The sequence below is a fragment of the Leifsonia sp. PS1209 genome (genome assembly GCF_012317045.1).
GTDB lineage: Bacteria > Actinomycetota > Actinomycetes > Actinomycetales > Microbacteriaceae > Leifsonia.
The window spans coordinates 2,274,765-2,331,143 of record NZ_CP051154.1 but is presented as its reverse complement, the minus strand read 5'-3'; the positions used below and the strand labels follow the sequence as shown (position 1 = coordinate 2,331,143).

Annotated in this window: 56 protein-coding genes and 4 tRNA genes (2 of these 60 running past the window's edge); 38 read left to right on the top strand and 22 right to left on the bottom strand. The window is 68.3% G+C overall.

Features of this window, described 5'->3' with window-relative positions; all coding sequences use genetic code 11:
- On the top strand, positions 1-1,804 hold the 3' portion of the coding sequence (acnA, locus tag HF024_RS11145; RefSeq protein ID WP_168689594.1) for an aconitate hydratase AcnA. Its footprint begins 1,010 nt before the window's first position; only the last 1,804 of its 2,814 coding nucleotides appear in the window; its start codon lies off the left edge, out of view; the stop codon is at positions 1,802-1,804.
- Between the two features lie 67 nt (positions 1,805-1,871).
- Here the strand turns inward: acnA and HF024_RS11140 are convergent, their stop codons facing one another.
- Positions 1,872-2,552, bottom strand: coding sequence for an SDR family NAD(P)-dependent oxidoreductase (locus HF024_RS11140; RefSeq protein WP_168689593.1), 681 nt, complete (start codon positions 2,550-2,552; stop codon positions 1,872-1,874).
- A gap of 85 nt (positions 2,553-2,637) precedes the next feature.
- Here HF024_RS11140 and HF024_RS11135 point away from each other — a divergent pair, with 85 nt between their 5' ends.
- A complete protein-coding gene (locus tag HF024_RS11135; RefSeq protein ID WP_085367807.1) occupies positions 2,638-3,081 on the top strand; it encodes a helix-turn-helix domain-containing protein in 444 nt (147 codons plus the stop codon).
- Here the strand turns inward: HF024_RS11135 and HF024_RS11130 are convergent.
- Positions 3,044-3,727 (bottom strand): DsbA family oxidoreductase, encoded by a 684-nt coding sequence (locus HF024_RS11130; RefSeq protein ID WP_247597081.1) that lies wholly within the window; start codon positions 3,725-3,727, stop codon positions 3,044-3,046. The genes HF024_RS11135 and HF024_RS11130 overlap by 38 nt on opposite strands.
- A 141-nt stretch (positions 3,728-3,868) precedes the next feature.
- On the opposite strand from HF024_RS11130, the gene dxs reads away from it, so the two are divergent.
- Positions 3,869-5,806, top strand: coding sequence for a 1-deoxy-D-xylulose-5-phosphate synthase (gene dxs / locus HF024_RS11125; protein ID WP_168689591.1), 1,938 nt, complete (start codon positions 3,869-3,871; stop codon positions 5,804-5,806).
- 19 nt (positions 5,807-5,825) lie between these two features.
- On the opposite strand, the gene HF024_RS11120 is transcribed toward dxs, so the two are convergent.
- Positions 5,826-6,362, bottom strand: a complete 537-nt coding sequence (locus tag HF024_RS11120; protein ID WP_085367802.1) for a dihydrofolate reductase family protein — start codon at positions 6,360-6,362, stop codon at positions 5,826-5,828.
- A gap of 72 nt (positions 6,363-6,434) precedes the next feature.
- On the opposite strand from HF024_RS11120, the gene HF024_RS11115 reads away from it, so the two are divergent.
- Together HF024_RS11115 and HF024_RS11110 are read left to right on the top strand one after the other, a co-directional pair.
- Positions 6,435-6,815 carry a MerR family transcriptional regulator gene (locus HF024_RS11115; protein WP_085367800.1) on the top strand — a complete coding sequence of 127 codons (381 nt, stop codon included), beginning with the start codon at positions 6,435-6,437 and terminating at the stop codon, positions 6,813-6,815.
- Positions 6,812-7,789 carry an aldo/keto reductase gene (locus tag HF024_RS11110; RefSeq protein ID WP_168689590.1) on the top strand — a complete coding sequence of 326 codons (978 nt, stop codon included), beginning with the start codon at positions 6,812-6,814 and terminating at the stop codon, positions 7,787-7,789. Before HF024_RS11115 ends, HF024_RS11110 begins: the two co-directional genes overlap by 4 nt.
- Before the next feature lie 72 nt (positions 7,790-7,861).
- Here HF024_RS11110 and HF024_RS11105 read toward each other — a convergent pair whose 3' ends face one another.
- From HF024_RS11105 to HF024_RS11090, 4 genes are read right to left on the bottom strand one after another with little or no spacing between them, the layout of a single operon-like run.
- On the bottom strand, positions 7,862-10,852 hold the full coding sequence (locus tag HF024_RS11105; protein WP_247597080.1) for a glycoside hydrolase family 2 TIM barrel-domain containing protein: 2,991 nt from the start codon (positions 10,850-10,852) through the stop codon (positions 7,862-7,864).
- The gene (locus HF024_RS11100) at positions 10,852-11,790 is read right to left on the bottom strand and encodes a carbohydrate ABC transporter permease (RefSeq protein WP_168689589.1); all 939 of its coding nucleotides are present in this window, start codon (positions 11,788-11,790) and stop codon (positions 10,852-10,854) included. Before HF024_RS11100 ends, HF024_RS11105 begins: the two co-directional genes overlap by 1 nt.
- Complete coding sequence (locus HF024_RS11095; protein ID WP_085367797.1) at positions 11,787-12,728, bottom strand: sugar ABC transporter permease; 942 nt, start codon at positions 12,726-12,728, stop codon at positions 11,787-11,789. Before HF024_RS11095 ends, HF024_RS11100 begins: the two co-directional genes overlap by 4 nt.
- A complete protein-coding gene (locus HF024_RS11090; RefSeq protein ID WP_168689588.1) occupies positions 12,725-14,074 on the bottom strand; it encodes an extracellular solute-binding protein in 1,350 nt (449 codons plus the stop codon). Before HF024_RS11090 ends, HF024_RS11095 begins: the two co-directional genes overlap by 4 nt.
- A gap of 77 nt (positions 14,075-14,151) precedes the next feature.
- On the opposite strand from HF024_RS11090, the gene HF024_RS11085 reads away from it, so the two are divergent.
- Positions 14,152-14,772 carry a TetR/AcrR family transcriptional regulator gene (locus HF024_RS11085; RefSeq protein ID WP_168689587.1) on the top strand — a complete coding sequence of 207 codons (621 nt, stop codon included), beginning with the start codon at positions 14,152-14,154 and terminating at the stop codon, positions 14,770-14,772.
- 57 nt (positions 14,773-14,829) lie between these two features.
- Here the strand turns inward: HF024_RS11085 and HF024_RS11080 are convergent, their stop codons facing one another.
- A complete protein-coding gene (locus HF024_RS11080) occupies positions 14,830-16,968 on the bottom strand; it encodes a 3-hydroxyacyl-CoA dehydrogenase NAD-binding domain-containing protein (RefSeq protein ID WP_168689586.1) in 2,139 nt (712 codons plus the stop codon).
- Between the two features lie 322 nt (positions 16,969-17,290).
- Between HF024_RS11080 and HF024_RS11075 the strand changes: the two genes are divergently transcribed.
- Both HF024_RS11075 and HF024_RS11070 read left to right on the top strand, forming a co-directional pair.
- Entirely contained in the window at positions 17,291-18,019 is a 729-nt protein-coding gene (locus HF024_RS11075; protein WP_168689585.1) for a hypothetical protein, read from the top strand.
- Between the two features lie 11 nt (positions 18,020-18,030).
- Positions 18,031-18,270, top strand: a complete 240-nt coding sequence (locus tag HF024_RS11070; RefSeq protein ID WP_168689584.1) for a PLDc N-terminal domain-containing protein — start codon at positions 18,031-18,033, stop codon at positions 18,268-18,270.
- 84 nt (positions 18,271-18,354) lie between these two features.
- On the opposite strand, the gene HF024_RS11065 is transcribed toward HF024_RS11070, so the two are convergent.
- The 3 genes from HF024_RS11065 to HF024_RS11055 all read right to left on the bottom strand — a co-directional run bounded on the left by HF024_RS11065 (position 18,355) and on the right by HF024_RS11055 (position 21,399).
- Positions 18,355-19,545, bottom strand: a complete 1,191-nt coding sequence (locus HF024_RS11065; protein WP_168689583.1) for a thiolase family protein — start codon at positions 19,543-19,545, stop codon at positions 18,355-18,357.
- Between the two features lie 71 nt (positions 19,546-19,616).
- Entirely contained in the window at positions 19,617-20,813 is a 1,197-nt protein-coding gene (locus HF024_RS11060) for a ribonuclease D (protein WP_085367790.1), read from the bottom strand.
- Positions 20,806-21,399: a DUF3000 domain-containing protein gene (locus HF024_RS11055; protein ID WP_085367789.1), complete on the bottom strand. Its 594-nt coding sequence runs from the start codon at positions 21,397-21,399 to the stop codon at positions 20,806-20,808. Before HF024_RS11055 ends, HF024_RS11060 begins: the two co-directional genes overlap by 8 nt.
- A 100-nt stretch (positions 21,400-21,499) precedes the next feature.
- On the opposite strand from HF024_RS11055, the gene HF024_RS11050 reads away from it, so the two are divergent.
- Positions 21,500-22,720, top strand: coding sequence for an alpha/beta fold hydrolase (locus tag HF024_RS11050; RefSeq protein WP_168689582.1), 1,221 nt, complete (start codon positions 21,500-21,502; stop codon positions 22,718-22,720).
- On the opposite strand, the gene HF024_RS11045 is transcribed toward HF024_RS11050, so the two are convergent.
- The gene (locus HF024_RS11045; protein WP_168689581.1) at positions 22,717-23,172 is read right to left on the bottom strand and encodes a SufE family protein; all 456 of its coding nucleotides are present in this window, start codon (positions 23,170-23,172) and stop codon (positions 22,717-22,719) included. The genes HF024_RS11050 and HF024_RS11045 overlap by 4 nt on opposite strands.
- A 9-nt stretch (positions 23,173-23,181) precedes the next feature.
- A complete protein-coding gene (locus HF024_RS11040; protein WP_168689580.1) occupies positions 23,182-24,081 on the bottom strand; it encodes a sulfurtransferase in 900 nt (299 codons plus the stop codon).
- A gap of 154 nt (positions 24,082-24,235) precedes the next feature.
- On the opposite strand from HF024_RS11040, the gene zapE reads away from it, so the two are divergent.
- The 3 genes from zapE to HF024_RS11025 all read left to right on the top strand — a co-directional run bounded on the left by zapE (position 24,236) and on the right by HF024_RS11025 (position 28,123).
- Entirely contained in the window at positions 24,236-25,285 is a 1,050-nt protein-coding gene (gene zapE / locus HF024_RS11035) for a cell division protein ZapE (protein WP_085367785.1), read from the top strand.
- Positions 25,286-25,484: 199 nt separating this feature from the next.
- Positions 25,485-26,759, top strand: a complete 1,275-nt coding sequence (locus HF024_RS11030; RefSeq protein WP_085367784.1) for an ammonium transporter — start codon at positions 25,485-25,487, stop codon at positions 26,757-26,759.
- A gap of 122 nt (positions 26,760-26,881) precedes the next feature.
- Positions 26,882-28,123, top strand: a complete 1,242-nt coding sequence (locus tag HF024_RS11025; RefSeq protein ID WP_168689579.1) for an ammonium transporter — start codon at positions 26,882-26,884, stop codon at positions 28,121-28,123.
- 79 nt (positions 28,124-28,202) lie between these two features.
- Here the strand turns inward: HF024_RS11025 and HF024_RS11020 are convergent, their stop codons facing one another.
- Positions 28,203-28,418: a hypothetical protein gene (locus tag HF024_RS11020; RefSeq protein ID WP_168689578.1), complete on the bottom strand. Its 216-nt coding sequence runs from the start codon at positions 28,416-28,418 to the stop codon at positions 28,203-28,205.
- A 39-nt stretch (positions 28,419-28,457) separates the two neighbouring features.
- Entirely contained in the window at positions 28,458-29,084 is a 627-nt protein-coding gene (locus HF024_RS11015) for a hypothetical protein (RefSeq protein WP_168689577.1), read from the bottom strand.
- Positions 29,085-29,186: 102 nt separating this feature from the next.
- Here HF024_RS11015 and HF024_RS11010 point away from each other — a divergent pair, with 102 nt between their 5' ends.
- Positions 29,187-29,732, top strand: a complete 546-nt coding sequence (locus tag HF024_RS11010; RefSeq protein ID WP_247597079.1) for a type II toxin-antitoxin system PemK/MazF family toxin — start codon at positions 29,187-29,189, stop codon at positions 29,730-29,732.
- A gap of 63 nt (positions 29,733-29,795) precedes the next feature.
- On the opposite strand, the gene HF024_RS11005 is transcribed toward HF024_RS11010, so the two are convergent.
- A tRNA-Val gene (locus HF024_RS11005) sits at positions 29,796-29,868 on the bottom strand.
- 164 nt (positions 29,869-30,032) lie between these two features.
- Between HF024_RS11005 and HF024_RS11000 the strand changes: the two genes are divergently transcribed.
- The 6 genes from HF024_RS11000 (at position 30,033) to HF024_RS10975 (ending at position 31,978) form a co-directional block, all read left to right on the top strand.
- Positions 30,033-30,105: transfer RNA gene (locus HF024_RS11000), tRNA-Gly, on the top strand.
- 53 nt (positions 30,106-30,158) lie between these two features.
- Positions 30,159-30,232 (top strand) — tRNA-Cys (locus HF024_RS10995).
- A 20-nt stretch (positions 30,233-30,252) separates the two neighbouring features.
- A tRNA-Val gene (locus HF024_RS10990) sits at positions 30,253-30,324 on the top strand.
- Positions 30,283-30,825 (top strand): hypothetical protein, encoded by a 543-nt coding sequence (locus HF024_RS10985; RefSeq protein ID WP_168690871.1) that lies wholly within the window; start codon positions 30,283-30,285, stop codon positions 30,823-30,825. The genes HF024_RS10990 and HF024_RS10985 overlap by 42 nt, the downstream gene beginning before the upstream one ends.
- Before the next feature lie 66 nt (positions 30,826-30,891).
- Positions 30,892-31,542: an MBL fold metallo-hydrolase gene (locus tag HF024_RS10980; protein WP_168689576.1), complete on the top strand. Its 651-nt coding sequence runs from the start codon at positions 30,892-30,894 to the stop codon at positions 31,540-31,542.
- Between the two features lie 22 nt (positions 31,543-31,564).
- Complete coding sequence (locus HF024_RS10975) at positions 31,565-31,978, top strand: MarR family transcriptional regulator (RefSeq protein ID WP_085368092.1); 414 nt, start codon at positions 31,565-31,567, stop codon at positions 31,976-31,978.
- 58 nt (positions 31,979-32,036) lie between these two features.
- Here HF024_RS10975 and HF024_RS10970 read toward each other — a convergent pair whose 3' ends face one another.
- Positions 32,037-32,423 (bottom strand): hypothetical protein, encoded by a 387-nt coding sequence (locus tag HF024_RS10970; RefSeq protein WP_168689575.1) that lies wholly within the window; start codon positions 32,421-32,423, stop codon positions 32,037-32,039.
- 105 nt (positions 32,424-32,528) lie between these two features.
- Here HF024_RS10970 and HF024_RS10965 point away from each other — a divergent pair, with 105 nt between their 5' ends.
- The 3 genes from HF024_RS10965 to HF024_RS10955 all read left to right on the top strand — a co-directional run bounded on the left by HF024_RS10965 (position 32,529) and on the right by HF024_RS10955 (position 35,498).
- Entirely contained in the window at positions 32,529-32,807 is a 279-nt protein-coding gene (locus HF024_RS10965; protein ID WP_247597078.1) for a hypothetical protein, read from the top strand.
- A 73-nt stretch (positions 32,808-32,880) separates the two neighbouring features.
- The gene (gene thrS, locus HF024_RS10960; RefSeq protein ID WP_168689574.1) at positions 32,881-34,863 is read left to right on the top strand and encodes a threonine--tRNA ligase; all 1,983 of its coding nucleotides are present in this window, start codon (positions 32,881-32,883) and stop codon (positions 34,861-34,863) included.
- On the top strand, positions 34,851-35,498 hold the full coding sequence (locus tag HF024_RS10955) for an HIT domain-containing protein (protein WP_168689573.1): 648 nt from the start codon (positions 34,851-34,853) through the stop codon (positions 35,496-35,498). The genes thrS and HF024_RS10955 overlap by 13 nt, the downstream gene beginning before the upstream one ends.
- A gap of 13 nt (positions 35,499-35,511) precedes the next feature.
- On the opposite strand, the gene pdxY is transcribed toward HF024_RS10955, so the two are convergent.
- Positions 35,512-36,363, bottom strand: a complete 852-nt coding sequence (gene pdxY, locus HF024_RS10950) for a pyridoxal kinase PdxY (RefSeq protein ID WP_168689572.1) — start codon at positions 36,361-36,363, stop codon at positions 35,512-35,514.
- Positions 36,364-36,411: 48 nt separating this feature from the next.
- The gene (locus HF024_RS10945) at positions 36,412-37,719 is read right to left on the bottom strand and encodes an aminotransferase class I/II-fold pyridoxal phosphate-dependent enzyme (protein WP_168689571.1); all 1,308 of its coding nucleotides are present in this window, start codon (positions 37,717-37,719) and stop codon (positions 36,412-36,414) included.
- A gap of 87 nt (positions 37,720-37,806) precedes the next feature.
- On the opposite strand from HF024_RS10945, the gene pdxS reads away from it, so the two are divergent.
- The 11 genes from pdxS (at position 37,807) to HF024_RS10890 (ending at position 48,469) form a co-directional block, all read left to right on the top strand.
- Entirely contained in the window at positions 37,807-38,709 is a 903-nt protein-coding gene (gene pdxS / locus HF024_RS10940) for a pyridoxal 5'-phosphate synthase lyase subunit PdxS (RefSeq protein ID WP_085367772.1), read from the top strand.
- Positions 38,710-39,324: a pyridoxal 5'-phosphate synthase glutaminase subunit PdxT gene (gene pdxT, locus HF024_RS10935; RefSeq protein WP_168689570.1), complete on the top strand. Its 615-nt coding sequence runs from the start codon at positions 38,710-38,712 to the stop codon at positions 39,322-39,324.
- Between the two features lie 109 nt (positions 39,325-39,433).
- Positions 39,434-40,195: a YebC/PmpR family DNA-binding transcriptional regulator gene (locus tag HF024_RS10930; RefSeq protein ID WP_085367770.1), complete on the top strand. Its 762-nt coding sequence runs from the start codon at positions 39,434-39,436 to the stop codon at positions 40,193-40,195.
- Positions 40,196-40,210: 15 nt separating this feature from the next.
- Entirely contained in the window at positions 40,211-40,804 is a 594-nt protein-coding gene (gene ruvC / locus HF024_RS10925; RefSeq protein ID WP_210724088.1) for a crossover junction endodeoxyribonuclease RuvC, read from the top strand.
- On the top strand, positions 40,801-41,448 hold the full coding sequence (ruvA, locus tag HF024_RS10920) for a Holliday junction branch migration protein RuvA (protein WP_168689568.1): 648 nt from the start codon (positions 40,801-40,803) through the stop codon (positions 41,446-41,448). Before ruvC ends, ruvA begins: the two co-directional genes overlap by 4 nt.
- The gene (ruvB, locus tag HF024_RS10915; RefSeq protein ID WP_168689567.1) at positions 41,445-42,485 is read left to right on the top strand and encodes a Holliday junction branch migration DNA helicase RuvB; all 1,041 of its coding nucleotides are present in this window, start codon (positions 41,445-41,447) and stop codon (positions 42,483-42,485) included. The genes ruvA and ruvB overlap by 4 nt, the downstream gene beginning before the upstream one ends.
- A gap of 84 nt (positions 42,486-42,569) precedes the next feature.
- A complete protein-coding gene (locus tag HF024_RS10910; RefSeq protein ID WP_247597077.1) occupies positions 42,570-42,950 on the top strand; it encodes a preprotein translocase subunit YajC in 381 nt (126 codons plus the stop codon).
- 69 nt (positions 42,951-43,019) lie between these two features.
- A complete protein-coding gene (gene secD / locus HF024_RS10905; RefSeq protein ID WP_085367765.1) occupies positions 43,020-44,765 on the top strand; it encodes a protein translocase subunit SecD in 1,746 nt (581 codons plus the stop codon).
- Entirely contained in the window at positions 44,765-45,784 is a 1,020-nt protein-coding gene (gene secF, locus HF024_RS10900; RefSeq protein WP_085367764.1) for a protein translocase subunit SecF, read from the top strand. The genes secD and secF overlap by 1 nt, the downstream gene beginning before the upstream one ends.
- A gap of 9 nt (positions 45,785-45,793) precedes the next feature.
- Positions 45,794-46,147: a rhodanese-like domain-containing protein gene (locus tag HF024_RS10895; protein WP_085367763.1), complete on the top strand. Its 354-nt coding sequence runs from the start codon at positions 45,794-45,796 to the stop codon at positions 46,145-46,147.
- A gap of 69 nt (positions 46,148-46,216) precedes the next feature.
- Positions 46,217-48,469, top strand: a complete 2,253-nt coding sequence (locus tag HF024_RS10890) for a bifunctional (p)ppGpp synthetase/guanosine-3',5'-bis(diphosphate) 3'-pyrophosphohydrolase (RefSeq protein WP_085367762.1) — start codon at positions 46,217-46,219, stop codon at positions 48,467-48,469.
- On the opposite strand, the gene HF024_RS10885 is transcribed toward HF024_RS10890, so the two are convergent.
- From HF024_RS10885 to HF024_RS10875, 3 genes are all read right to left on the bottom strand, one after another.
- On the bottom strand, positions 48,456-49,094 hold the full coding sequence (locus HF024_RS10885; RefSeq protein WP_168689566.1) for a type IV toxin-antitoxin system AbiEi family antitoxin: 639 nt from the start codon (positions 49,092-49,094) through the stop codon (positions 48,456-48,458). The two genes, HF024_RS10890 and HF024_RS10885, sit on opposite strands and share 14 nt — an antisense overlap.
- Positions 49,095-49,180: 86 nt before the next feature.
- The gene (locus tag HF024_RS10880; RefSeq protein ID WP_168689565.1) at positions 49,181-50,410 is read right to left on the bottom strand and encodes a DUF349 domain-containing protein; all 1,230 of its coding nucleotides are present in this window, start codon (positions 50,408-50,410) and stop codon (positions 49,181-49,183) included.
- A gap of 106 nt (positions 50,411-50,516) precedes the next feature.
- Positions 50,517-51,290 carry a peptidylprolyl isomerase gene (locus HF024_RS10875; protein ID WP_168689564.1) on the bottom strand — a complete coding sequence of 258 codons (774 nt, stop codon included), beginning with the start codon at positions 51,288-51,290 and terminating at the stop codon, positions 50,517-50,519.
- Between the two features lie 183 nt (positions 51,291-51,473).
- On the opposite strand from HF024_RS10875, the gene HF024_RS10870 reads away from it, so the two are divergent.
- The 5 genes from HF024_RS10870 to alaS all read left to right on the top strand — a co-directional run.
- Positions 51,474-52,814, top strand: coding sequence for a replication-associated recombination protein A (locus HF024_RS10870; protein ID WP_085367758.1), 1,341 nt, complete (start codon positions 51,474-51,476; stop codon positions 52,812-52,814).
- Between the two features lie 174 nt (positions 52,815-52,988).
- Positions 52,989-53,618, top strand: coding sequence for a 30S ribosomal protein S4 (gene rpsD, locus HF024_RS10865; RefSeq protein ID WP_085367757.1), 630 nt, complete (start codon positions 52,989-52,991; stop codon positions 53,616-53,618).
- A 144-nt stretch (positions 53,619-53,762) separates the two neighbouring features.
- Positions 53,763-54,140 carry a DUF948 domain-containing protein gene (locus tag HF024_RS10860; RefSeq protein WP_085367756.1) on the top strand — a complete coding sequence of 126 codons (378 nt, stop codon included), beginning with the start codon at positions 53,763-53,765 and terminating at the stop codon, positions 54,138-54,140.
- A gap of 75 nt (positions 54,141-54,215) precedes the next feature.
- Positions 54,216-54,407 (top strand): hypothetical protein, encoded by a 192-nt coding sequence (locus HF024_RS10855; RefSeq protein ID WP_055894169.1) that lies wholly within the window; start codon positions 54,216-54,218, stop codon positions 54,405-54,407.
- A 42-nt stretch (positions 54,408-54,449) separates the two neighbouring features.
- On the top strand, positions 54,450-56,379 hold the 5' portion of the coding sequence (alaS, locus tag HF024_RS10850; RefSeq protein WP_085367755.1) for an alanine--tRNA ligase. Its footprint extends 728 nt past the window's final position; the window shows 1,930 of its 2,658 coding nt (coding positions 1-1,930); it begins with the start codon at positions 54,450-54,452; the stop codon falls past the right edge of the window.

The following is a 56,379-nucleotide window of genomic DNA, read 5'->3' as shown; positions in this document are numbered from 1 at the left end:
GGAGTACTCGAAGCTGCAGACGCTGTGGCACGACGCCTCCGTCGAGCCGGTTTTCAGCGAGTACCTCGAGCTGGACCTGTCGACGGTCGTCCCGTCGATCGCCGGACCCAAGCGCCCGCAGGACCGCATCGAGCTGAGCGGCGCCAAGGCGCAGTTCGAGAAGGACCTCGTCGACTACGCCGAGATCTCGCACGACATCGTCGACCTGACCATCTCGGAGTCGTTCCCCGCCTCCGATCCCGGCGAGCTGAGCCCGGAGGACTCGCGGAGCACCCACGAGCACCACCACCACAGCCACGCTCCCAAGGCCGCGTCCAACCCGACGCCGGTCACCCTGGCCGAGAACGGCGCGGAGTTCACGATCGACCACGGAGCGGTCGCCATCGCGGCGATCACCTCGTGCACGAACACGTCGAACCCGTCCGTCATGCTCGCGGCCGGGCTGCTCGCCCGTAACGCGGCGAAGAAGGGCCTGAAGGCCAAGCCGTGGGTCAAGACCACGCTGGCTCCCGGATCCAAGGTCGTCACCGACTACTACGAGAAGGCCGGTCTCACCAGCTACCTCGAGGAGCTGGGCTTCTACACGGTCGGCTACGGCTGCACCACCTGCATCGGAAACTCCGGCCCGCTGATCGACGAGATTTCGCAGGCGGTCAACGACAACGACCTCGCCGTCACGGCGGTCCTGTCCGGCAACCGCAACTTCGAGGGCCGCATCAACCCCGACGTGAAGATGAACTACCTGGCGAGCCCGCCGCTGGTGATCGCGTACGCGCTCGCCGGTTCGATGAACTTCGACTTCGAGGTGGATGCGCTCGGCACGGACGCGGACGGCAACGACGTGTTCCTCAAGGACATCTGGCCGGACGCCGCCGAGGTGCAGGAGACCATCGACTCGTCGATCAACGAGGGCATGTTCACCCACGAGTACGCGAGCGTGTTCGAGGGCGACGAGCGCTGGAAGTCGCTGCCGACCCCGACCGGTTCGGTGTTCGAGTGGGATGAGAAGTCCACGTACGTGCGGAAGCCCCCGTACTTCGACGGCATGACGCTGGAGACCACCCCGGTCACCGACATCGCCGGCGCTCGCGTCCTGGCCAAGCTCGGCGACTCCGTCACCACCGACCACATCAGCCCGGCCGGCAACATCAAGGCGGACAGCCCCGCCGGACGCTACCTCGACGAGCACGGCATCGAGCGCAAGGACTTCAACTCCTACGGCTCGCGTCGCGGCAATCACGAGGTGATGATCCGTGGAACGTTCGCGAACATCCGCCTGAAGAACCAGCTGCTCGACGGCGTCGAGGGTGGATACACCCGCGACTTCACGCAGGAGGGCGGCCCGCAGTCGTTCATCTACGACGCGTCGCAGAACTACCAGGCGCAGGGCACCCCGCTGGTCATCTTCGGCGGCAAGGAGTACGGCTCCGGTTCGTCCCGCGACTGGGCGGCGAAGGGCACCAGCCTCCTCGGCGTCCGCGCGGTCATCACGGAGAGCTTCGAGCGCATCCACCGGTCGAACCTGATCGGGATGGGCGTTGTGCCGCTGCAGTTCCCCGCTGGAGAGAGCTGGGCGTCGCTCGGCCTCGACGGCACCGAGATCGTCTCGATCTCCGGGCTCGAGGAGCTGAACCAGGGTACGACGCCGAAGACGGTCCACGTTGTCGCGGAGCCGAGTGCAGACTCGCCCGCCGACAAGCAGACCATCGAGTTCGACGCCGTGGTGCGCATCGACACCCCGGGTGAGGCGGACTACTACCGCAACGGCGGCATCCTGCAGTACGTGCTGCGGAGCCTCGTCTAGGCGGTGCAGCAGTGAAGGGCCGGTGACCGAATGGTCACCGGCCCTTTTCGTTCGGGTGGTCGCGCGATTACGCGGCGGCGTACGGCAGCTCCGCCCCGTCGCGGGTGGTGTGGAGGTTCCAGTAGTGCTGGGCGATGGTGTCCGGCTGGGTCTCCGGGCCGCCGGCTCCGATCCAGGCGAAGATCGGCACGTGGGCGACGTAGACGCCGGTTCCGGCAGTGGCCCGGTGGAGAGTGAGTGCGTAGGTGCGCAGGGCGCCGGATCCGATGGCGGTGGCGGCGAAGTCGGCGTGTCCGGCCAGCGGGTCCATGGACGATCCTCCCGTCGTGTAGAGGATGGTCCCCGCGCCGCGCTCGATCATGCCGGGGAGAACTTGCTCTGTCGCCGCGATGCCGCCGTAGAGGTAGTAGTCGAGCTGCGGCTGGATGCTGTCGCGGTCGGCTTCGAGGGCGATCGCGTTCCGCAGCCCGGGCACGGGGTTGTGCGGGGCGGGCGAATACTCGAGCACGTCGACGGGGCCGAAGCGCTCCGTGATGCGTCCGAATGCTGCGGCGACGGAGGCGGGGTCCATGACGTCGGCGGCGAAGCCGGCCGCGTCGATACCGGCGGCGGTCAGCTGGGCGGCGAGGTCGTCGAGCTTCGCTTGCGTGCGGGAGACGAGGGCCACGGAGAAGCCCTGGCTTCCGAAGACTCTGGCGATGGACAGTCCGAGACCGGATCCGGCTCCGACGATGGCGATGGTGGGCATTTCTGGTTCCTTTCGATGGCTTACATACTTGTGGTGCGGCAGCAGACTGGATGTACTGCATGCGTTCGCGGAGGAGGACAGTGGGATGGCACGAGCCAGGACGATCAGCGGGCCCTGTCAGGCCTGGCCGGAGGAGAGCGCCTTCATCCGTGAGGTGCTCGACCGGATCGGGGAGAAGTGGACGGTCCTGATCATCAGCACGCTGGGCTCCGGTCCGCTGCGATACTCCGATCTGCAGGCGAGCATCCCGGGCATCTCGCAGCGGATGCTCACGGTGACGTTGAAGGCTCTGGAACGCGATGGGCTCCTCACCCGCACGGCATACGCCGAGGTCCCGCCGCGGGTCGAGTACGAGCTGACACCCCTGGGCCGGTCACTGCTGGAGGCCGTGATGACCCTCGCCGGCTGGGCGGCCACCCACCACGAGGACGTGGCCGCCAGCCGCCGCGCGCACGAGCTGACCGGCGTCGGCAGGGAGAAGTCCGCCAGGCCTAGCCCGATGCGGCCGGTGCCTGCGCGCTCGCGGTGAGCTGGTCGAGAGCCTGACCGTAGACGGCGACGGACTGAGCGCCCGACGCCGCGATCCGGCGGCCGAAGACCGTGAACGGCACCCCCTGGGCGCCTAGCGCGGCGCCCTCGGAGACATCGGCCACGACATCGTCGGCGAACTCGTCGCCGGCGAGGACCTCACGCACGCGGTCGCCGTCGAGGCCGAGGGAGCGCGCGACTTCGACGACAGTGTCCGCGTCGTACGGGTCGATCTCGCCGGAGAAGAACCGGTCCTGGAGCCGGGAGAAGAACTCGAACCCCCGGCCGGACTGCTCGGCGAAGTGCATCACGCGGTGCAGGTCGAACGTGTTGGCGTTCTTCCTGCCGAGGTCGAACTCCAGGCCTTCGCGGTTCGCGATGCCCTGGATGCGCCTCTCCGCCTGGAGGACGGCCGATGGGTCGCCTCCGTGCGTGCGCATGAACGCAGCGGCGATGGGCTCCGGCTCCTTCGGCGCGTCCGGGTTCAGTTCGAACGAGCGGATCTTGAGCTGGAATCGTCCCGCATCCGGCCTGGCGTCGATCGCGCGCTGGAGCCGATGCTTGCCGACGTAGCACCAGGGGCACCCGAGGTCCGCCCAGACCTCGACGACGATCTGGTCCTGTTCGGCCGTGCTGTTCTGTTCCACACTGATCACCTCACGATTGGTTCGTAACGTCATTCTGAGTGTGTTCGGCGAGGCGTACAAAAGGCACATCGACGTGCGTGCGATGGGGTGGATCTGGCGATTCCGAGCGAGCTTCGATTTGCACGCGCCTAGACTCGAAGCATGAGCATCCTCGAGACCATCCACGGTCCCCGCGATCTCGACAGGCTCTCGGAAGAGGAGCTCGTCCAGTTGGCGGTGGAGATCCGCGCGTTCCTCGTTGCGAACGTCGCGAAGACGGGCGGTCACCTCGGGCCGAACCTCGGAGTCGTCGAGTCGACCATCGCGATCCACCGGGTCTTCGACTCGCCGCGCGACGCCATCGTCTTCGACACCGGACACCAGTCGTACGTGCACAAGCTGCTCACCGGGCGGCAGGACTTCTCCCAGCTGCGCCAGCGCGGCGGGCTCGCCGGATACCCGCAGCGGTCCGAGTCCGAGCACGACATCGTCGAGAGCTCCCACGCCTCCAGCTCGCTGTCGTGGGCGGACGGCATCTCGCGCGCGTTCTCGATGACCGGCCAGGACGACAGGCACGTCATTGCGATGGTGGGCGACGGCGCCCTCACCGGCGGTATGACGTGGGAGGCGCTGAACAACATCAGTGACGACAACACGCGCCGCCTCATCATCGTCGTCAACGACAATGGCCGCTCGTACGCGCCGACCATCGGCGGCATGGCCCGCTTCCTCAACACCGTGCGCACCCGCCGCAGCTACCGCAACCTCTACCTGTCGAGCCGCAAGGCGTTCGACAAGCTGGGCGGACCCGGCCAGTCGTTCTACCGCGGCATCCGCGGGGGACTGCACGGCTTCCTCAGCAGGTTCTCGAACAACGAGGCGCTCTACTCCAACCTCGACATCAAGTACATCGGGCCGATCCACGGCCACGACATCGAGGCGATGGAGGAGGCGCTGCGCCAGGCGAAGAACTACGGCGCCCCGGTCATCGTCCACGCCATCACGCAGAAGGGCCGCGGCTACGAGCCCGCGCTCCGGGATGCGGCCGACCAGTTCCACGCGGTCGGCCAGATCGACCCGGAGACCGGCGAGCCGATCGAGAGCTCGAGCAAGCCGTCCTGGACCAGCGTGTTCTCCGACGAGATCGTGCGGCTGGCCGAGAAGGACGAGAAGATCGTCGGCATCACCGCGGCGATGCTGCGCCCGACCGGGCTGCACAAGTTCGCCGAGCGCTTCCCGGAGCGGGTGCACGACGTCGGCATCGCCGAGCAGCACGCCGCGACGAGCGCCGCCGGTCTGGCGTTCGGGGGACTGCATCCCGTCGTCGCCATCTACGCCACGTTCATCAACCGCGCCTTCGACCAGGTGCTCATGGACGTCGCCCTGCACAAGGCGGGCGTGACGTTCGTGCTCGACCGGGCGGGCGTCACGGGACCGGACGGCCCGAGCCACCACGGCATCTGGGACCTCGCGATCCTGCAGGTGGTGCCCGGCATCCGGCTCGCCGCCCCGCGCGACGGCGCCCGCTTCCGCGAGGAGCTGGCCGAGGCCGTCGCCGTGCAGGACGCTCCGACGGTCCTGCGCTTCCCGAAGGGTTCGGTCGGGGCGGACATCGACGCCGTCCGGCGCACCGACGACGGCGTGGATGTGCTGCACGAGTCCGACCGCAAGGACGTGCTGATCGTGACCGTCGGCCCAATGGCCGACCTGGGGCTCAAGGTGGCGGACGGCCTGGCCGCGCAGGGGATCGGGGCGACCGTCGTCGACCCGCGCTGGGTGGTCCCGGTGGCCACGAGCATCCTGGACCTGGCGGCGGAGCACCGCATCGTGGTGACCATCGAGGACGGGATCCGCGTGGGCGGCATCGGCACGCGCGTGCGGCAGAGCCTGCGCGAGGCGGGCATCGACACCGCGGTCGACGAGCTGGGCCTGCCGGACGAGTTCATCGACCACGCGACGCGCGAGCAGATCCTCGACGAGGCCGGGCTCACCGCGCAGAAGATCGCCCGCGACCTGGTGGCGCAGGTGCTCGGCAGCCGCATCCCGATCGCTCGCCCGCTGCCCGCGGACGAACTGAGCGAGCGGCACCTCGACGCGTAGCGGCGCCGCTTAACTACTGTCAGCCGACGCGGTACACGTGCTCCACCGCGCCGCTCGGGAACGCCGTGGTGCCGACGAGCGCCAGCGGGCTGCTCGCCTGGGTGACGGGCAGCAGCGGCTTACCAGAGCCGACGAGCACCGGCACGTAGGTGATGTGCAGTTCGTCGAGCAGGCCGGCGTCGGCGAACTGCGCGGCGATCTGCCCGCCGCCGACCACCCATACGTCGCGGTCGCCCGACGCTTCGCGCAGTTCGGCATCCAGTGCGGCGAGGTCGCCCTCGAAGAAGGTGATGTCCGCGCCGGCGATCGGCGGAAGCACGCGGTGCGTGACCACCCAGGTGGGGAGGCCGGCGTACGGCCATTCCGTGGTGTCGTCGGCAAGCAGGAACTCGTAGGTGGCCGCTCCCATCACGATGGCTCCGATGCCGGAGATGAAGCGCTGGTAGTGCTCGTCGAACTCCTCGAACCCGAACTGCAGGAGCCAGTCGATCCTGTCGTCCGTGTCTGCGATGAATCCGTCGATGGAGGACGCGACGTAGTACTTCGTGAGAGCCATGCTGTGAAGCTAGCAGGAGCATCCGACAGTGGAATTGACTTGAAGTGCACTCGAAGTCTTATCGTGGCAACCATGACCGATACAGCGACGGAACTCTCGATCTCCGAGGTAGCGGAGCGCACGGGCCTGACGACCCACACGCTCCGCTACTACGAGCGGGAGGGGCTGATGCTCGCGCCTGTCGGGCGCGCGTCGTCCACACACCGCCGGTACACCGAGGCCGACGTCAACTGGGTCGTGTTCCTCACCAAGCTGCGCCTCACCGCCATGCCGATCGCCCGGATGCGCGAGTACACCGAGCTCGCACGTCGCGGCGACGACACCACCGCCGAGCGGCTGGAACTGCTGCTCGTGCACCGGATGAACGTGTCCAGGCAGCTGGAGGAGGTCACGGCCAGTCTCGCCGCCATCGACCACAAGATCGGTCTCTATCAGGAGAAGGTAACCGCATGAAGAAGATCACACTGGGCACGGAGAAGCTCGAAGTCTCGCGTCTTGGACTCGGCTGCATGGGCATGTCCGCGTTCTACACCGGCGCAGGAGACGACGACGCCGGCTCGATCCGCACCATCCACCGCGCCATCGACCTCGGGGTGACGTTCTTCGACACCGCAGAGATCTACGGCCCGTACGCCAACGAGGAACTGCTCGCCCGGGCGTTCGCCGGCAAGCGCGACCAGGTGGTCATCGCTACGAAGTTCGGCACGATCCTGCACCGGACCAACGACGAGCGCGGTCTGGACGGGTCGCCGGAGAACGTGCGTCTCTCGGTCGAGGGGTCGCTGCGCCGCCTGCAGACCGACCACATCGACCTTTACTACCAGCACAGGATGGACCCGGACACGCCCATCGAGGACACGGTCGGGGCGCTCGCCGAGCTGATCGACGAGGGCAAGATCGGGCACTACGGCCTCTCGGAGGCCGCACCGGAGACGATCCGCCGCGCCAACGCCGTGCATCCCGTGACGGCGATCCAGACCGAGTACTCGCTCTGGTCCCGCGACCCGGAGGCCGAGATCCTGCCGACGGTCCGCGAGCTCGGCATCGGCTTCGTGCCGTATTCGCCGCTCGGCCGCGGCTTCCTCACCGGCACCATCCGCACGCTCGACGAGCTGGCGCCCGACGATTTCCGCCGCTTCAACCCGCGGTTCGAGGGCGACAACCTGGAGGCGAACATCCGGATCGTCGAGCAGGTGGATGCTGTGGCCCGCGAGGTCGGGGCGACTCCCGGCCAGGTGGCGCTCGCCTGGCTGCTGGCCCAGGGCGACGACATCGCCCCCATCCCCGGCACCCGCCGTGTGGAGAACCTGGAGCAGAACGTCGCCGCCGACCAGCTGGAGCTGTCGCCGGAGCAGCTGGAACGCCTCGCCGCCGTCGCTCCCGCTGTGGGGGACCGGTACGCGGACATGACGCCGCTCAACCGCTAGCGGGCACCCTCACGACCGGGGCCCCGGATCGCAGCGCGCGATCCGGGGCCCCGGTCGTTCTCGGCGGCCGGCTCAGCCGAACCGCAGCGTGATCGTCCTCGCCTCGGGGCGCAGCGCGTGCTCGGCGGCGACGTCCGGCCCGCAGGCCCGCGAGCCGAGCCCGTGCTGGGCGGCGTCGACGAACAGGTGGGTCGTCGCGCTGGGCGGCAGCTCGTGCGGGTGACCGGCCGCAGCCACCTGCTGCGGCGTGTGCCTGCTGAGGCTGAAGCCGGGGCGGCGGCCTGCCGTATCCGGCACCAGCGTGATGCGCAGGGCGTCCGCACCGTCCGTTCCGAGCGTGAGGGTGCGCACGTCGGCCCGGTGGCCCGTCTCCTGCGGGCGGGCGTACGCGACGTTCAGCTCGTCCACGGTCGCGCCGTATCGACCGACCTGCGCGGCCGTCATGCTGTCCGGGTACGCCTCGAGCGGGCCGCGGCCGAACCACTCGGCGCGGTCGACCGGCGCGTCTCCGTCCGGCAGGTCGAAGCGCAGGCCGATGCGCGGCCAGACGGTGTCCCAGCCGGTGGACGGCACGATCTCGGTGCGCAGAGTGAGCGTGCCGTCGGCGTCGAGCGTCCAGAGCGCATCCACCCACACGGCTGCTGGCGAGTTGGCGGCGGACACGCGCGTGCGCACCAGGAGGGCGTCTTCAGCGTGCTCGATGGAGACGATCCTGTGCGTCAGCCGGTCGAGCCCCGCCGCCCGCCAGAGCGCAGCACTCGACACCCCGGGGACGCTCGCGTCGTCCTCGCCGGGCTCCGCACGGGATGCGCCTTCGTCGTTGTCCGTCGGGGCGCGCCACAGTTCCAGGCGCGGACCGGCCACCTCGCGCCCGTTCAGGCGCACCAGGGCTCCGTCCTCGAACTCGGCCGGGCCGAGCGTCAGCCGTGCGGGAACCCCGGCGACGAGAGCCGGTGCCACGGGACGCGCGCTGACGTTCGGGATGCGAGCGCTCCTGTCCACCTGACCGCTCGCGACCACGTGCCCGGCCTCCGACCACGGCGTCGCGGCCTGCAACACGGCGTCGATGGTCAGCCAGGTCTCCGCGTCGTCGGCGACCTCCACCGCCGGCAGCGGCACCGTCACGGACTCCCCGGCCGCCAGCGCATCCACCGGCAGCTCGCCGCGCGCCACCCGGCGCCCGTCGTGCTCGACCCGCCAGCGGAACGACAGGTCGGAGGTGTCTGCCGTGTGGCGGAGGTTGGTGAGCGTCACCGTCCCGTCTCCGACGTCGAAGCGGATCGGCTGCACGACGGCCTTGTACTCGGCAAGGCCGGGCGTCGGGGTGTCGTCGCTCAGGATCATCCCGTCCATCACGAAGTTGCCGTCGTGCACCACCTCGCCGAAGTCCCCGCCGTACGCATAGAACGGGGTGCCGTCGGCCGTCTCGGTCAGGATGCCGTGGTCGCGCCACTCCCAGACGAAGCCGCCGTGCAGGCGCGGGTGCTCGTGCACCAGCCGCTCGTACGCATCCAGTGCCCCCGGGCCGTTGCCCATCGCGTGGGCGTACTCGCAGAGCAGGAACGGCTTCGTCCGCTGCCGGGCGCCCTGGCCGGGCGTTGTGCCGAGCAGGGGGTAGCGGGACCCGTCCGTGCCGATCTCCGCCGTCTCGCGCACGGAGGAGTACATGCGCGAGTACACGTCGGTGTACTCGCCGGTGTAGTCGCCCTCGTAGTGCACGGGACGCCCGGGGTCGCGGTCGTGCACCCAGGCGGCGTTGGCCGCCAGGTTCGCGCCGGTGCCCGACTCGTTGCCGAGGGACCAGATGACGATGCTCGGATGGTTCTTGTCGCGTTCGACCGTGCGCCGGATGCGGTCGAGGTATGCGTCGCGCCAGCGCGGGTCGTCGCTCGGGTTGCCGACCCAGCCGCCGTGCTCGGCGCCGGACGCCTCGAAGCCGTGGGTCTCCAGGTCGCACTCGTCGATCACCCAGAAGCCGAGCTCGTCGGCGAGGTCGAGCAGGCGGGGGTGCGGCGGGTAGTGGCTGGTGCGGATGGCGTTGACGTTGTACCGCTTCATCCTGGCCAGGTCGGCGTGGGCGTGCTCCTCGTCGAAGACCCGGCCGCGCACCGGATGCGTCTCGTGCCGGTTCATGCCGTGGAAGACCACGCGGCGGCCGTTCACGAGGAAGCGGTCGCCGACGATCTCGACCGTGCGGAAACCGGCGCGCAGCGTGATCGTCTCCGCCGCGTTCGACACGGTGACGTCGTAGAGGCGCGGCGTCTCCGCCGTCCACGGTTCGACCGCATCCAGAGTCAGCGTTGCGACCTCCGCTGCGCTCTGCCAGGTCTGCTCCACCCCCAGCTCCAGGATGCGCACGGTCACCGGGTACGCGGACGCCGCCGCGGTCAGCTCCACGTCCAGGGCGCCGGCGCCGTCGAGGAATCCGGTGCGCAGCCACACGTCGTCGATCCCGCCGGCCGGGCGCGCGAGCAGGGTGACGTCGCGGAAGATGCCGGGCAGCCACCACTGGTCCTGGTCCTCCAGATAGCTGGCGGCCGACCACTGGTGCACCCGCACCACGATCACGTTCTCTCCGGGACGCACGACGCCGGTCACGTCGAACTCCTGCGCCAGCCGCGATCCCGTGCCGATCCCGACCTCCTCGCCGTTCAGCCAGACGCGGTACAGCGACTCGACCCCGTCGAACCGCAGCAGCACCCGCTCCGCCCCGTCGAAGTCGTCGGGCAGGGTGAAGCGCCGCCGGTGGTCACCGGTCGGGTTCTCGTCGGGGACGTGCGGAGGGTCGATCGGGAACGGGTACTGCACGTTCGTGTAGATCGGCCGTCCGTACGCGCCGTCTCCGTGCAGCACCCAGTGCGAGGGGACGGGGAGCTGCGCCCATCCGGAGTCGTCGTAGTCGGTCGCCGCGACGTCGTCCTGCACGGCGGCGGTGGGGGAGAGCCGGAACGCCCAGTCGCCGTTCAGCGAGAGCGACGGCGCGTCGGTGTGCAGCCAGGACCGCGGGGCGCTTCGTGCGCCGCGTCCCGGCGCGGTGTCGGACAGGTAGGCGGGTGTCAGCACTACTTCACTGCTCCTTCGGTGAGACCGCCGCGCCAGAACCGCTGCAGCACGATCATGGCGATGGCGAGGGGAATGATCGACAGCAGCACGCCGCCGGTGGTCAGCTCGTAGAACTCGGGCAGCCGGTCGGTCTGGCTGCGCCAGTTGTTCAGGCCGAGGGTGATCGGGTAGAGCGTGTTGTCGGAGAGCATCACGAGCGGCAGGAAGTAGTTGTTCCAGATGCCGACCAGCTGGAACAGGAACACGGTCACCAGCGCGGGCACCATGATCCTGAGCCCGACCGTGTGGAAGATGCGCAGCTCTCCCGCGCCGTCGATCCTGGCCGCCTCGATGAGGGCCGTGTCGACCGTCGCGTCTGCGTAGATCCGGCAGAGGAACAGGCCGAACGGTGAGACGAGCGAGGGCAGCAGCACCGACCAGTACGTGTTCGCCATGCCGAGCTGGCTGAACAGGAGGAACAGCGGAAGCGCCGTCGCCGTGCCGGGCACGAGCACCCCGCCGAGCACCAGCCCGAAGATCAGGCCGCGCCCGCGGAAGACGTACTTCGACAGCGCGTACCCTCCCGCGGCGGCGAAGTACGTCGCGAGCACGGCGCCCACTCCGGCGTAGAGGACGGAGTTCGCGAACCAGCGCACGAAGATGCCGCCGTCGTAGCTGAGCACCTCCCCGAGGTTGTGCCAGAGCGCGAAGGTCGGCGCGAACCAGAAGCCGTTGGTGGCGAAGAGGTCCTGCGTGGTCTTCGTGGACGCGACGATCACCCAGTAGACCGGCACGAGGAAGTAGACGGCGACGACGACCAGGATGCCCGTGACCAGGATGCGCATCCCCGGCCGGCGTCCTGCGGAGCGGTCCGGTCCCGTGCCGTGCGCCTTCTGCGCGGTGATCGACGAGGTGCCCGGTGCGGCGACGCTGCCGGTCGTGGTCTCTGTGGCGGTCATTTCGCCCTCCTGGTGGTCGATGCGAGGGTGGGCTGCGATGCGCGGCCGGGCTTCGGCTCGCGGCTGCTCGTGAGGCGGAGGAACGCGAACGACAGCAGGAACGCGACCAGCGCGATGAGCACCGCCTGCGCCGCCGCGACGTTGTAGTCGTTGTACGCGAACGCCGTGGTGTACGCGCTGAGGTTGGGCGTGTACTCGCTGTCGATCGCGGGGGAGACCGTCTGCAGCACCTGCGGCTCGGCGAAGAGCTGCAGGGTGCCGATGATCGAGAACACCGTGGTCAGCATCAGCGCCGGCTTGATCAGCGGCAACTGGATGCTCGTGGCCACCCGCCACGGGCTCGCGCCGTCCACCTTCGCCGCCTCGTACACCTCGGTCGGGATCGACTTCAGCTGCGCGATGATGATCATCATGTTGTAGCCGGTGTACGTCCAGGTGACGATGTTCGCGATCGACCAGAGCACCGTGTCCGGTCCGAGGAAATCGACCTGGAGCCCGAACGCACCGGCCAGATCGACCAGCGGGCTGAGTCCAGGCACGTACAGGAACGACCACAGGATGGTCGCCACGACCCCCGGGATGCCGTACGGCAGGAAGTACACCGCCCGGAACATCCCTGGCCAGCGCGCCGACGCCGACTCCAGCAGCAGGGCGAGCACCGTGCAGAGCGCGATCATGAACGTGACCTGCACGACGCCGAACAGCAGCATCCGGCCGATGGAGGCGATGAAGTTCGGGTTCGACAGGGCCTGGGCGTAGTTGGCGAACCAGGCGAACTCGCTCGTCACGCCCTTCTCGCCGAACACGCCCTGCCTGGTCACCTTGGTGAAGCTGCTGCCGACCGCGACGACGATCGGCAGGATGAACGTGAGCAGGAACAGCGCGAGGAACGGCGCGAGCAGCACCCACGGCGCCCACGCGGTGCGGACGCCCTTCACGAGTTCACCTTCTCGATGCTGAGCCCCTTGTTGCGGAACGCGGTGATGATGTTCTTCTCGCTCTGCGCGATCGCATCCACGAGGGACAGCCCTGACGCCTTCTTCCGGAAGCCGTCGGCGAGGATGTTGAACGACTGCTGCGTGATCGGCCACCACGACCAGTCCTGGTTCTGCTGGCGGGAGGCGGGAAGGAAGACCTCCTCGTTGTAGTTCTGCCCTCCGAAGAACTTCGACGGCTTCTGCCTGCTCGCCCCGATGTAGTCGGCGGACGGCGACCAGCCGATGCCGCTGTTGGCGATCATCGCGTCGATGCCTTCGTGGCTCGTGGTCATCCACACGGCGAACTCGAGCGCCTCCTTGGGATGCTTGCTGTTCGCGAGCACAGCGGCGGTCGACCCTCCGAGGTAGCTGGACCCGTAGCCGACCGCGTCGCCGGAGCCCCAGCGGGCCATCGGCGCGACCCGCCACTTGCCCTCCCCGCCGGAGACGCCTTCGAGGAGCGCATCGCCCCAGCTCGCGCTGGTCAGCCCGGCGATGGTGTTCGAGGCGGCAGCGGCGAACCAGGGCGTCGTGTACGCGCCGTATGCGGTCTGGATGACGCCGTCGTCGATCGCCTTGTCGAAGAAGCGGGCGGCGGTGAGCGTCGCGTCGTCGGTCATGTCGATGGTCCAGCGGTCGCCGTCGACGGCGAACCAGGATGCGCCGGCCTGCCCGGCGACCGCGGCGAACCAGGACGGGTCCGCGTAGTTGAAGGTGTCGATCCAGGAGCCGGCCTTGCGGAGTTCCGCTCCGGTGCGCATCCACTCGTCCCAGGTGGCGGGGGCGGAGGCGCCGACCTTCTCGAACAGGTCTGGACGGTAGTAGAAGGCCATCGGCCCGGAGTCCTGCGGGATGGCGTAGACGCCGTCCACGTAGCTGACCTGCTTCCACAGGGTGGGGTCGTAGCGGTCGGCGTAGTCGTTCGCGCCGTACCTGGCCAGGTCGACCAGCCCGTTGACGAGCATGAACTCCGGAACGGAGCGCAGCTCCACCTGGGCGAGGTCCGGACCGCCTCCCGCGGCCAGCGCCGAGTACAGCTTCTGGTATCCGCCCGAGTTGCCTCCGGGGATCCAGACGGCCTCGACCTGCACATCCGGATGCGTGGCGTTCCACACGTCCGCGACCTTCTGCAGGTCTTTCAGCCAGGCCCAGTACGTGAGCGTGATCTTCTCGCCGGCCGCAGCGGGCTGCACGAGCGGCCTGCTGTTGACCGAGGTGGTGCCGGGGGTGCTGCACCCGGCGAGAAGGGCCGTGGCTCCCGCCGCGGCTCCGAGGGTGAGGAGACTTCGTCGTGTGAGTTGCGTCATGTCCTTCACTTCGTCGTGAGTGGAAACGTGTATGCCGACCATATACAAAACTAGCTCGGGTGACCTAATTTGGTTTCGTGGACATCCAGACCTCCCGCCCCCGACGCCGTGGGCCGTACGCGAAGAGCGCAGCGCGCCGCCGCCAGATCGTCGAAGAGGCGTACCGCGTGTTCGCCACGCGCGGCTACCACGCCAGCTCCCTGCGCGAGATCGCGACGGCGGCCGGGATCAGCCTCTCCAACCTGCAGCACTACTTCTCCGGCAAGGAGGACGTGCTGCTGGCCGTGCTCGAACTCCGCGACGAACTCGGAGCCGGGGAGGCGAGCAGGGCGCACGACGAGCCGTTCGAGACGCACATCGTCGCGCAGGCGGCGGCCAACGAACGCATCCCGGGGCTGATCGCGCTCTACAGCGTGCTCTCCGCTGAGGCGGTCACCGCCGACCACCCCGGCCGCGAGTACTTCCTTGGACGCTACGACGCGCTCCGCACGGAGTACGAGGCAGAGTTCGCCGCGCTCCGCGCCGACGGACGGCTGCGCGACGGCGTCGACCCGGCGCTCGCCGCGGCGTCCGTGATCGCGCTGTGGGAGGGCATCCAGTTGCAGTGGCTGTACACGCCGGAGCGGATCGACGCGGCGGCCGCACTGCGTGCCTACCTCGACCTGGTGATCCTGCCCGAGTCGACGAAAAGCCGGTAACTGCGCCGAAGTCGGGTGAAATCGGCACGGTTACCGGCATCTCGCTGGTCGCTGGTGCTACGCGACGCCCTTCACGGGGGGATGCTGGAACGTGTCCCCGAAGACGCGCTCGGACGCTCCGACCCTGTCGAGGTACGGCGTGATGCCGCCCATCTGGAACGGGAAGCCCGCGCCGAGGATCATGCAGAGGTCGATGTCCTCCGGGGCGGCGACGACGTGGTCGTCCACGAGCATCCGGTGGATCTCGTCGGCGAGGCCGTCTTCGAGCCCGCGCAGGATCTGGTCCTTGGTCCACGGGTTCTTGCCGCCGGAGACGATCTTCGCCGCCTGCTTGTCGATGCCCTTGGCCCTGCCCTTCGAGTCCTTCTCCAGGAGGGTGCCGTGCTCGGCCAGCCTGTGCAGGTTCTCGCTGCGGTAGAACCGGTCGGGGAACGCGGCGTGGTGCGTGTCGAGGACGTGCGCACCGACCTTGAGGCCGACCAGGTCGAGCAGTGCCGACGGGGGCATCGGGAGGCCGAGCGGCGCGAACGCCTCGTCGACCGTCTCGAACGGCGTTCCGTCGTCGACCGCGTGCATCGCCTCGCCGAGCACCTTCGCCAGCACGCGGTTGACCACGAAGCCGGGGGTGTCGGCGGTGATGACCGCGTTCTTCTTCAGGGCAGCCGCCGTGACCATCGCGGTCGACAGGGTCGCCTCGTCGGTGTTCGGTGTGTTCACGACCTCGATCAGCGGCATGACGGCCACCGGGGTGAAGAAGTGGAAGCCGACCAGCCGTTCCGGGTGCTTCAGCTTCGCGCCGATCTTCTCGACGGACAGCGAGGAGGTGTTGGTGGCGAGCACGGCGTCGTCGGAGATGTACTGCTCGATCTCCGCGAACACGTCCTGCTTGACCGACAGCTCCTCGAACACGGCCTCGATCACCCAGTCGGCGTCGGCGAACAGCGACTTGTCCGTCGTGCCGGTGACGAGCGCGCGCAGGCGGTTGCCCTCGTCCGGAGAGATGCGGCCCTTCTCCTGCAGCTTGCCGATCTCGTCGTGGATGTACGCGACGCCCTTGTCGACGTGCGCCTGGTCGAGGTCGGTGATGACCACGGGCACCCGCAGGCGACGCACGAACAGCAGCGCGAACTGGCTGGCCATGTATCCCGCGCCGATCACGCCGACCTTGGTGACCTTCTTGGCGAGCTTCTTGTCCGGAGCACCCGCCGGGCGCTTCGCCCGCTTCTGCACCAGGTTGAAGGCGTAGATGCTGGCCTGGAACTGGTCGCCGGAGATGAGTTCGGCGAGCACGTCGTCCTCGCGCTCGAAGCCCTCCTCCTTGGTGCCGGACTTGGCGGCCTTCAGCAGGTCGAGCGCGGCGTACGGCGACTTCGGCACGGTGCCGATGCGGCTCTCCAGCATCTTGCGGGCGATGCCGATGGCCGCATCCCACTTGACCATCCGCTCGACCTTGCCCGGCACGTTCGGGCGCTTCACGGTGAGTTCGCCGGTGAGCACCCTGTCCGCCCAGCGCAGCGAGTCCTCCAGGAAGTTCGCCGAGTCGAAGATCGCGTCGGCGATGCCGAGGTCGAAGACGTCCTGCGGCTTCAGCATCCTGTTCTGCTTCAGCGGGTTCTCGACGATCACCTTGAGGGCGTTCTCGATGCCGATCAGGTTCGGCAGGATGTACGCGCCGCCCCAGCCGGGGATGAGGCCAAGGAAGACCTCCGGCAGCGCGAACGCCGCCGCCGACCTGTCGATGGTGCGGTAGTCGGCGTTCAGGCCGATCTCCACACCGCCGCCGAGCGCGAGCCCGTTGGTGAAGACGAACGACGGGACGCCGAGGGTGGCCTGCTTGCCGAGCACGTAGTGACCGAGCTGGGGGAGCAGCTTCGCCACCTCGACGCTCGGGATGTCGCCCACCCGGGAGAGGTCGGCGCCCGCCGCGAGGATGAACGGCTTGCCCGTGACGGCGACCGCGTCGATCTCGCCGCGGCCCGCACGCTCCGTCAGCTCGTCGAAGGTCTTCCCCAGTTCGAGGAGGGTCGCAGGTCCCATCGTGTTCGGGCGCGTGTGGTCGCGCCCGTTGTCGAGGGTCACCAGCGCGAGCGTCTTGCCGCTCGGCAGCGGGATGTCCTTGACGAACGAGTGGGTGACGACCTCGTCGGAGGTGAGGTCGACGAGCGGGCTGAAGTCGATCTTGGAATAGTCGGTCACGTCTTTATGCCTTCCGAGCGCGCTTTGTGATGTGAGGGTCTCCGACACGCGCTGACTGACGCCGTCGTAGAGCCCTGATGTCCTCGGAGGAGGCTATCGAGCCGGGCGGCGTGCCGCACATCGCTTGCCGCTGTGCACAACGGCGCGGGCGTGGATGGTGCTTCGCATTGGCGGAACCTTACAGTCCGGCTGGGGTGACGGGCGCTGAGCGGCGTGGGGTCGGATTTGACCGTTTGTGATGCGTAAAATTGTCACATCTGGAACATTAACGTTACAGTGCGGCGTATCAGTAATGAGGCTGATGCGACACAACGAGGTGAAAATGACCACAGCAATTCGACGGCCCCTCTTTTCCATCGCGGCGGCAGCGGGGGCTCTTTGCCTCGCGCTGACGGGCGCAGCGAGCGCTACGGGAGCGCCTGCCGAAGTGACGGCGTCGCCTCTGTCAGCGGCTGAGGCGCAGGTTCTTCGCGCAACGCTCGCGAAGTTCGACGTGCCCGTCGCGACGCAAGATGAGCTCATCGCACGCGCCCGAGCAGGCCAGGTGTGGGATGCCAGCACTACGAATGCCGTCCCGGTCTCGGAAGAACGCGGTGTCGTCAAGGACGGATTCGAGTATGACGTGAAGCGGTTCGCCGACGGCTCTGTCGCATACGTCGGGCTCGAGATTCCCGCTGTGGAACAGGGCGGCGGACCCCAAGGACGGGCGATCTCGCAGTGTCGCTATCAGAGCGGGTCCGGCTACTCGAACGCGACCGGCTGCCAGATCGATGGCGCGTGGGGGACCATCTTCGTCGGCGCGATCAATGTGGGCTACACCCTGGTCCAGGGCGGGTCGGATCAGATGATCGACGGCGGCTATGGGTTCCAGCGCTGCGTCTACCCGACGTCGTGCAGTTCGCCTGTCCGCGTCTCGTGGAAGAAGTCCGAGAACAGTTCCGCTGCGTACCAGCGGTGGCAGGCTGATGTGAGCGGCGGCTATCTGGGCAGCTGGAACGTCTGGGTACAGTTGAATGTCGGCGGCGATCGCGCCTGGCAGACCAACTCCTGAAGGGATCTGCGGTGAGCAATCCTGAGATTCCCGCGGTGTTTGACGTTGCCGGGGTCGCCATCGCGCTCGTCGCGGCTGTTCTCGTGGTTGCGGCGCTCGTCAGCGTGTCGGTCTCGAGGTCGGTGACGCCCCCGCAGCGAGTCGCGTGGCTCCTCGCAGTGCTCCTTCTGCCCGCTCTCGGCGCCATCGCCTGGTTCGCGACCGTTGCGGTCGAGCGGACGCGCGGGCGGGTGACGCGGACGACCAAGTAGCGCCAGCCGAAGCCAGCCACGGAAACACGAATGCGCCCGATGTCTTCATCGGGCGCATTCGCGTTGTCGTGCAGGAGGGCACGACTAGCCGCGGTAGTGGGGGTTCTCCCAGATGACGCTTCCGCCCTGGCCGAGGCCGACGCACATCGCCGTGAGGCCGTAGCGGACCTCCGGGTGCTCCTCGAACTGGCGGGCGAGCTGGATCATCAGGCGCACGCCGCTGGCGGCGAGCGGGTGGCCGACGGCGATGGCGCCGCCCCACTGGTTGACGCGCGGGTCCTCGTCGTCGATGCCGAAGTGGTCGAGCAGCGACAGCACCTGGATGGCGAACGCCTCGTTCAGCTCGAACAGGCCGATGTCGTCGATGGTGAGACCGGCCTTGCGGAGCGCCTTCTCGGTCGACGGCACCGGGCCGATGCCCATGATCTCCGGCTCGACGCCGGCGAACGCGAAGCTCACCATGCGCATCTTCGGCTGCAGGCCGAACTCCTTCACCGCGTCGCCGGAGGCGAGCAGGCTCGCCGTCGCCCCGTCGGTCAGGGGTGACGAGTTGCCGGCCGAGACACGGCCGTGCGGGCGGAACGGGGTGCGCAAGGTCGCGAGGGACTCCATGTTGGTCTCCGGGCGCATCCCCTCGTCCTGGGTGGCGAGGCCCCAGCCGCTCTCGGAGCGGATGGCGACGGGCACCAGGTCGGGCTGCAGCTTGCCGGCCGCGTACGCTGCGGCGGTCTTCTGCTGGCTGCGCATCGCGTAGCGGTCGGAGCGCTCCTTGGTGAGCGCGGGGAACCGGTCGTGGATGCGTTCGGCGGTCATGCCCATGTTGAGGGCGTCCTCACCGACCAGGCGCTCGGAGAGGAAGCGCGGGTTCGGGTCTGCGCCGAAGCCCATCGGGTGGCGCCCCATGTGCTCGACGCCACCGGCGATGGCGAGGTCGTATGCGCCGAACGCGATGCCGGAGCCGAGGGTGGTGACGCTGGTCATGGCGCCCGCGCACATCCGGTCGATGGCGAAGCCGGGCACCGATTTCGGCAGGCCGGCGAGCAGTGCTGCCGTGCGTCCGAGGGTGAGGCCCTGGTCGCCCTGCTGCGTGGTGGCCGCGATGGCCACGTCGTCGATCCTGTCCTTGGGCACATTCGGGTTGCGCTCCAGCAGCTCGATCATGGCCTTGACCACCAGATCGTCCGCGCGCGTGTTCCAGTACTGCCCTTTTTCGCCGGCTCGCCCGAACGGAGTGCGCACTCCATCGACGAAGACGACATCAGCTCTATCGGCCACAATGCCTCCCAAATCAGGTCGGATTCGATCCTAGGGATGCGATGCGCGCCGGAAGAATCGTTTGATTCTTTCTACGAATCCGCTTCCGTGGCGTCCGGGCCGTTTTGGCTGGCTTCCACAAAGGCCTGGGCGATCGCCTGTGAGGTTGCCTCAATCTGCCAGGGCCGTGCACCCCACTGGGCGAGGGCCGCGCCGATGGATGCGCTGTCCAGCGACTCCGGCGGCGCCCACGCCACCCGGCGCAGCGTCTCCGGCGTGAGCAGGTTCTCGACAGGGATCGACAGCTCCTCGGAGAGGGAGGTGACAGCGGCGCGCGCCGCCTTCAGCCTGGCGTCCGCCTCCGGGTTCCTGTCCGCCCACGCGCGCGGGGGAGGCAGGGTGTCTCCGTTGCCGCGCATCACGGGAAGGTCGTCGGTGGTGCGGCCGGCCTCGATGGCCTCCCACCAGCGGTCCAGCTCCGTGCGGCTGGCGCGGCCGTTGAACTCGCGGAGCGACGCGAGACCGCGCTTGGTCTCGGGCATGGCCTTCGCCGCGGCGGTGAGGGACGCATCCGGCACCAGGCGGCCGGGTGCGATGTCGGTCGTGCGGGCCAGCTCGTCGCGGCTCAGCCACAGCTCCCGCGCGACGGCCAGGTTGCGGATGCCCCTGATCGAGTGGATGCCGGACAGGCGCCGCCACGGCTCGTTGCGCACCACTTTGAGGTCGCGGGCCAGCTCGTCGTCGAACTCCTGCTGCGCGATCGCGGTCTTGCCCTGTTCATCGAGGAGGGCGGCGATCGCATCCCGCAGGTCGGGGAGCAGCTCGACGTCGAGAGCGGCGTAGACGAGCCACGGCTCCGGCAGCGGCCTGGTCGACCAGTCTGCGGCGGAGTGCTCCTTGGCGAGGTGGATGCCGAGCAGCTCCTCCACCACGGTGCCGAGGCCGACCCTGGGCATCCCGAGCAGGCGGGCGGCCAGCTCGGTGTCGAAGACGTGGTGCGGGTCGAGTCCGACCTCGCGCAGGCAGGTGAGGTCTTGGGTGGCGGCGTGCAGCACCCACTCCTCGTCGGCGATGGCGGCGTTCAGCTCGTCGAAACGGCCGACGGCGGGAGGGTCGAAGAGGAAGGTGCCAGCATCACGGCGGAAGACCTGGATGAGGTACGCCCGCTGCGAGTATCGAAAGCCGCTCGCCCGCTCCGCGTCGACGGCGACGGGTCCGTTGCCCGCCGCGATGGTCTCGACCGCGTCGAGGTATTCGTCCCTGGTGTCGATGACGTGATGATCAGCCACGCGGGGTCCGTCTCGTCAGCAGGCTCACACCCTCGCCGGTCGGCGGGAGCCCGGCCAGCATGCAGAGCAGCTCGCCCCAGCCCTCGACGTGCGCGGAGATGTCGCTCTCCAGTGGGCTCCAGGATGCGCGCAGCTCGATCTGCGACCCGTCGCCCTGGGCGGCGAGCTCCCCGAAACCGGTGGAGATGATCTTGGTGGCCGTGCCGCTCGCCGCGGTGTACTTCGCCTGCCGGGCGTCCAGCGCATCCACCAGCCACGACCAGGCCACGTCGGCCAGGAACGGGTCGAGCCCGATGTCGGTCTCGAGCGGCGCCTGCGCGAAACAGACGATGCGGAACGGACCGCCCCACGCCTCCGGCTCCGCCTCGTCGTAGAGCAGGATGAACCGGCCGGTGCCGAGGTCGGAGTCGCTGCCGTGCCTGGTCGGCCGCACGTCGGCCGCGAGCGCGACGGAGTACGGCGCGAGCTGGCCGGGCGCTGGGATCTCGGTGACCACGAGCTCCGGACGGGACGTCGCGTGGCGGATCGTCTCCAACGCCGCGGCGAACTCCGGGGGAGTGCGTGGGGTCGAGGGTGTTGTCGGCACGATAGGAACACTAGGGTCCTTTGCCGGGTGGCGACGGTAAGGCACGCCGCCTGGGGAAGTCCTGAACACCCCGTCGCCGTATCGGGGTTACGCTGACGGCATGGCGCGTTCGACGTTCGCGAAATCCGTCCGCACGGCCGTCGTCGCGGCCGCCGTCCTCGGCCTCGCGGCCGGAGCGGGAGCCGTCCTCATCATGACGAGGGTGGCGCGCACCGTGGTCACGCCGGTGCGCAAGCGGCCGCAGAACCAGAGCATCCGGGCTGTCGACCTGGATGCGGGGACGGTGACGCTGCGCGAAACACCGGACTCGTCGGTGCCGGGCCGCTACGGCCTGTGGTTCGCCGAGGAGACCGGATACGCGAAGATCGGCGGCGTGATCTCGCGCGAGGACGGCTCGGTCACCCGCACCCTGGAGTCCGTCGCCTTCGGAGACCTGCGCCCCGGCCGGGGACGCATCAGCGGCTACTACTACCTCGAACCGTCAGAACTCGGCCTTCCCGTCGAGAGCGTCACCATCGACACCGAGCTGGGCGAGGCCCCCGCCTGGCTGTTCCCGCCGGACGACGGGCCGGGCGACCGCTGGGTCATCCAAGTGCACGGCTGGGGAGCCACCAGGCAGGAGGGCCTGCGCGCGGTCCGCACCTTCCACGACCAGGGATACACCACCCTGCTCGCGTCGTACCGCAACGACGGGGACGCCCCCAACAGCGCTGACCGCCGTTACGGCCTCGGCGGCACGGAATGGCACGACATCGACGCGGCGCTCCGGTATGCGGAGGACCACGGCGCCACCTCCATCGTCCTGATGGGCTGGTCGATGGGCGGAGCCGTCGTGCTGCAGACCATCACGCGGTCGTCGGCGCTCGGCCTGCTCCGCGGCATCATCCTCGAATCGCCGGTGATCGACTGGATCGACACCCTCGAATACCAGGCCAGGATGCTCCGCCTCCCCGACCCGATCACCCAGGGCGCCCTGCGCCTGATCGAGTCCACCTGGGGCGGCCCGTTCACCGGCCAGGCAGCGCCGATCGACCTGACCAGCATGAACTTCGTCGCCCGCGCGGCCGACCTCAGCCTGCCGACGCTGATCCTGCACAGCGACGACGACGGCTTCGTGCCGTCCACCGCATCCCGGGCGCTGGCCGCAGCGCGCAGCGACATCGTCACCCTCGTACCGTTCGCGACCGCCCTGCACACCAAGCTCTGGAACTACGACGAGGAGCGCTGGAGCACCTCCATCGCGGGCTGGCTCAGCGAGCACATCGACGTGGATGCGCCGACGGCGGCGGAATCGACAGAAGCCGCAGAAGCAGCGGGCTAGGCCGCCAGCTTCTCCCGCACCTGCCGCTTGGTGCGGCCGAGCAGCGCCGTCATGCCCCGGATGCGCAGCGGGGACACGGCCTGGGTGAGCCCGAGCGTCTGCGGGTAGTCGTCCGGAACGGCCAGCACCTCCCCGGCGGTCAGACCGGCGAGGCCCTGGGCCAGGATCGACGCGAACCCGCGCGTGGTCGGGGACTCCTCCGGCGCGGTCGCGTAGAGGTGGACGATGTCGTGCTCGTCCACCTCTACGAAGATGTAGACCGGCGACTGGCATTCGACGACCCGCTCGAACAGATCCGAATGGTCGCGGTACCGCTCGGGGAGGTCGGGAAGCTCCTCGGAGAACTCCAGCAGCAGCTGCAGCCTGTCCGGCTGCTCCAGCGCGAGGAAGTCGTCGCGGATCTCCGCCAGGGCTGGTGCGAGAGCGGGTGACGTCGAAGCCGGATCAGTCATACGACAAGGCTACTTCGCCGGGACCTCGCCCGGCTCGCTGCCCGTGACGATCGGTACGCGCACAGCGGAACCCCACTCCGTCCACGACCCGTCGTAGTTGCGCACGTTCTCGAACCCGAGCAGGTGCGTGAGCACGAACCAGGTGTGGCTCGACCGCTCGCCGATCCTGCAATAGGCGATCACGTCGTCGCCCTCCTTCAGGCCCGCCTCGCCGAGGTAGATGGCCTCGAGATCCGCGCGGCGCTTGAACGTCGCATCCGGAGCGGCAGCCCGCGCCCACGGCACGGACGCGGCGGACGGGATGTGCCCTGCCCGCAGCGCGCCCTCTGTCGGGTAGCCGGGGATCTCGGTGCGCTCTCCGCTGTACTCCTCGGGGGAGCGGACGTCGATCAACGGCTTCCCGAAGTGGGCGAGCACGTCGTCCTTGAACGCGCGGATGACGGTGTCGTCGCGCTCCACCACGGGGTACTCCACCGGGGTGACGCTCGGCTTGTCCTTCGTGATCGGGCGGCCCTCGGCGATCCACTTGTCCCTGCCGCCGTCGAGCAGGCGGACGTCCTCGTGACCGAACAGGGTGAACACCCAGAGCGCGTACGCGGCCCACCAGTTGTTCTTGTCGCCGTAGATGACCACGGTCGAGTCGCGGGCGATGCCCTTCGAGCCGAGCAGCTCGGCGAAGCGCTCGCCGTCGACGTAGTCGCGCTGCACCGGGTCGTTGAGGTCGGTGTGCCAGTCGATCTTCACGGCGCCGGGGATGTGACCCGTCTCGTACAGCAGCACGTCCTCATCGGACTCCACGACGACCAGTCCGGGTTGCCCGAGGTGCTCGGCGAGCCATTCCGTGCTCACCAGCCGTTCTGGATGTGCGTAATCGGCGAAAGCGGGGGACTGGTCGACCTCGATGGACATCGTGCATTACCTCCAGGGGGCGCCTCGTGGGCGCGAGGGGAACTATCGGCTCGGTCGGTTTAGGCTGGACACCCCGACACTGTGCGAACTTACGTACCAGGCTATCTGCGCGTAAACCGGTGCGGTAAGACTTCGACACAAAGGTGCAGCTTCCATGACGATCGACCAGACCGGCGCTCTGGTGCGCCTCGCCGACCGTGCCCCGCAGATCACCGGGGCGGAGATCGCGTCGTCGCTGGTCCCGCCGTCGCAGTTCGAGAACGCGACGTTCGAGTCGTACCGTCCCGATCACGACTATCCGTCGCAGGCGGAGGCCGTCGGCATCCTGCGCACGTTCGCGAAGTCGTGGGAGCCGCAGCGTCCGGCCGGACTGTTCAGCCGCAACCGCAAAAAGGCGGAGACCAAGCCGGGCGTCTACCTCGACGGCGGCTTCGGCGTCGGGAAGACGCACCTCCTCGCCGCGCTCTGGCGCGAGGCACCCGGACCCAAGTACTTCGGCACGTTCATCGAGTACACCGCGCTGGTCGGCGCGCTCGGCTACGCGGGCGCTGTCAACCTGCTGCGCGGCTCCACACTGATCTGCATCGACGAGTTCGAGCTCGACGACCCGGGCGACACGATGATGATGACCAGGATGCTCGGCGAACTCGTCGCATCCGGAACCAGGATCGCGGCCACCAGCAACACCCCGCCGAACGCACTGGGCGAGGGACGGTTCGCCGCGAGCGACTTCCTGCGCGAGATCCAGTCGCTGTCCGCCAACTTCGAGACCATCAGGATCGACGGACTCGACTACCGCCGCCGTGACACGGAGGGCAGGGCCGTCACCGTCGAGCAGGACGAGTACGACCGCATCACCGGAGCCCTCGGTGCGCGCGGGGAGACAGTCACCAGCGACGACTTCGACACGCTGATCGCGCACCTCGCCACCGTGCACCCCTCCCGCTACATCAAGCTGCTCGACGGCGTCGACGTCATCGGCCTCACCGGCGTGCGCATCCTGCACGACCAGATGGCGGCGCTGCGCCTGGTGGCGTTCATCGACAGGGTCTACGACGCGGAGATCCCGATCGTGCAGACCGGGGTGCCGCTCAGCGAGGTGTTCGACGAGGACATGCTCGGCGGCGGATACCGCAAGAAGTACCTGCGCTCCGTCTCCCGCATGATCGCTCTGACCACCGGAGAGCTCCCCCCGCACGACTGACGACGCTCGACGATGACGCTCGACGGATTCCGGGCGGCACGAAACACGATGTTTACACGCATTGTGGATGCGTAACAGACCCGAAACACGAGCATCCCTCCACGGAAACCTCCCGTGATGAAACTGGGCACACCCCGAAACGCTCACCGATCAGCCAGACCGGGGCCCGTGCGCATTCATGAGAGAGGTAGACCAACGTATGTTGCTACACACAGCAGCGGACTACGCAGAGGCAGGGACCGTCAACTCCCTGTGGCTGCTCGTCGCCGCAGCCCTTGTTCTGCTGATGACCCCCGGCGTCGCCTTCTTCTACGGAGGAATGGTCCGCGCCAAGAGCGTCGTCAGCATGATGATGATGAGCTTCGGCGCGATGGCGATCGTGGGCGTCCTGTGGGTGTTCTACGGGTACGGCCTCGCGTTCGGCAAGCCGCTCATCCCACACTTCCTCGGAACCCCTGACTGGTTCCTGTCCAGCCTGATGGGCAAGGACGGCATGACCCCCGACCTGGGCGGCCTCGCCTTCGCCGGGTTCCAGGCCACCTTCGCGATCATCACCGTCGCCCTGATCTCCGGCGCGATCGCCGACCGCGCCAAGTTCGGCGCGTGGATGGTGTTCGCCGGCATCTGGGTCACGGTCGTCTACTTCCCGGTCGCGTACTGGGTGTTCAACCTGGCCGACGGCTGGGCGCCCGCCCTCCTGCACGTCAACGACTTCGCGGGTGGTACAGCGGTCCACATCAACGCCGGAGCCGCCGGCCTCGCACTCGCCCTGGTTCTCGGCAAGCGCGTCGGCTTCCAGAAGGGCATGTCGAAGCCGCACAACGTGCCGCTCACGCTCCTCGGCGCAGCGCTCCTCTGGTTCGGCTGGTTCGGCTTCAACGCTGGCTCGGAGGCCGCAGTGGACGGCGTGGCGGCGATCGCCTGGATCAACACCCTCGCCGCTCCGGCTGCCGCCACCATCGGCTGGCTGATCGTCGAGAAGTTCAAGGACGGCAAGCCCACCTCCATCGGTGCGGCATCCGGTGCGGTCACCGGCCTGGTCGCGATCACCCCGGCCTGTAACATCCTGACCCCCGGGTTCGCGATCCTCCTCGGCCTGGTCGCCGGTGCCGTCTGCGCCGTCGCCATCGACCTGAAGTTCAAGCTCGGCTTCGACGACTCGCTCGACGTGGTGGGCATCCACCTCATCGGCGGTCTCATCGGAACGCTCTGGATCGGCGTCTTCGGCTTCACCCACATCGACGGCGACGCCACGAAGGGCTTCTCCAGCCTGCTCTACGGCGGCAGCTTCGCCCAGCTCGGCGCGCAGGCGATCGGCGCGTTCAGCGTGATGATCTACTCCTTCGTCCTGGCCTGGATCATCGGAACGGTCATCCAGAAGACGATGGGCTTCCGCGTCAAGAACGAGGACGAGCTGGCCGGCGTCGACACGGTCGTGCACGGCGAAGAGGGCTACGCCCTCGAGACGGTCTGATCGGACCGACCAGCAGCGCAGTAACCACAGCACGCGAGCGGGGTGTCGCCTTCGGGCGGCGCCCCGCTTCGCGTGCGCGCCAGTAGTGTGTTGATGCCCGGTTCGCGCGACGAGGAGGACGGATGACGCCAGCCACGAGCGCGCAGGTGGACGCCCTCCTGCTCCTGGTGAGCGCCACGTTCGTGATGGCCGTCGTGCCGGGGCTGGCATTCTTCTACGGCGGCATGACCGGCGCGCGCGGAGCCTCCCAGGCGTTCAGAGCGGCCCTCACCGGGTCGGCCATCGTCGTCGTCCTCGCCGTGGTGGGCGGCTACGGGATGCTCGCGGGGGATCCGCTCATCGCCCACGTCGTCGGGCGGCCGGACTGGGGGCTCGCCAGGGAGTTCACGCCGGGCAGCGGGACGGCATCCACGATGTACCCCCTGGCCAGGGCCGCCTACCTGATCGCGGTCTGCGCCGTCGCCGTGACGATCCTCGGCGCCGCTGTCGCCTCCCGGGTGACCCTGCGGGCCTGGGCGGTGTTCTCCGCGCTGTGGAGCGTGCTGGTGCTGTTCCCCGCCGGCTACGCGGTCTTCGCGCTCAGCGACGGCTGGGCGGTCTCCGGGATGCACGTGATCGACTTCGGCGGCGCCATCCCGGTCAGCCTGGCGGCGGGCAGCGGAGCGGCGGGGGTGATCCTCGCCTGCGGTCACCGCGACCATCCCGTGGCCGGAGAGCGGCGCCTGCCGCTGGTGGCGGTCGGCGGGGCGCTGGTCTGGGTGGGCTGGTTCGGCCTCACGGTCGGTTCGGAGGGCGCCCTCGACGCCTTCGCACCGCTGATCGCGCTGAACACGCTGATGGCGTCCGCCGGGGGAGCGCTGATGTGGATAATCGTCGACAGGGTGCTGCTGCGTCGGCCGACGGTCACCAGCGCACTCTGCGGCGCGGTGGCCGGCCTCGTGGCGATCACCCCGGCCTCCGGCGTGCTCACCATCGGCTGGTCCCTGCTGCTCGGCGCCCTGGCCGCCGTCGCCTGCGCCAGCATGGTCGACCTGGCCGCCCGCGCCCGCTTCGGCGTCCCGATGACGATCTGCGTCATCCACATCGTCGCCAGCCTCGTCGGCCTGCTCTACATCGGCCTGTTCGCCACCGGAGACGGGATGGTCGACAGCGGCAACTTCGACCTCTTCGTGTCCCAGGCGGTCGCAGGTCTCGGCGTCGCCGCATACTCATTCGTGGTGTCGCTGGTCATCGCGACGGTGCTGCGGCACACGATCGGCCTCACGCGGCTCCGGTATGGTGCCAGCGATGGTCTGGCCGATGGCGCGACGTCGCGTGGTATGCCGTCGCAGGCTGAGCCGGTTCGGCGTGACGATCCGCTCTGACGCCGGCAGTGGATGCACTGCGCCCTGCGGATTCGATGGACAATCCGCGGGGCGTTTCCGTCGTGCGCCAGCGTGGAGGCTAACGCTTCGAACGACTTCTTGAGCCCGTTCTGCTGACGATCGTGCCGAATACCCACGCAATCGCCGCAATGACGATTGCCGCGGTGAGCATTGCGCCTATGGGGAGGGTGCTCTCAGTGGTGGGTCCGGCCACGATCGACAGCCAGATCGCAGCAGCAATCAATCCGAGTGCGACGCCGGACAGAAGGGCGGTGATCCAATGGATTCGAATCATGACGATCCCTATTCTTACGGTCTCCTCCAGCTATTGCGCTCAGCAGACGAAGCCGGCGAGGGACATCTCGACGCCGGTTCCGTTCTTGCTGCATTGATCGATCGACCACGCCGAGTAGGCCGCGACCGCGCCGACTGCGACGAGAGGAAGCGACGTGGGCGGGAACGCTGCAGAAAGCGCCCCGAGTACGCCCGCGACTCCGGCTGTGCCTGCGATGGCTTTCACGACCTTCGGTGTGATGCACGAATCCAGCTTGAAGTGATAGCCGATCCAGTCGTACCAGAACGCGTTCTGGCCACGGCAGGTAGCGCGGGCGGACACCTGCGACGGAAACTCGCCGTTGTCGTTCACGACGTGACCCCCGCCGATCGCCACGCCACGTGCATAATCGCGCGCGAGTTCGTTCGGCACGCCGCTTCGGAGTGCGGCGGCGAAATCGAAGGTGACCATGCCGTGAACGTTCGTGGATGCCGCGTCGATCCGGGATCGGTTGGCTTGGAGCTCGTCGACTTGCGATTGCACCTCGGGTGGCAACTGCTCCGTCGACGTCACGGCCACATCGACAGTGCTAGCTCTGCCGGTGAGCGACGCGCTCGCTGGCGATGGAACCGCGAGCGCAATGAGCGCGGCCGTAGCCGCCGCGGCGACGAGTGATGTGAACCTCATTGTTCTCCTTGGCTATGGTAAGCATCATGGATGTTGCGGAAAATATACCAGACATCTCCTATGGTCGACAATGGTTCGCTGTGCTCCGGTATCGTGCCAGCGATGGCATCCCGGATGAACCTGCTGCGCGCGATCGCGAACGCGCTGCTTCCCACGCAGAAGAAACCGCGGCGCGCGACGCCCACGAAGACCACGACACGGGCGGCACCCCTAACTGACGCCGCCGAGCCCGGTCGCACAGGCCCGTCCGCCACGGTCGAGGTCGACCCGCGCGCTATCGGCAGGGTGACGATGACGTACAGCCCGGCCACCGACGGCGACGCCGACCCCGGCGAGGTCGTCTGGACCTGGGTGCCGTACGAGGAGCGCGACGGCCGAGGCAAGGACCGCCCCGTGCTCGTCGTCGCGGCCGAGCCTGGCGGCACGGTGCTGGCCGTCCAGCTCACCAGCCAGGCGCATCCCGGTCGTTCGGAGTACGTTCCGATCGGCACGGGAGGGTGGGATGCGCAGCGCAGGCCCAGCTACGTCAACACCGACCGCGTCTTCCGGGTGCACCAGTCCGGGATGCGCCGCGAGGCGACGGCCCTCGACCGCCGCCGCTACGACACCGTGCGCGACGCCCTCGTCGCCCGCTACCGCTGGCGCTGACCAGCGCTGTGCTCCAGGGTGACTGCGGGTACACGAAAGGCCACGGTTTCCCGTGGCCTGCTGTGGGCGATACCGGACTCGAACCGATGACCTCTTCCGTGTGAAGGAAGCGCGCTACCAACTGCGCCAATCGCCCTGGGGTTTCGCTGCCGTGAACCGGCTGCGAGACTCGATACTAGCCGACGAACGGGGCCCGGCGCACATCCGGCACGCGACACACCCGGCTGCATGACCCGGTTTGGTTTTCCGCGTCGGCATCGGCTAAAGTCATTCAAGTGCCGCAGAGATGCGGAACGAAATGCGGATGTAGCGCAGTTGGTAGCGCATCACCTTGCCAAGGTGAGGGTCGCGAGTTCGAATCTCGTCATCCGCTCGAGTCAGCCCGACCGAAAGGTCGGGCTTCTCACAACGGTGGTGAACCCAAACGGTGGATTGGCCGAGAGGCGAGGCAGCGGCCTGCAAAGCCGTATACACGGGTTCGAATCCCGTATCCACCTCCAACCTGGAACCATCCAGGCTTGGGCGATTGGCGCAGCGGTAGCGCGCTTCCCTGACACGGAAGAGGTCACTGGTTCGATCCCAGTATCGCCCACACAGAGAAGGCACCACACGAAGAAACCCTTGGGAAACCGAGGGTTTTGTCGTTTCCGCGGGGAGCGCGTTCGAGCTGCTCGCCTGGAACGAATCGGCCGCTGACCTGTTCCGGGATGCCACCACCGCCCCCGACCCCAACCTCGTCCTCTGGGTGTTCCTGGCGCCCGCGGCCCGAGATGCGCTCTGCGATTGGAGCGGGATCGCCCAAGGGGTGCTCGCCCGCTTCCGCACCAGCGCCGGGTGGCATCCGGGATCAGCCACGCTCGCGCGCGTCCAGAGCGAGCTCCTCGACGCGAGCCCCGAAGCCCGGGAATGGTGGCCCCGCTACGACATCGGCGAAAATCGCGCCGGAGCGAAAGGCGTGCGCACGCTCTCCGGACAGATCCTGCTGCTCAGCTACGCCTCGTTCCGGGTGGCGGACCGTCCGGACCAGGTCCTCACGATCCACCGTCCGATCGAGGCGGCGGGAGTGCCGGAGGGCGGTCGCGCGGGGTCCTGAGAGAATACAACAGTGTTGTATATTTAGATGGACACAACCGACGTGCACATCTGAAAGGTCGCCACCGTGGAACTCACCAGGCACGCCCATGCCACCGTCGTCATCGAGCAGGACGAAACCGTCGTGCTCGTCGATCCGGGGGTCTTCACTCCCAATGCTCGCGAGTTGCTCGCCGGCGCGACCGCGGTGCTCGTCACTCACGATCACTTCGATCACTTCGACCTCGATGCTGTGCGGGATGCGTTGGCGGCCGTTCCAGGACTCGTTCTCTACGGACCGGGTTCGGTGGTGGACGCGCTCGTGACCGCCGGCCTGGGGAAGGCGCAGCTCGTGCGCGTTGAGGACGGGGATGCCTGGGCCGTCGGTGATATCTCCGTTCGTGCATTCGGTGGCGATCATGCGCTCATCAACCCGCGCATCCCGGTGCCGCACAATGTCGGCTACCTGATCGGTGATGTTGTCTTCCATCCCGGGGATTCATATGCCGTCCCGCCCTTTGCGGTCCACACCCTGCTTGTGCCGGTCAGCGGCCCCTGGGTCAAGATCGGCGAAGCGATCGACTTCATCGCAGCGGTGAGTCCCACGCAGACCGTGCTCGTGCACGACATCATGCTCTCCGAGATCGGGAGGGGATCGGCGTCGACGTTTCTCGGCGCAGACGGAGTGACCGGGGTATCGCTCGTCGCACTTCGCCCGGGCGAATCAGCCGCGCTCTGACGCGTTGAATGGGAGGGTGACCATGTCTTATCTCGACCTCGCAGAGGACCTCCGGCTCGCCGTCGGTGAGTTCGTCCGCGCCACGCGCGCCGAAACCGATGTTCTTCCTCGCGTCAAGGCCGACTCTCTGAGCCAACTGGAGAGGAGGGGCCCGCAGACCATCGCGCAACTCGCTGCTGCCCGCGGCGTCCGGCATCAGGGCATGAGCAGGGCGGTCGCCGAACTCGAATCGCACGGGCTCGTGCACCGGATGCGCAATCCCGCCGATGCACGCGGGTGGGTCATCTCCCTGAGCGAACGAGGTCAGGCGGCCCTCGAGGCCGACCGGACGGCTCGGCGGGACACCGTCGCGCGCGGCATCGAGGACCGGCTCGACGCGAACGAGCGCGCACTGCTCGCGCAGGTTCCTGCCTTGCTGCGCAAGCTCGGATCCTGACTCCCGCGGTGGGCCTCTCCGCCAGAAGCGCGACCTCCCGCAACCACGAGCAGTGCGATCACCGCGACGACGAACCCGCCGAGTACGACCAGCCCGTCGGCCCCCGCCACACTCCTCGCGCGAGCAGACCGGCGCCGATCAGGATGGCGCCGTACACGCCGGCCGTGCTGTCGGCGCTGCCACTGTGTGTCGTGACGGTCCCGTTGCCATCGGTACGCCGCCACTCGCACGCGCGGCCCAGCGGCCATCCGCTGAGGCTCTGATTCACGACGTCGCCGCCCTCGCTGATGACCGCGAGGGGTGAGGACGGACCTTCCTGCCGACAGGTGTTGGTCGTCGCAGACGCGATCATAATGAAGCCTGCATACAGGCCGTACGCCACCATCAGTGCTCCGGCGACGGTGAACGCGGCACGAAGGCCCCGGCTCTGAGACCGTGTGTGCATCTTCCCCCCTCCCTGCCAGTCTTCGCGGCCACGCGCGAATGCGCATCATCCGCTGGGATGGTTCACGGGTTCATCGCAGCAGGCCGAAGGGGTACGTTGTCCGTGATGATTGAAATGCAGACAATGGTCCGAACGACCATAGCGATCAATGGCACCGGCTATTTCCTGGCGCAGGGCCAGGATATTGAGGACCTGCAGAATCGGATCGAGGCGGCCGCTGCGTCGTCCGGACGGTTCGTCAGCTTCACCGTGGTCGGCAATCGAGCGGTGAGTGTGCTCATCACCCCGCGGAGCCAGGCGGTGATCTCCGTCGAGACCGTCCAGTTCGACCCGCGTGACACCGGCGACGACGAGGAGCCGTTCGGGGGCCTCTTCGACTTCTGACGGGAAAAGCCACCCACCCCACGCGCACTAAGCTTGAACGGTTCCGATTCAATCGATCCAAGGAGTGGAAAAGGTGGCTGACGGCTTCGAGCTCTTCACCGACCGTTCCGTTGTCGCGATGCGCGTCAACGGCGAGCTGAAAGATCTCGCAACGCAGGTCACGACCACGGACACCGTCGAACCGGTGACCATCGACTCCCCGGACGGGCTGAACATCCTGCGGCACTCGACCGCGCACGTTCTCGCGCAGGCCGTTCAGGCGATCAACCCGGAGGCGAAGCTCGGCATCGGGCCGCCCATCACCGACGGGTTCTACTACGACTTCGACGTCGCGGAGACTTTCACCCCGGAAGACCTCAAGGCGCTCGACAAGGAGATGTCGCGCATCGTGCGCGCCGGCCAGCGTTTCGTGCGCAGGGTCGTCACCGACGACGAGGCGCGCGCAGAGCTCGCGAACGAGCCGTACAAGCTGGAGCTGATCGGGCTCAAGGGCGGCGTCGTCCACGGAGACACTGCAGCGTTCGACGAGAGCGAGTCCGTCGAGGTCGGCGGCGCAGAGCTCACCATCTACGACAACGTCGACCCGAAGACGGGGGAGACGGTCTGGAAGGACCTCTGCCGCGGCCCGCACCTGCCCAACACCCGGATGATCGGGAACGGCTGGTCGCTCACCCGCGTCGCGGCGGCGTACTGGCGCGGCAACGAGAAGAACAAGCAGCTGCAGCGCGTCTACGGCACGGCCTGGCCGACCAAGGACGAGCTGCGCGCATACCAGACCCGCATGGAGGAGGCCGCCAAGCGCGACCACCGCAAGCTCGGCTCCGAGCTGGACCTGTTCAGCTTCCCGGAGGAGATCGGCTCTGGACTGGCGGTGTTCCACCCCAAGGGCGGCATCATCCGCAACGAGATCGAGAACTTCATGCGCGAGCGCCTGATCGCGAACGACTACGAGCTCGTCAACACCCCGCACATCACCAAGGGCCGGCTGTACGAGATCAGCCAGCACCTCAACTGGTACAAGGACGGGATGTTCCCCGCCATGCACCTGGACGAAGAGGTGGATGCGGAGGGTCACGTCACCCGCCAGGGCCAGGACTACTACCTCAAGCCCATGAACTGCCCGATGCACAACCTGATCTACCGGGCGCGCGGCCGCAGCTACCGTGAGCTCCCGCTGCGGCTGGCGGAGTTCGGCACGGTGTACCGCTACGAGAAGAGCGGCACGCTGTCCGGCCTGACCCGCGTGCGCGGCCTCACCCAGGACGACGCGCACATCTACGTCACCGACGAGCAGATCAAGGACGAGGTGGCCCGCCAGCTCGAATTCGTGCTCGAAACCCTGCGCGGCTACGGCCTCACCGACTTCTACCTCGAACTCTCCACGAAGGACCCGGACAAGTACGTCGGCTCCGACGAGAGCTGGGAGCAGGCGACCGAGACGCTGCGGCAGGTCGCGGTGGAGTCCGGTCTCGAACTGGTCGCCGACCCGGGCGGTGCCGCGTTCTACGGCCCCAAGATCTCGGTGCAGGCGCGGGATGCGATCGGCCGCACCTGGCAGCTGTCCACCGTCCAGCTCGACTTCAACCAGCCCGAGCTGTTCGAGCTGGAGTACACGGCGGCCGACGGGACGCGCAAGCAGCCCGCGATGATCCACCGCGCACTGCTCGGATCGATCGAGCGGTTCTTCGCGATCCTGCTGGAGCACTACGCCGGGGCGTTCCCGGTGTGGCTGTCCCCGGTGCAGGTCGTCGGCATCCCGGTCGCCGACCAGTTCGGCCCGTTCCTCGACGACGTGATCGCGCGCCTCAAGGCGAAGGGCGTCCGTGCAGAGGTCGACCACTCCGACGACCGGATGCAGAAGAAGATCCGCACGCACACCAAGGCGAAGGTGCCGTTCCAGCTCATCGTCGGCGAGGAGGACGCGTCGGCCGGCACGGTCAGCTTCCGCTTCCGCGACGGCACGCAGCGCAACGGCGTGACGGTCGACGAGGCGATCGACAGGATCGTCTCCGCGATCGAGAAGCACGAGCAGGTCGACACGGCATGGCTCGACTGAGCCTCGACGACTACGCGGACGCCTCCGGAGCGGACGGGACTCCCGCCGCATCCGGAGCGGACGCCGCAGCCGCAGCCGGGGGAGCCGGGGCAGCCGGGGACGTCCGCATCGACGACCCCGGCTACCTCGTCGGCGTTCCTGACGAGTTCCAGCGCCTCTGGACGCCACACAGGATGGTCTACATCCAGAACGGCCAGCAGCCGGGCGCGGACGACTGCCCGTTCTGCGTCGCGCCGAGCATGAGCGACGAGGATGCGCTGATCGTGGCGCGCGGGACGCATGCGTACGCGCTGCTCAACCTGTTCCCGTACAACAGCGGCCACCTGCTGGTCTGCCCGTACCGCCACATCGCCACCTACGACGAGGCGACGCCGGAGGAGGTCGCCGAGATCGGCAGCATCACCCAGACGGCGATGCGGGTCATCCGGCAGGTGTCCAAGAACGACGGCTTCAACATCGGCATGAACCAGGGCGCCATCGCCGGCGCGGGGATCGCCGCGCACCTGCACCAGCACATCGTGCCGCGGTGGGCTCAGGATGCGAACTTCCTGCCCATCATCGCGAAGACGAAGGCGCTGCCGCAGCTGCTCGGCGAGGTCCGCGCCGCCATCGCGGACGCCTGGCCGAACGACTGACCGGCGGTCCCGTTCAGCGCACCTGGCGCACGGCGAACTGCTCGCGCGGGTGGGCGTAGAACTCCTGCGACTCGACGAGCTGCAGCTCCCGCTCCCCGGACTCGAGCGTCCTGCTCAGCAGGTCGTAGATGCTCGACACCGTCTTGCGGAGCGCGGACTCCGCACTGCCGTCGCGCAGGTAGTGCGCCGTGAACAGGGCGGCCGTGACATCGCCGGAGCCGTTCGCCTTCATCGGCAGCCGCGGGGTCTGCACGATCCAGGCGCCGCTGCCGTCGACGGCGAGCATCTCGATGGTGTCCGGCTCGGCATCCGGTCGCTCGACGCTCGTGACCAGCACAGTGTCCGGGCCCATCGCGCGCGCAGCATCCACCGACTCCAGGGTGGACTCGAGCGTGTCCGGCGAGGTGCCGGTGAGGAACCCGAGCTCGAACTGGTTCGGCGTGATGATGTCGGCCACCGGAACCACCCTGTCGCGCAGCAGGTCCGGGATGGCCGGGGCGACGAAGCATCCGGACTTCGCGTTGCCCATCACCGGGTCACAGGCGTAGACCGCATCCGGGTTCGCGGCCTTGACCCGCGCGACCGCGTCGATGATCACGTCGCCGATGCCCTCGCCGCCCTGGTATCCGGACAGCACGGCGTCGATCTGACCGAGCACGCCGCGCTCCTCGATGCCGGTGATGACCTCGCGCACATCCTCCGGCGCGATCAGCGGCCCGCGCCACGCGCCGTAACCGGTGTGGTTGGAGAAGTTCACCGTGTAGACCGGGAGCACCTCCACCCCGATGCGCTGAAGCGGGAAGACGGCTGCGGAGTTGCCGACGTGGCCGTACGCCACCGCGGACTGGATGGAGAGGATCTTCATCCCTCGATCCTCTCATCCCTTCGGGTGGCGCTCATCCCGCGGCGAGGTTCAGCGTGCGGCGTCGGCCAGGTCGTCGGCCAGCCGCACCGTCTCGTCCTCGGTGAGGTCGTGGACGGTGAGCCGCAGGTGATGGGAGAGTGCAGCACGCTCGGTGAGCAGGAACTCGTCGCCGGTGCGCGCCAGCCAGCCGCGCCGCATGAGGCGTTCTGCGACCGTCTTCGCCTCGATCGGCAGCTCGACCCAGAGGTTGAGGCCGTCGCCCGCCTCGGTCGGCAGCCCGCGCTCGCCCAGCAGTGCCGCGAACGCCGCGTTGCGCTCCGCGTAGTGGCGCCCCGCCTCCGCGATCTGCTCCTGCACCGCCTCGTCGGTGAGCTGCGCGAGCACGAGGCGCTGCAGCAGGTGGCTCACCCAGGTGGTGCCCGGACTGAGCCGCAGGGCGAGGCGTTCGGCGGTCTCCGGGTCGGTCGCTGCGATGGCGAGGCACATGTCGGGGCCGAGGAACTTCGAGACGGAGCGTACGAGCGCGAACCGGCGGTGGGCCGGGCCGATCAGCGTCTCGTACGGACGCTGCGACAGCATCGAGAAGTGGTCGTCCTCGATGACCAGGACGTATGGATGCTCGGCCAGCAGCGCGCGCAGGGCTGCGGCCCTCCGCGGCGTGAGGGTCGAGCCGGTGGGGTTCTGGGCGCGCGGGGTGCAGATGATCGCGCGCACGCCGGCGTCGAGGGCGTCCTTGAGGCCGGCGACGGTCATCCCTTCCGCGTCGACGGGGACGGGCACGGCCCGGTAGCCGCCGAGCCGCACCGTGTGGATGCTCGCCAGGAAGCACGGGTCTTCGAGCGCGACCGCGTCGTCGCGGAGCAGGGCCTGGGCGAGCAGTCGTTCGACGGCGTCGACGGCGCCGCTGGTGACGGTGATCCGGAGGTCGACGCCGGGGAGGTCGGCGGCCGCCCAGTCGCGGGCGTGGCGTTCGAGGGCGGGGTCGATCACCGGCTCGCCGTAGAGCACCGGCCGGCCGGCCGCGCGCCCGAGCGCTCTGCTCGGGTCCGGGATGCGGCGGGTGTCCGGGTTGCCTGTGCCGATGTCGCGCAGCACGGTGTCGGCCGCGTAGCCCTCCTGGGCGACGGCCTCGTGCCCCGCGACGACCGTGCCTGCCCTGCCGCGCGCGACGACGACGCCGGCCTGGGCGAGCATCCGGTATGCGGCGACGGCCGTGTTGCGGTTCACGCCGAGCAAAGCGGCGAGCTCGCGGACAGGGGGGAGTGCGTCCCCGGTGCGGAGTTCGCCGCGCTCGTGCAGGCCGCGCACGCTGTCCGCGATCTCCGCGGCCGTCGTGCCTGTGATGATCTGTTCCATGACGCTCCCGAGTTTAGCGAGCGCGAAGCCGGGTGCTATCGTTTGGCATAGGTCAAAGATGAATTAGTTCCAGACGAGAGGACCACGATGGCTGACACCGAACAGAGCGCCGCCACCGGATCGAACCGGGTCAAGCGAGGCCTGGCAGAGATGCTGAAGGGCGGCGTCATCATGGACGTCGTCACCCCCGAGCAGGCGCGCATCGCCGAGGACGCCGGCGCCGTCGCCGTCATGGCCCTCGAGCGCGTTCCCGCGGACATCCGCGCCCAGGGCGGCGTCGCCAGGATGAGCGACCCCGACCTGATCGAGGCCATCATCGCCGAGGTGTCCATCCCGGTCATGGCGAAGGCCCGCATCGGCCACTTCGTCGAGGCGCAGGTGCTCGAGGCGCTCGACGTCGACTACATCGACGAGTCCGAGGTGCTCTCGCCCGCCGACTACGTCAACCACATCGACAAGTGGGGCTTCACCGTCCCCTTCGTCTGCGGTGCGACCAACCTGGGTGAGGCGCTGCGCCGCATCAACGAGGGTGCGGCGATGATCCGCTCCAAGGGCGAGGCGGGCACCGGAGACGTTTCCGAGGCGACCAAGCACATCCGCAAGATCAAGTCGGAGATCGCCGCTCTCAGCGCGATGAGCAAAGACGAGCTGTACGTCGCGGCCAAGGAGCTGCAGGCGCCGTACGACCTCGTGGCCGAGATCGCGGAGACCGGCTCGCTCCCCGTCGTGCTGTTCACGGCCGGCGGCGTCGCCACTCCCGCGGACGCCGCGATGATGATGCAGCTCGGCGCGGACGGCGTGTTCGTCGGCTCCGGCATCTTCAAGTCCGGCAACCCCGAGCAGCGCGCCGCGGCGATCGTGAAGGCCACCACCTTCTACGACGACCCCAAGGTCATCGCCGAGGTGTCCCGCGGACTCGGCGAGGCGATGGTCGGCATCAACGTCGCCGACCTCGCAGCACCGCATCGTCTCGCCGAGCGCGGCTGGTAAGTGACGGCGGAATCGACGGCGCCGGTCGGCGTCCTGGCCCTGCAGGGAGACTTCCGCGAGCACATCGCGGTCCTGCGCGGGCTGGGCGCCGACGCGGTGCCGGTGCGCAGACCCGCCGAACTGGCGGAGGTGGCCGGGCTGGTCATCCCCGGCGGCGAGTCCAGCGTGATGGACAAGCTGTCCCGCACCTTCGGGATGGCCGAACCATTGAAGCAGGCCATCGCGAGCGGGCTGCCGGTGTACGGCACCTGCGCAGGGCTCATCATGCTGGCCGACCGGGTGCTCGACGGCATCCGCGGCCAGGAGAGCCTCGGCGGGCTGGATGTGTCCGTGCGGCGGAACGCGTTCGGCTCGCAGCTCGACTCGTTCGAGACCGACCTGCGCATCCCGGCAGTCGGCGACGAGCCGATGCACGCCGTGTTCATCCGGGCGCCGATCGTGGAGAGCGTCGGCGAGAAGGCGACGCCGCTCGCGCAGCTGGACGACGGGCGTGTCGTCGCCGTGCGGCAGGGCAACCTGATCGGCACGTCGTTCCACCCGGAGATCACCGGGGACACGCGGTTCCACGAGTACTTCCTCGGGCTGGTCCGCGAGCGCGCGGAGACTGCGGCGTAAGCGTCTCCCCGGCACGCGGCGTCGCGCATCCACGGGCGTCGTGCGGGGAAGTGAGGCCCGGCGCGTCCTACAATGGTCAGGATCTTTAGACGTAACTGAGGGAGCACCAGTGTCCGGGCATTCCAAGTGGGCAACGACCAAGCACAAGAAGGCGGTCATCGACCAGCGCCGCGCCAAGTCGTTCGCCAAGCTGATCAAGAACATCGAGGTCGCGGCCAAGATGGGCGGCGCCGACCTGTCTGGCAACCCCACCCTGGTCGACGCCATCCAGAAGGCGAAGAAGACCTCGGTCCCGAACGACAACATCGACCGCGCCGTCAAGCGCGGTGCCGGACTCACCGGTGAGTCCATCGACTACGCGACGATCATGTACGAGGGATACGGTCCTAACGGCATCGCCCTCCTCATCGAGTGTCTGACAGACAACAAGAACCGCGCGGCCGCCGAGGTCCGCACGGCGATGACGCGCAACGGCGGCACCATGGCCGACCCGGGCAGCGTCGCGTACAACTTCCACCGCAAGGGCGTCATCGTCGTCCCGCACGCGGACGGCCTGACCGAGGACGACGTGCTCACGGCCGTCCTCGACGCCGGTGCGGAAGAGGTCACCGACCGCGGTGAGTCGTTCGAGGTGCAGACGGAGGCGACCGACCTGGTCGCCGCCCGCACCGCCCTGCAGGACGCGGGGATCGACTACGACTCCGCCGATGTCGAGTTCGTCGCGAGCCTCAACATCGAGGCGGACGCGGAGACCGCGCGCAAGGTGTTCCGCCTGATCGACGCGCTCGAAGACTCGGACGACGTGCAGAACGTCTACACCAACCTCGACCTCACCGCCGAGGTCCAGGCCGAGCTCGGCGAAGACGAGTAGCGACAGGCCATGTCGGTGCGCGTACTCGGCATCGACCCCGGTCTGACCCGCTGCGGCGTCGGGATCGTGGATGTGCGACCCGACCGCACGGCGACGCTCGTCGAGGTGGTCGTGGTGCGCACTCCGCCGACGATGCCGCTAGAACAGCGACTGCTCGCCGTCGGAGACGAATTGGAACGGCTCTTCGACGCCCATCGTCCGGCGGCGGTCGCCATCGAGCGCGTCTTCGCGCAGCAGAACCTGCACACGGTGATGGGGGTCGCCCAGGTGAGCGGAGTCGCGCTGCACGCCGCTGCGAAGCGCGGGCTGCCCGTCGCGCTGCACACCCCGTCCGAGGTGAAGGCCGCTGTGACCGGATACGGTTCGGCGGACAAACGGCAGGTGCAGACGATGGTCGCGCGCATCCTGGGCCTGGCGGAGGTGCCGAAACCGGCCGACGCCGCCGACGCGCTCGCCATCGCGATCTGCCACGCCTGGCGCGGCGCCCCCGCAGCACCTGCATCGGCTGGAGCAGTGGATGCGCGGTCGCTGACCCCCGCGCAGGCCGCGTGGCGCGCCGCGGAACGCTCCACCCGGGCGTCGGCGGCGCCCCGTAGGCTGGCCAAGTGATTTCCTCCCTCCGCGGCGCGGTGCTCCAAGCGGCAGGCGGCTCGGCCGTGATCGAGGTCGGCGGTGTCGGGTTCTCCGTGCAGCTGACTCCCGACCACGTGCTGTCCCTGCGCGTCGGAGACGAAGCGTTCGTGTACACCTCCCTCATCGTCCGCGAGGACGCCCTGCAGCTCTTCGGCTTCGCCGATGTCGAGCAGTTGCAGGTCTTCGAACTCCTGACGAGCGTGTCCGGCGTCGGTCCGAAGTCCGCCATCGGCGTGCTGTCCGTGCTCGCCCCCGACCAGATCGCCGAGGCGGTCGCCGCCGATGACGACGCGCCGTTCCGCAAGGTGTCCGGCATCGGCCCGAAGACGGCGAAGCTGATCGTCGTGCAGCTCGCAGGCAAGCTCGCCGTGACCCGCAGGGCTCCTGTCGCCGTGAGCAAGCCGGGCACTCCGTCGTCGGTGGGGGACAGTGTGTTGGTGGCGCTGGTCGGTCTAGGCTGGCCCGAGAAGGTGGCGGCGGAAGCCGTGGCCGAGGTCGTCGCCGATACGGACGAGAAGCTGCGTGACAGCGTGCAGACCCTGCTTCGGCTCACCCTGGCGCGACTCGGGCCTGCGGCGCAGACCGGTGCATCGTCGCAGCGAGGGCAGGTGGCCCGATGAGCGACGACGACCTCACGACCCCCGAACTCGAGTCGGAGTCCGAGCTCGCCTTCGAGGGAGCGCTCCGCCCGCGCTCGCTGGCCGAGTTCGTCGGCCAGGCCAAGGTGCGCGGTCAGCTCCAGCTGCTGCTCACCGCGGCGAAGATGCAGGACCGCACGGCGGACCACATCCTGCTCGCCGGTCCTCCCGGACTCGGAAAGACCACGCTCGCGATGATCGTTGCGCACGAGAGCGAGCGTCCGCTCCGGCTGTCGAGCGGCCCGGCCATCCAGCACGCCGGCGACCTCGCGGCGCTGCTGTCGTCGCTGACGCCGGGGGAGGTGCTCTTCATCGACGAGATCCACCGCATGGCGCGCTCCGCCGAGGAAATGCTCTACCTCGCGATGGAGGACTTCCGGATCGACATCATGGTCGGCAAGGGAGCGGGCGCCACGTCCATCCCGCTCGACCTCGCGCCGTTCACCCTGGTCGGGGCGACGACGCGGTCCGGGCTGCTCCCGAACCCGCTGCGCGACCGCTTCGGCTTCACGGCCCACCTCGAGTTCTACGACGAGGCGGAGCTCACCCAGGTGCTCACCCGCGCGGCCGTCATGCTCGACTTCCAGGTCGACAAGGCCGCTCTCGCCGAGATCGCCGGCCGGTGCCGCGGAACGCCGCGTATCGCCAACCGCCTGCTGCGGCGCGTGCGCGACTACGCGCTCGTGCACGGCGGAGAGGCCGATGTCGCCGCCGTCCGCGCAGCGCTCGACCTCTACGACGTGGATGCGCTCGGTCTCGACCGCCTCGACCGCGCGGTCCTCACCGCCATCCTCGAACGTTTCGAGGGCGGTCCGGTCGGCCTGAACACCCTCGCGGTCTCCGTCGGAGAGGAGGCTGAGACGATCGAATCGGTCGTCGAGCCCTTCCTGGTGCGGATCGGACTGCTCTCGCGCACCCCCAGAGGGCGGGTGGCGACCCCCGCTGCGTGGCGTCACTTCGGGCTCTCCGGCCCCAAGCTAGGACTCTCACAGCAACCATCACTGATAGATGACATATAATTCAAGCTGGCCTCTCGGCCACTCCCACAAACCCCACCGGAAGGTTTGGCAGATTTCATGCCCATTGACCCGTTAACCATTGTGATGGTCGTCATCTTGGCGGCCCTCATCTTCTTCATGTTCCGCAACAGCCGCAAGCGCCAGAAAGAGCAGGCTGAGACGCGCTCGAAGATGGTCCCTGGCGCAGAGGTCATGACCAACTTCGGCCTGTACGGCACGCTTCTCTCCGTCAACGAAGACGACAACACGGCCCTCGTCGAGACCAGCCCTGGCACCGTCCTCAAGGTGCACCGCCAGGTGCTCGCCCGCGTCGTCGAGCCGACGACCCCGGAGCCGGCAGCGGCCGACGTGGTCTCGTCCGAGCCGCAGCTCAACGAAGACAACGCCATCCCCCTGTCCGAGCCCGAGTTCGGCGAGCGTCTCGACGACGCTTCGAAGAAGCCCGGCTCGAAGAGCGACGACTGATCCGTTAATCCCTTTGTGCGACGGCGCCGGTGCCGGCGTCGTCGCGCGCGTAGAAAGCTGAGTACCTAGGTGGCAAAGTCGACCCCGGTCAAGAAAGCCTGGCGTTCGTTGAGTTGGCTTGGCGCCATCGTGGTGGTTCTCCTCGGAGTCCTCACGGCCGGTGTCATCTGGGGAAATGCCACCTGGCTGCCCAAGCTCGCCCTCGACCTCGAGGGTGGAACGCAGATCATCCTGGCCCCGCAGGTGGAGAACGGTCAGACCGTCCAGCAGCAGCAGCTGGACCAGGCCGTCTCGATCATCCGCCAGCGCATCGACGCCTCCGGCGTCTCGGAAGCGCAGATCTCCACAGAGGGATCGCGGAACATCGTCGTGTCCCTGCCCGGAACGCCGGACCAGGCGACACTCGACCGGGTGAAGGCCAGCGCGCGCCTCGACTTCCGTCCCGTCCTCGCCACCAGCGGGCCGACCAACGAGGTCGTCGGAGCTGACGGCAAGAGCACCCCTGCCCCGAGCCCGGCTCCCGGACTGCAGTCGACGCCGTCCACCAAGCCGACGAACGGCAGCGACCTGGCCTGGGTCACGCCGGAGCTGCAGGCGCAGTTCGACGCGTTCTCGTGCACCACGGCCAACCTGGAGAACGTCAACCAGGCGCCGACGGACAAGCCCCTCATCACCTGTGACGACGCCAAGACGGTCAAGTACCTCCTCGGCCCCGTCGAGGTGAAGGGCCAGGACATCAAAGACGCGAACAGCGGCCTCGCCCAGTCCTCCAGCGGTGTCAGCAACGGCCAGTGGGCTGTCAACATCATCTTCAACGACGCAGGCACCAAGGCGTTCGCGGATGTGACCACCCGCCTCAACGGACTGCAGGGCGCACAGAACCAGTTCGCGATCGTGCTCGACGGCAAGGTCATCTCGGCACCGACCACGAACGCGGTCATCACGGACGGCCGCCCGCAGATCACCGGTAACTTCACCGAGTCGACCGCCAAGGCGCTGGCCGACCAGCTGAAGTTCGGCGCCCTGCCGTTCAGCTTCAAGGTGCAGAGTCAGGACACCATCTCGGCCACCCTCGGATCGACTCAGCTGATGAGCGGTCTGATCGCCGGCGCGATCGGCCTCCTGCTCGTCGCCATCTACACGTTCTTCCAGTACCGTCTGCTCGGTTTCGTGACGATCATCTCGCTGGTGGTCGCCGCGGTGCTCACACTGCTGACGATCTCCCTGCTGTCGTGGCACTACGACTACCGACTGTCGTTGGCAGGTGTGGCGGGTCTGATCGTCGCCATCGGATTCACAGCCGACTCGTTCATCGTCTACTTCGAACGAATACGTGACGAGTTGCGCGACGGCAGAGGGCTCGAGTCCGCCGTCGAGGCGGGCTGGACCCGCGCCCGCCGCACGATCTACGCGTCGAAGGCCACCAACCTCCTGGCCGCCATCGTGCTCTACGTGCTCGCCGCGGCGAACGTCCGGGGCTTCGCGTTCACGCTCGGTCTCACGACCATCATCGACGTGATCGTGGTGCTGCTCTTCACGCACCCGACGCTGCAGCTGCTCGCGCGCACCAAGTTCTTCAGCACCGGTCACAAGGCCTCCGGTCTCGACCCGCAGGCCCTTGGCGCCGTGTACCGCGGCGCAGCCCAGTTCCGCAAGCCGACGGTCACCGTCAGCGCGGGCAAGGCAGCGTCGAGCAGCAAGGAGGCGGCTCGCCGCCAGACCATCGCCGAGCGCAAGGCTGCAGAGCTCGCCGGTGCTTCCGCGTCGTCGTCATCGACGTCCTCTGATCGCTCGACCGAGGGGAAGGACTCCTGATGGCCAGCCGACTCACCAAGTTCGGAAACGACCTCTACACCGGCGCACGCTCGTTCGACTTCGTCGGCAAGCGCAAGATCTGGTACGCCATCGCGGCAGCGATGGTCATCATCTCCATCCTGATCCCCGTGCTCAAGGGTGGCTTCAACTTCAGCATCGAGTTCCGCGGCGGTTCGCAGTTCACGGTGACGAACGTCGAGACCACCGACCAGGCGAAGGCCCAGGAGGCGCTCACCAGCGTCGTCCCGGACGCCGTGGCCCACGTGAGCTCCGTCGGCTCGGACGCCGTCCGCGTGCAGACGGACCAGCTCTCCGAGGCGCAGACCAAGCAGGTCGCCGACGCGCTGGCGAAGGCGTACGACGTGCCGGTCACCGAGGTGGCCTCCACGTTCATCGGCCCGTCGTGGGGCGCCGACGTCACGCAGCAGTCCATCCAGGGTCTCGTGGTGTTCCTGCTCCTCGCGTTCATTGCGATGGCGCTGTACTTCCGCACCTGGAAGATGTCGGCGTCGGCCATCATCTCGCTGTTCCACGACCTCATCATCACGGCGGGCATCTACGCGCTCGTCGGGTTCGAGATCTCGCCGGCGACCATGATCGGCTTCCTGACCATCCTCGGATACTCGCTCTACGACACCGTCGTGGTGTTCGACAAGGTGCGAGAGAACACCAAGGAGGAGATGGACCTCACGAGACGCACGTTCGCGGAGTCGGTGAACCTCGCGGTGAACCAGACCCTGGTGCGCTCGATCAACACCGCCGTCGTCGCCGTGCTCCCCGTGGCCTCGATCCTCTTCATCGGTGCGTTCTGGCTCGGTGCAGACACACTGCGCGACATTTCGCTCGCGCTGCTTATCGGCATCATCGTCGGCACGTACTCGACCATCTTCCTGGCCGCGCCGATGTACTCGCAGTTCCGCGAGGGCGAGGCAGCCGTGCGCAAGCACGACCAGAAGGTGCTCGCCATCCGTCCGAAGGCTGCTGTGCAGCCCGAAGCCGTGCCGGTCGCGGCGGAATAGCAGGAGAGCGTGAGCGGTTCTTATCTGTCGGAAGACGAGGTGAGCGCCGAGCGCGCGCACGAGCTCGTCGAGTCGGGTTCGGCCTGGCTGCTCGATGTCCGTGAGGCGCACGAGTGGGAGGCCGGGCACGCACCCGCCGCTCACCACATCCCGCTGTACGAGATCGAGTCGCGCCAGCACGAGCTGCCGGAGGATCAGCAGATCCTGGTGGTCTGCCTCTCCGGAGGCCGGTCGCGGCTCGCGACCGATGCGTTGAACCGTGCGGACTATCCGACGGCCAACGTCGCCGGCGGGATGTACGCCTGGCAGGCGAGCGGAGCGCCCGTAGTGCGCGACGACGGCTCGCCGGGGGCGGTCGCCTGACCGCCGGAATCCGCCCTGTGTCAGAACAGGGTGCGAGGACGGCGATAATGGACGACAGGAGGCGCGCACATGGTTGATACTTCGACACCACAGGCCGCTTCGCTGCGCCGTCTCGTTCCCCGCATCTTCTCCCGCGCTCAGCCCGCTGGCGCGGTCGACACCCTGATCCGCACGGTGCGCCTGCACCACCCGAAGGCCGACCTCTCGCTGATCGAGCGCGCGTACGCCGTGGCGGAGCGCGCCCACTCCGGCCAGAAGCGCCGGTCCGGCGAGCCGTACATCACGCATCCCGTCGCTGTCGCGCAGATCCTCGCCGACCTCGGCATCGGAGCTAAGACGATCGCCGCCGCGCTCTTGCACGACACGGTGGAAGACACCGAGTACACGCTCGACGAACTGCGGGATGCGTTCGGCGACGAGATCGCGATGCTGGTCGACGGCGTCACCAAGCTCGACAAGGTCAAGTACGGCGACAGCGCCCAGGCCGAGACCGTCCGCAAGATGATCGTCGCGATGTCGAAGGACATCCGCGTGCTGATCATCAAGCTGGCAGACCGCCTGCACAACGCGCGCACCTGGGGCTTCGTGCCCGCCGCCTCCGCCACCCGCAAGGCGACGGAGACGCTGGAGATCTATGCTCCGCTGGCGCACCGCCTCGGAATCCAGACGATCAAGTGGGAGCTCGAGGACCTGTCGTTCGCGGTGCTCTACCCGAAGCTGTACGCCGAGATCGAGAGCCTGGTGCGTCAGCGCACGCCGGAGCGCGAGCGCCTGGTGCAGCAGGTCATCGACGCGATCAACGACGACCTGAAGGCCGCCAAGATCCGCGGCAAGGTGGTCGGCCGCCCGAAGCAGTACTACTCGATCTACCAGAAGATGGTGGTCAGGGGCCGCGAGTTCGACGAGATCTACGACCTGGTCGGCATCCGCATCCTGGTCAACTCGGTGCGCGACTGTTACGCGGTGCTCGGCCAGATCCACGCCAGGTGGACGCCGATGCCCGGCCGGTTCAAGGACTACATCGCCACCCCCAAGTTCAACCTGTACCAGTCGCTGCACACCACGGTCGTCGGTCCGGAGGGCCGTCCCGTGGAGATCCAGATCCGCACGGAGGAGATGCACCAGCGCGCGGAGCTCGGTGTGGCTGCGCACTGGAAGTACAAGGAGCAGACCACCGGCAAGAGCGCCGGGGGGCCGGCCCGCTCGGAGACCGACCTCGCCTGGCTCGCCCACATCTCGGACTGGCAGGCGGAGACCGCGGACCCGAGCGAGTTCCTCGACTCCCTGCGCTTCGAGATCGGCGCCAAAGAGGTCTACGTCTTCACGCCCAAGGGGCGCGTGATCGGTCTCCCGGCCGGTGCGACCCCGGTGGACTTCGCGTACGCCGTGCACACCGAGGTGGGTCACCGCACGATGGGTGCGAAGGTCAACGGCCGCCTGGTGCCGCTGGAGAGCTCGCTGACGACCGGCGATGTGGTCGAGGTCTTCACCTCGAAGAACCCCGACTCCGGTCCGAGTCAGGACTGGCTGAACTTCGTCAAGAGCCCTCGGGCGCGGAACAAGATCCGTCAGTGGTTCACCAAGGAGCGCCGCGACGAGGCGATCGAGCAGGGCAAGGACGCGATCGCGCGAGCCATGCGCAAGCAGAACCTGCCCCTGCAGAAGCTGATGTCGCAGGACTCGCTGATCGAGGTGGCCTCGCTGCTCAAGTACGACGACGTCTCGTCGCTGTACGCGGCCGTCGGCGAGGGGCACGTCTCCACGCAGTCGGTGATCGAGAAGATCGTCGCCTCCGTGCAGACCGAGGCGGAGTCCGACGCCGGCGACATCGACCTGCCCGTCAAGGGGCGTTCGCGGAAGCTGCGCGACAGCGACTCCGGCGTGCTCGTGCGCGGCGCACCGGACATCCTGGTCAAGCTGGCCAAGTGCTGCACCCCGGTGCCCGGCGATCCGATCGTCGGATTCATCACCAGGGGAGCCGGCGTCTCCGTGCACCAGTCGAACTGCCACAACGTGCAGTCGCTGATGCAGGAACCCGACCGCATGATCGACGTGGAGTGGGCGCCGAGCTCGAAGAGCGTGTTCCTGGTGCAGATCCAGGTCGAGGCGCTCGACCGGTCCGGCCTGCTCTCCGATGTGACGCGCGTGCTGTCCGAGCATCATGTGAACATCCTTTCTGCGACGGTGACGACGTCGAGCAACCGCCTCGCGCTCAGCAGGTTCGTGTTCGAGATGGGTGACACCACCCACCTCGACCGGGTGCTGAACGCCGTGCGACGCATCGACGCCGTCTACGACGTCTACCGGGTCAGCGCGGGCTGACCGCGAGACGCGGAGCGGTCAGGGCTGTCTGGGCCGTCGGAGCCGTCTGGGCACGACGCCGAGGCCGCACGGCGAACTCGGCCAGGGCGGTGAGGCGGTCGACGCGCGCCAGGGAGCGGCGGGCGCCCCAGCGCGGTGATGCGCGCATCCGGGAGCGGAGGGCGGCCACGGAGACGCCGGAGATGCCGAGCAGGTGGCGCACCTGCGCTGCGGTGTCTGGCGGGAACCGTCCGTCGGCGCAGATCAGGTCGAGCGCCGTGCGCTCCGGTGACGTGACCCGCGCAGCGCCGACGCGCTCAACGTCGCCGCGCGCGAACGTCGACTGCCTGCTGTCGAATTCCGTCGGGATGCGCCCTCCGCGGTTGCGCGTGTCGACGCACACCTGCAGGCGGGCGGGCGGAGAGGCGCGCGCCCCGTGGATCCACGCCGCCGTGCCCCTGTCGGCGATCACGTACGGCGGGGCTTGCGCGGTGAACGCGTGGGCGCGCAGCTCCGCGGACTCCGGAGTGTCGAGCGTGGCGAACGAATCGCCCACCCGGTAGAGCTGGCCGTCGAGGCAGAGCGCCATCAGTTCGGCGAGAGGGAGGACGTCGGGACCGAGGAGGCGGGGGAGGAGTGCTGTCATGCATCCACTGTGCGGTGGAGGGACGCGGAAAAGACTCAGGCCGCCGAATCTGTGCAGATTCGGCGGCCTGTGAAGAACTCGGCGGATTAGCCGAGGGCGTCGAGCCAGATCTTCCTGGCGTCGAGCGCCTCCTGCGCTTCCTTCACCTTGCGTGCGTCGCCGCTCGCCTTCGCGTCGTCGAGCTCCTGCTCGAGCTTGGCGATGGCGGCGTTGAGCTGGCTCGCCAGACCCTCGGAGCGGGCCTTCTTCTCCGGGTTGTTCTTCTCCCAGTGCTCTTCGTCCAGCTTGCGGACGGCGGCCTCGACCTTGCGCAGACGGTCTTCGATCGGACGCACCTGCTCGCGCGGCACGCGGCCGATCTCGTCCCAGCGCTGCTGGATGGAGACCAGTGCGTTGCGGGCGGACTCGCGGTTCGTGGCCTTCAGCAGCGGCTCCGCCTCGTCGAGGAGGGCCAGCTTGAGCTGGAGGTTGGCTTCGTACTCGACGTTGTCGCGCGCATCCACTTCCGCCTTCGCGGAGTAGATGGCGTCGCCGGCCGCCTTGAAGCGCGCCCACAGCGCGTCGTCGTTGCGCTTGCCTGCACGACCGGCGAGCTTCCACTGGTCGAGCAGCTGGCGGTACTCCGGCACGCCGTCGGCACCGCGCGGGATGAGCGCCTCCGCCTGCTCGATGAGCGCCGTCTTGCGGGCACGCACGTCGCGGTGCTGGTTGTCCAGCTCGGCGAAGAAGGCCTTGCGGTTGTGCTCGATGGTGGAGCGGGCGGCGCGGAACCGCTTCCACAGCTCGTTGGCCTCGTTCTTGGGGATGCGGGGACCGTCGTGCTGGTGGCTCTGCCAGCGGGCGAACAGTGCATCCAGTGCTGCCGTCGTCTGCTTCCACTGCGTACGGGCCGGATCTTCGGCGGCGAGGGCTTCTGCCTCCTCGACGATGGCGGTGCGCTCCGCGACGGCCTGCTCGACAGCGGCCTTGGCCTCTGCGGTCTGCTGCTCGGTGAGCTCTTCGACGGTGCCGCCGAGCGCATCCAGCCGGGTGGCGAGGGAGGCGAGGTCTCCGACGGCGTTCGCACCGTCGATGGTGGTGCGGAGGGTCGCGACGGCCTTGGCGATGTCGGAGGCCGGGGCTCCGCGACGGGCGCGCTGCTCGAGGAGCGTCACCTGACCGGCGAGGTCGGTGAACTTGCGCTCGAAGTACGCGAGCGCCTCCTCGGGAGTTCCGTCGGGGTACTGGCCGACGGCCCGCTCGCTCTCACCCTCGCGGACGAAGACGGTGCCGGTCTCATCGACACGACCCCACGGTTGCTGATCAGTTGTAGCCAAGAGCCTCACCTTGCTGATGTGCGGTGCGGGCGCAGAACGCCCCACGGTTGCGAAATAGCCTATTGCACGAGGGCGCGGCGTGCAGCCGTCGGCCCGCCCTCGTGCGTCACTTCACGGTGAAGCTGTCGATCTTCGTGGCGACCGCCGGCTTTCCGTCGGATTGTCCGTTGGCCGTTCCCTTGTCGGCGACGTCCGAGATCAGGGTGTCGAGACCGCTCGTGACTTTGCCGATCACGGTGTATCCGCCCGCGCTGTCCGAGCCGATCGTCGTGTCCTTGTAGACGATGAAGAACTGGCTTCCCTGGCTGCTGGCGTTGTTGCTCTGCCTGGCCATCGCGATCGTGCCCGCCGGGTACTTGTCGTCCTTCGGCGCGTTCTCGATCGGGCCGTACGAGTATCCGGGGCCGCCGCTTCCGTCGCCCTTCGGGTCGCCGCACTGCAGCACGTAGAAGCCGCCGTTGGTGAGGCGGTGGCAGGTGAGGCCGTCGTAGAACTTCTTCTGGGTGAGCGCGATGGTCGACGCGACGGCCTGGGGTGCCTTCGCGCCGTCGAGCTCGACGCCGAGCGGGATGCCGTTGATCGTCATCGTGCCCGTCCAGGTGCGGTCCTCGGCGAGCGTCTTCGGCGGAAGCGTGAGGGCGGCGGAGGACGCGGACGGCGACGGGGAGCCGGAGGCGGTCGGCGTGCCGGGCTTCGCGAAGAAGAGGAGCTGCGTTCCGATGGCGAGGACGACGACGATCAGCACGGCGACGCCGGCGATCCAGTTGTCGCTGACGCGCCGCTTGACCTTCTTTTCGTGGACGGTCTGCCGCGCCTGATACGCGCGCAACCGCTCCCGTGCCTGCCTGGCTTCGCGGTCGTTCTGCTTGCTTGGTGCCACGTGTGTCCTCCGGAGCGCGCCGTCGTGCGAAATACTCGACCCGTCGCGCAACGCCCGAGGATCAGGATGAACCCTATTGGACCCGCCTCTGAGCGGCAAAGTCGCCGCTCCCAGGTTCGGCGGCAGGGGAGCGGCGGCGGGAGTGTCGGTGGGAGTGTCGGTGGGAGCGACTAGCCTGGTCAGGTGGTCGACGTGCAACCTGGGCTCCGCACCGGAGCGACGCCTCTCGCTGTGCGGATGAGGCCGAAGTCGCTCGACGAGGTGGCCGGGCAGAAGCACCTGCTGCGCCCGGGATCGCCGCTGGTCAGCCTGGCGTCCGACCAGAGCGGGGAGACCGGCTCGGTGTCCGTCATCCTCTGGGGTCCTCCCGGCACGGGCAAGACCACGCTGGCGCAGGCCATCGCACACTCGTCCGGCCGCCGGTTCGTCGAACTGTCCGCGGTGACCGCCGGGGTCAAAGACGTGCGCCTGGTGATGGACGAGGCGCTCTCCACCCGCGACCTCTACGGCGTCTCCACCGTGCTGTTCCTGGACGAGATCCACCGCTTCACCAAGGCGCAGCAGGATGCGCTGCTCCCCGGCGTCGAGAACGGCTGGGTCATCCTCGTGGCGGCCACGACCGAGAACCCGTCGTTCTCCGTCATCTCGCCGCTGCTGTCCCGTTCGCTCCTCCTGACTCTGGAGACTCTCAGCGACGACGACCTCGGCACGGTCATCGACAGGGCCGTCGCCGACGATCGCGGTCTCGGCGGGCACTACACGCTCGACGCGGAGGCGCGGGCGGCGATCGTCCGGCTGGCGTCCGGGGATGCGCGACGCGCGCTCACCGCGCTCGAAGCCGCGTCCGTGAGCGCGGCGTCGTCGACCCCGGCCACGTCGAAGAAGAAGCCGGTGATCACGGCCGAACTCGTCGCCCAGGCGGTCGACAGGGCTCTGCTGCGCTACGACAGGAACGGCGACGAGCACTACGACGTGATCAGCGCATTCATCAAGTCGGTGCGCGGTTCGGACGTCGACGCCTCCCTGCACTACCTCGCGCGCATGATCGAGGCGGGGGAGGACCCGCGCTTCATCGCCAGGCGCATCATCATCCTGGCGTCGGAGGACATCGGCCTGGCAGACCCGCAGGCGCTCGTGGTCGCGGTGGCGGCGGCGGACGCCGTGCAGCTGATCGGGATGCCGGAGGGGCGCATCCCGTTGGCGCAGGCTGTCGTGCACCTGGCGACGGCTCCGAAGTCCAACGCCGCGTACATGGCACTGGATGCGGCGATCGCCGACGTGCGCGCCGGCCGCATCGGGCGCGTGCCCAAGCATCTGCGCGACGCGCACTACCCGGGCGCGAAGCGGCTCGGCCACGGCAAGGGATACAAGTACCCGCACGACGACGCCCTCGGCGTGCTGCAGCAGCAGTACCTCCCCGACGAACTCCGGGATGCGACGTACTACGCACCGACCGAGCACGGCAACGAGCGGGACGTGTCCGCACGGCTGGCGAAGCTGCGCAGGATCGTGCGCGGGCGCTGACCCGCGATCTGCTAGACTTCTCTGGCCTAGAAGCGTGCTCGCGTGCGGCTGCGTCGAGCAACGTCTTCGAAGGGACAGGCCCTGTAGCCGGGCCTCCCCGGCACATCCCTCTACTTTTGCAGGACGAACATGTGTGCCTGCGTTCATTGTTAGAGAGACAACCGAAAGGAAATCGTGTCTACCAAGTCACGTACCCGTAGCAAGACCCGCCTCTCGCGGTCGCTGGGCATCGCCCTGACCCCGAAGGCAGCGAAGTACCTCGAGAAGCGCCCGTACGCCCCCGGCGAGCACGGCCGCACCAAGCGCAAGGCCGACTCGGACTACGCCGTTCGTCTGCGCGAGAAGCAGCGTCTGCGCGCCCAGTACGGCATCCGCGAGAAGCAGCTGAAGATCGCGTTCGAAGAGGCTCGTCGCACGCAGGGCCTGACCGGTGAGAACCTGGTCGAGCTGCTCGAGATGCGTCTCGACTCCCTCGTGCTCCGTGCAGGCTTCGCCCGCACGACCGCACAGGCGCGTCAGTTCGTGGTGCACCGCCACATCCTCGTCGACGGCCAGATCGTCGACCGTCCCTCGTTCCGCGTGAAGCCGGGTCAGCTGATCCACGTCAAGGCTCGCTCGGAGGGCACGGAGCAGTTCCAGGTCGCAGCGGCCGGCGGACACGTCGACGTCCTGCCGAAGACCCCTGGCTACCTCGAGGTCGAGCTCGACAAGCTGCAGGCGCGCCTCGTGCGTCGCCCGAAGCGCGCCGAGGTCCCGGTGACGTGTGAAGTCCAGCTCGTCGTCGAGTACTACGCGGCTCGCTAAGCACAGCGCTCAGAACGGCAGGGGTCGTGGCATCAGCCACGGCCCCTGCTGTCGTTCCAGGCACCGTGAACGGCCCTGGTCACATCGGGCCCTGCTGGGACTACGCTTGATCCGTATGCCGTTGACGGAATGGAAGGTGGCCTCGTGTCCGGTGGCGATATCGCAGGACTGATCGCGGCGGGCGTCTTCGCTGTGCTCGTGGGTTTCATCGCGATCCCGTTGGTGAAGTTCGGGCGCGTGCTCGATCAAACCAGGGATGCGATCAAAGAGGCGAGCGACGGCATCACGCCGATCCTCGACGAGACGGCGACGACCATCCACGAGACCAACAAACAGCTGGCGCGCGTCGACGTCATCACCAAGAACGTCGCGGACGTGACGGGCAACGTCTCCGCCCTCGTGTCGTTGTTCGCCGCAACGGTCGGCGGCCCACTGATCAAGCTCGCCGGGTTCAGCGCAGCGGTCAGAGCCGCGTTCGGCTGGACACGGGGCTCTCGACGTTCCCGCAACACCACGCACTAAACTGACCGAGGCGCGCGGGAGACCGCCGGCAGGAGGTCGGCGCCCGCGTCGTATCCATCGAGGGAGAATCAGGACATGAAGAGTTTTCTGTGGCTCGTCGTCGGCGTCGCGATCGGGTTCGTCGTCGCGCACAAGGTGAACGAGACCCCGCAGGGGCGTCAGTTCTTCAGCAGCATCGACAAGAAGGCGCGCGACTTCGGCGAGGCCGTCTCCGACGGCTACCGCCAGCGCGAGGCGGAGATCCGCTCCGCCATCGACGGCGACTGACCCCTCCCTCCCCGTACCACCGCTCACTACCGCTCGGAAACCATGCAGACTGCTGAAATCCACCGCCGCTGGCTCGACTTCTTCGCCACGCGCGGTCACACCGTCGTCCCGTCCGCCTCTCTCGTCAGCGACGACCCGTCGTTGCTGTTCACGGTGGCGGGCATGGTGCCGTTCGTGCCATACCTGACCGGGCTCGTCCCCGCGCCGTTCCCGCGCGCGACGAGCGTGCAGAAGTGCATCAGGACGCTCGATATCGACGAGGTCGGCAAGACCCCGCGGCACGGCACGTTCTTCCAGATGTGCGGCAACTTCTCGTTCGGCGACTACTTCAAGGAGCAGGCGATCACGTACGCCTGGGAGCTCCTGACCACGCCCGAGGACGACGGCGGCCTCGGCTTCGACCCGAAGGACCTCTGGGTCACGGTCTACGAGGAGGACGACGAGGCGCGGGAGATCTGGAAGCGTGTCGCGCAGCTTCCGGATGAGCGCATCCAGGGTCTCGGCAGGGACACGAACTACTGGTCGACCGGTCAGCCGGGCCCGGCCGGCCCGTGCTCGGAGATCTTCTTCGACCGCGGCCCCGCGTACGGCATCGACGGCGGTCCTGCGACGGACGACGACCGCTATGTGGAGATCTGGAACCTGGTCTTCATGCAGTACCTCCGCGGCGAGGGAACCGGCAAGTCCGACTTCGAGATCCTCGGCGACCTGCCGAAGAAGAACATCGACACCGGCATGGGGCTCGAGCGCGTCGCGTTCCTCAAGCAGGGCGTCGAGAACATGTACGAGATCGACCAGGTACGCCCTGTGCTCGACCGTGCCGCCCAGCTCGCGGGCAAGGAGTACGGCGCCGTCCACGACGACGACGTGCGCCTGCGCGTGATCGCCGACCACGTGCGCAGCGCCCTGATGCTGATGTCCGATGGCGTGACGCCGTCGAACGAAGGCCGCGGGTATATCCTGCGCCGCCTGCTGCGCCGCACCGTGCGTGCGATGCGCCTCCTCGGCGTCGACCACCCCACCTTCCCCGAGCTGTTCACCGTGTCCAGGGATGCGATGAAGGCCGCATACCCGGAAGTGGATGCGGACTTCGCGCGCATCTCGCAGCTCGCGTACGCGGAGGAGGAGACGTTCCTCCGCACGCTGGTCGCGGGCACGAGCATCCTGGACACCGCGGTTGCGAACACGCAGCGCGCTGGCAAGGAGCAGCTGGCGGGCGACACCGCGTTCCTGCTGCACGACACGTACGGCTTCCCGATCGACCTCACGCTCGAAATGGCGGAGGAGGCCGGCCTCAGCGTCGACCGCGCGGCGTTCGACAGCCTGATGGCCGACCAGCGCTCCCGCGCGAAGGCGGACGCGAAGGCGAAGAAGACGGCACTGGCCGACCTCTCCGTCTACAGCGCGTTCCGCTCGCAGGGCGAGACCGTCTTCACTGGGTACACCGAGCTGGAGACGGAGTCGAGCATCCTGGGCCTGATCGTCGACGGCGCGTCGGTGAACAAGGCGACCGAGGGGCAGATCGGCGAGGTCATCCTCGGCGCGACCGCCCTCTACGCGGAGTCCGGCGGTCAGGACGCCGACGCGGGAACCATCGTCGGCCCCGGCTACGAGCTCGAGGTGCTGGATGTGCAGAAGCCGGTCAAGGGGCTGATCAGCCACAAGGTCTTCGTGCGCAGCGGAGAGGTCGGCGTCGGTGCTCCGGCGACATCGCTGGTCGACAAGGACTACCGTCGCGGCGCGCGCCAGGCGCACTCGGGAACGCACATCATCCACGCGGCGCTCCGCCAGGTGCTCGGTTCCAACGCGCACCAGTCCGGCTCGTTCAACAAGGCGGGCTATCTGCGTCTCGACTTCTCCTGGAACCAGGCGCTGTCGGCGGAGACGCGCAGCGAGATCGAGGAGATCTCGAACAACGCGATCCGCGACAACCTCGAGGTCACCACGCGCGAACTGCCGCTCGCCGAGGCCA

Excerpts from the sequence above, each read along its gene's own strand:
- ruvB (WP_168689567.1), top strand. The coding sequence starts at position 41,445 with ATGAGCGACGACGACCTCACGACCCCCGAACTCGAGTCGGAGTCCGAG.
- HF024_RS11140 (WP_168689593.1), bottom strand. The coding sequence starts at position 2,552 with ATGCCCACCATCGCCATCGTCGGAGCCGGATCCGGTCTCGGACTGTCC.
- HF024_RS11115 (WP_085367800.1), top strand. The coding sequence starts at position 6,435 with ATGACCGATACAGCGACGGAACTCTCGATCTCCGAGGTAGCGGAGCGC.
- HF024_RS10975 (WP_085368092.1), top strand. The coding sequence starts at position 31,565 with ATGTCTTATCTCGACCTCGCAGAGGACCTCCGGCTCGCCGTCGGTGAG.
- pdxY (WP_168689572.1), bottom strand. The coding sequence starts at position 36,363 with ATGAAGATCCTCTCCATCCAGTCCGCGGTGGCGTACGGCCACGTCGGC.
- HF024_RS10965 (WP_247597078.1), top strand. The coding sequence starts at position 32,529 with ATGATTGAAATGCAGACAATGGTCCGAACGACCATAGCGATCAATGGC.
- HF024_RS11050 (WP_168689582.1), top strand. The coding sequence starts at position 21,500 with ATGGCGCGTTCGACGTTCGCGAAATCCGTCCGCACGGCCGTCGTCGCG.
- dxs (WP_168689591.1), top strand. The coding sequence starts at position 3,869 with ATGAGCATCCTCGAGACCATCCACGGTCCCCGCGATCTCGACAGGCTC.
- HF024_RS10955 (WP_168689573.1), top strand. The coding sequence starts at position 34,851 with ATGGCTCGACTGAGCCTCGACGACTACGCGGACGCCTCCGGAGCGGAC.
- HF024_RS11100 (WP_168689589.1), bottom strand. The coding sequence starts at position 11,790 with ATGACCGCCACAGAGACCACGACCGGCAGCGTCGCCGCACCGGGCACC.
- HF024_RS11030 (WP_085367784.1), top strand. The coding sequence starts at position 25,485 with ATGTTGCTACACACAGCAGCGGACTACGCAGAGGCAGGGACCGTCAAC.
- zapE (WP_085367785.1), top strand. The coding sequence starts at position 24,236 with ATGACGATCGACCAGACCGGCGCTCTGGTGCGCCTCGCCGACCGTGCC.
- HF024_RS11020 (WP_168689578.1), bottom strand. The coding sequence starts at position 28,418 with ATGATTCGAATCCATTGGATCACCGCCCTTCTGTCCGGCGTCGCACTC.
- HF024_RS11015 (WP_168689577.1), bottom strand. The coding sequence starts at position 29,084 with ATGAGGTTCACATCACTCGTCGCCGCGGCGGCTACGGCCGCGCTCATT.
- HF024_RS11075 (WP_168689585.1), top strand. The coding sequence starts at position 17,291 with ATGACCACAGCAATTCGACGGCCCCTCTTTTCCATCGCGGCGGCAGCG.
- HF024_RS11010 (WP_247597079.1), top strand. The coding sequence starts at position 29,187 with ATGGCATCCCGGATGAACCTGCTGCGCGCGATCGCGAACGCGCTGCTT.
- HF024_RS11110 (WP_168689590.1), top strand. The coding sequence starts at position 6,812 with ATGAAGAAGATCACACTGGGCACGGAGAAGCTCGAAGTCTCGCGTCTT.
- HF024_RS10945 (WP_168689571.1), bottom strand. The coding sequence starts at position 37,719 with ATGGAACAGATCATCACAGGCACGACGGCCGCGGAGATCGCGGACAGC.
- HF024_RS10855 (WP_055894169.1), top strand. The coding sequence starts at position 54,216 with ATGAAGAGTTTTCTGTGGCTCGTCGTCGGCGTCGCGATCGGGTTCGTC.
- HF024_RS10910 (WP_247597077.1), top strand. The coding sequence starts at position 42,570 with ATGGTCGTCATCTTGGCGGCCCTCATCTTCTTCATGTTCCGCAACAGC.
- HF024_RS11090 (WP_168689588.1), bottom strand. The coding sequence starts at position 14,074 with ATGACGCAACTCACACGACGAAGTCTCCTCACCCTCGGAGCCGCGGCG.
- HF024_RS10970 (WP_168689575.1), bottom strand. The coding sequence starts at position 32,423 with ATGCACACACGGTCTCAGAGCCGGGGCCTTCGTGCCGCGTTCACCGTC.
- HF024_RS11045 (WP_168689581.1), bottom strand. The coding sequence starts at position 23,172 with ATGACTGATCCGGCTTCGACGTCACCCGCTCTCGCACCAGCCCTGGCG.
- HF024_RS10885 (WP_168689566.1), bottom strand. The coding sequence starts at position 49,094 with ATGACAGCACTCCTCCCCCGCCTCCTCGGTCCCGACGTCCTCCCTCTC.
- HF024_RS11025 (WP_168689579.1), top strand. The coding sequence starts at position 26,882 with ATGACGCCAGCCACGAGCGCGCAGGTGGACGCCCTCCTGCTCCTGGTG.
- pdxS (WP_085367772.1), top strand. The coding sequence starts at position 37,807 with ATGGCTGACACCGAACAGAGCGCCGCCACCGGATCGAACCGGGTCAAG.
- HF024_RS11040 (WP_168689580.1), bottom strand. The coding sequence starts at position 24,081 with ATGTCCATCGAGGTCGACCAGTCCCCCGCTTTCGCCGATTACGCACAT.
- secF (WP_085367764.1), top strand. The coding sequence starts at position 44,765 with ATGGCCAGCCGACTCACCAAGTTCGGAAACGACCTCTACACCGGCGCA.
- HF024_RS10890 (WP_085367762.1), top strand. The coding sequence starts at position 46,217 with ATGGTTGATACTTCGACACCACAGGCCGCTTCGCTGCGCCGTCTCGTT.
- HF024_RS11135 (WP_085367807.1), top strand. The coding sequence starts at position 2,638 with ATGGCACGAGCCAGGACGATCAGCGGGCCCTGTCAGGCCTGGCCGGAG.
- HF024_RS11120 (WP_085367802.1), bottom strand. The coding sequence starts at position 6,362 with ATGGCTCTCACGAAGTACTACGTCGCGTCCTCCATCGACGGATTCATC.